This is a genomic window from bacterium (assembly GCA_039961635.1).
Lineage (GTDB): Bacteria > 4484-113 > 4484-113 > JAGGVC01 > JAGGVC01 > JABRWB01.
Genome location: JABRWB010000090.1, coordinates 1 through 52,049, shown reverse-complemented (window position 1 = coordinate 52,049; position 52,049 = coordinate 1). Strand labels below are relative to the sequence as shown.

42 protein-coding genes and 2 tRNA genes are annotated in these 52,049 nt (G+C 54.4%); 26 read left to right on the top strand and 18 right to left on the bottom strand.

Annotation, left to right across the window (positions count from 1 at the left end; translation table 11 throughout):
• The first annotated feature begins 165 nt into the window (after positions 1-165).
• Positions 166-993 carry a hypothetical protein gene (locus tag HRF49_11860; GenBank protein ID MEP0815342.1) on the top strand — a complete coding sequence of 276 codons (828 nt, stop codon included), beginning with the start codon at positions 166-168 and terminating at the stop codon, positions 991-993.
• Positions 994-1,861: 868 nt separating this feature from the next.
• Here HRF49_11860 and HRF49_11855 read toward each other — a convergent pair.
• On the bottom strand, positions 1,862-2,923 hold the full coding sequence (locus HRF49_11855) for a 4Fe-4S binding protein (GenBank protein MEP0815341.1): 1,062 nt from the start codon (positions 2,921-2,923) through the stop codon (positions 1,862-1,864).
• Between the two features lie 333 nt (positions 2,924-3,256).
• On the opposite strand from HRF49_11855, the gene HRF49_11850 reads away from it, so the two are divergent.
• Complete coding sequence (locus HRF49_11850; protein MEP0815340.1) at positions 3,257-3,586, top strand: hypothetical protein; 330 nt, start codon at positions 3,257-3,259, stop codon at positions 3,584-3,586.
• 34 nt (positions 3,587-3,620) lie between these two features.
• Here the strand turns inward: HRF49_11850 and HRF49_11845 are convergent, their stop codons facing one another.
• From HRF49_11845 to HRF49_11835, 3 genes are read right to left on the bottom strand one after another with little or no spacing between them, the layout of a single operon-like run.
• Positions 3,621-4,274 carry a thiamine phosphate synthase gene (locus tag HRF49_11845; protein MEP0815339.1) on the bottom strand — a complete coding sequence of 218 codons (654 nt, stop codon included), beginning with the start codon at positions 4,272-4,274 and terminating at the stop codon, positions 3,621-3,623.
• Between the two features lie 7 nt (positions 4,275-4,281).
• On the bottom strand, positions 4,282-4,929 hold the full coding sequence (locus HRF49_11840; protein ID MEP0815338.1) for a cyclodeaminase/cyclohydrolase family protein: 648 nt from the start codon (positions 4,927-4,929) through the stop codon (positions 4,282-4,284).
• A gap of 14 nt (positions 4,930-4,943) precedes the next feature.
• The gene (locus tag HRF49_11835) at positions 4,944-6,254 is read right to left on the bottom strand and encodes an imidazolonepropionase (GenBank protein MEP0815337.1); all 1,311 of its coding nucleotides are present in this window, start codon (positions 6,252-6,254) and stop codon (positions 4,944-4,946) included.
• 73 nt (positions 6,255-6,327) lie between these two features.
• On the opposite strand from HRF49_11835, the gene HRF49_11830 reads away from it, so the two are divergent.
• From HRF49_11830 to HRF49_11820, 3 genes are all read left to right on the top strand, one after another.
• Positions 6,328-6,720: a (2Fe-2S)-binding protein gene (locus tag HRF49_11830; protein ID MEP0815336.1), complete on the top strand. Its 393-nt coding sequence runs from the start codon at positions 6,328-6,330 to the stop codon at positions 6,718-6,720.
• A gap of 193 nt (positions 6,721-6,913) precedes the next feature.
• Positions 6,914-9,739 (top strand): PKD domain-containing protein, encoded by a 2,826-nt coding sequence (locus HRF49_11825; GenBank protein ID MEP0815335.1) that lies wholly within the window; start codon positions 6,914-6,916, stop codon positions 9,737-9,739.
• Positions 9,740-9,785: 46 nt separating this feature from the next.
• Positions 9,786-10,082 carry a hypothetical protein gene (locus HRF49_11820; GenBank protein ID MEP0815334.1) on the top strand — a complete coding sequence of 99 codons (297 nt, stop codon included), beginning with the start codon at positions 9,786-9,788 and terminating at the stop codon, positions 10,080-10,082.
• Positions 10,083-10,104: 22 nt separating this feature from the next.
• On the opposite strand, the gene HRF49_11815 is transcribed toward HRF49_11820, so the two are convergent.
• The 4 genes from HRF49_11815 to HRF49_11800 form a co-directional block, all read right to left on the bottom strand.
• Entirely contained in the window at positions 10,105-11,994 is a 1,890-nt protein-coding gene (locus tag HRF49_11815) for a SelB C-terminal domain-containing protein (protein ID MEP0815333.1), read from the bottom strand.
• Between the two features lie 3 nt (positions 11,995-11,997).
• Positions 11,998-15,102 carry an efflux RND transporter permease subunit gene (locus HRF49_11810; GenBank protein MEP0815332.1) on the bottom strand — a complete coding sequence of 1,035 codons (3,105 nt, stop codon included), beginning with the start codon at positions 15,100-15,102 and terminating at the stop codon, positions 11,998-12,000.
• A gap of 2 nt (positions 15,103-15,104) precedes the next feature.
• Positions 15,105-16,508, bottom strand: coding sequence for an efflux RND transporter periplasmic adaptor subunit (locus HRF49_11805; protein MEP0815331.1), 1,404 nt, complete (start codon positions 16,506-16,508; stop codon positions 15,105-15,107).
• Between the two features lie 114 nt (positions 16,509-16,622).
• On the bottom strand, positions 16,623-17,333 hold the full coding sequence (locus HRF49_11800; protein MEP0815330.1) for an RsmD family RNA methyltransferase: 711 nt from the start codon (positions 17,331-17,333) through the stop codon (positions 16,623-16,625).
• Between the two features lie 244 nt (positions 17,334-17,577).
• On the opposite strand from HRF49_11800, the gene HRF49_11795 reads away from it, so the two are divergent.
• The 4 genes from HRF49_11795 to HRF49_11780 are packed head-to-tail and all read left to right on the top strand — an operon-like array spanning position 17,578 to position 20,430.
• A complete protein-coding gene (locus HRF49_11795) occupies positions 17,578-17,877 on the top strand; it encodes a ferredoxin family protein (protein ID MEP0815329.1) in 300 nt (99 codons plus the stop codon).
• Positions 17,864-19,006, top strand: coding sequence for a 2-oxoacid:acceptor oxidoreductase subunit alpha (locus HRF49_11790; GenBank protein ID MEP0815328.1), 1,143 nt, complete (start codon positions 17,864-17,866; stop codon positions 19,004-19,006). Before HRF49_11795 ends, HRF49_11790 begins: the two co-directional genes overlap by 14 nt.
• Before the next feature lie 23 nt (positions 19,007-19,029).
• Positions 19,030-19,866 carry a 2-oxoacid:ferredoxin oxidoreductase subunit beta gene (locus HRF49_11785; GenBank protein MEP0815327.1) on the top strand — a complete coding sequence of 279 codons (837 nt, stop codon included), beginning with the start codon at positions 19,030-19,032 and terminating at the stop codon, positions 19,864-19,866.
• Positions 19,867-19,872: 6 nt separating this feature from the next.
• Positions 19,873-20,430, top strand: coding sequence for a 2-oxoacid:acceptor oxidoreductase family protein (locus HRF49_11780; protein MEP0815326.1), 558 nt, complete (start codon positions 19,873-19,875; stop codon positions 20,428-20,430).
• A 66-nt stretch (positions 20,431-20,496) separates the two neighbouring features.
• Here the strand turns inward: HRF49_11780 and HRF49_11775 are convergent, their stop codons facing one another.
• Complete coding sequence (locus tag HRF49_11775) at positions 20,497-21,438, bottom strand: hypothetical protein (protein MEP0815325.1); 942 nt, start codon at positions 21,436-21,438, stop codon at positions 20,497-20,499.
• A 674-nt stretch (positions 21,439-22,112) separates the two neighbouring features.
• On the opposite strand from HRF49_11775, the gene sucC reads away from it, so the two are divergent.
• From sucC to HRF49_11745, 6 genes are all read left to right on the top strand, one after another.
• Complete coding sequence (gene sucC, locus HRF49_11770; protein MEP0815324.1) at positions 22,113-23,276, top strand: ADP-forming succinate--CoA ligase subunit beta; 1,164 nt, start codon at positions 22,113-22,115, stop codon at positions 23,274-23,276.
• A 9-nt stretch (positions 23,277-23,285) separates the two neighbouring features.
• Positions 23,286-24,164, top strand: coding sequence for a succinate--CoA ligase subunit alpha (gene sucD / locus HRF49_11765; GenBank protein ID MEP0815323.1), 879 nt, complete (start codon positions 23,286-23,288; stop codon positions 24,162-24,164).
• Between the two features lie 54 nt (positions 24,165-24,218).
• Positions 24,219-25,580, top strand: a complete 1,362-nt coding sequence (radA, locus tag HRF49_11760) for a DNA repair protein RadA (protein ID MEP0815322.1) — start codon at positions 24,219-24,221, stop codon at positions 25,578-25,580.
• Positions 25,581-25,788: 208 nt separating this feature from the next.
• Positions 25,789-26,853 carry a TRAM domain-containing protein gene (locus HRF49_11755; protein ID MEP0815321.1) on the top strand — a complete coding sequence of 355 codons (1,065 nt, stop codon included), beginning with the start codon at positions 25,789-25,791 and terminating at the stop codon, positions 26,851-26,853.
• Positions 26,853-27,548, top strand: coding sequence for a 2-C-methyl-D-erythritol 4-phosphate cytidylyltransferase (locus HRF49_11750; GenBank protein MEP0815320.1), 696 nt, complete (start codon positions 26,853-26,855; stop codon positions 27,546-27,548). The genes HRF49_11755 and HRF49_11750 overlap by 1 nt, the downstream gene beginning before the upstream one ends.
• Positions 27,538-28,560: a 2-C-methyl-D-erythritol 2,4-cyclodiphosphate synthase gene (locus HRF49_11745; protein MEP0815319.1), complete on the top strand. Its 1,023-nt coding sequence runs from the start codon at positions 27,538-27,540 to the stop codon at positions 28,558-28,560. Before HRF49_11750 ends, HRF49_11745 begins: the two co-directional genes overlap by 11 nt.
• Here the strand turns inward: HRF49_11745 and HRF49_11740 are convergent.
• Both HRF49_11740 and HRF49_11735 read right to left on the bottom strand, forming a co-directional pair.
• Positions 28,557-28,769: a hypothetical protein gene (locus tag HRF49_11740; protein ID MEP0815318.1), complete on the bottom strand. Its 213-nt coding sequence runs from the start codon at positions 28,767-28,769 to the stop codon at positions 28,557-28,559. The two genes, HRF49_11745 and HRF49_11740, sit on opposite strands and share 4 nt — an antisense overlap.
• Positions 28,770-28,796: 27 nt before the next feature.
• The gene (locus HRF49_11735) at positions 28,797-31,400 is read right to left on the bottom strand and encodes an insulinase family protein (GenBank protein MEP0815317.1); all 2,604 of its coding nucleotides are present in this window, start codon (positions 31,398-31,400) and stop codon (positions 28,797-28,799) included.
• Between the two features lie 120 nt (positions 31,401-31,520).
• Between HRF49_11735 and HRF49_11730 the strand changes: the two genes are divergently transcribed.
• Complete coding sequence (locus HRF49_11730) at positions 31,521-32,453, top strand: response regulator (GenBank protein ID MEP0815316.1); 933 nt, start codon at positions 31,521-31,523, stop codon at positions 32,451-32,453.
• Between the two features lie 35 nt (positions 32,454-32,488).
• Here the strand turns inward: HRF49_11730 and HRF49_11725 are convergent, their stop codons facing one another.
• The 5 genes from HRF49_11725 to HRF49_11705 form a co-directional block, all read right to left on the bottom strand.
• Entirely contained in the window at positions 32,489-35,692 is a 3,204-nt protein-coding gene (locus tag HRF49_11725) for a PDZ domain-containing protein (GenBank protein MEP0815315.1), read from the bottom strand.
• Positions 35,693-35,863: 171 nt separating this feature from the next.
• A tRNA-Arg gene (locus HRF49_11720) sits at positions 35,864-35,938 on the bottom strand.
• 5 nt (positions 35,939-35,943) lie between these two features.
• Positions 35,944-36,017 (bottom strand) — tRNA-Arg (locus HRF49_11715).
• A gap of 74 nt (positions 36,018-36,091) precedes the next feature.
• Complete coding sequence (locus tag HRF49_11710; protein MEP0815314.1) at positions 36,092-37,099, bottom strand: flippase-like domain-containing protein; 1,008 nt, start codon at positions 37,097-37,099, stop codon at positions 36,092-36,094.
• A gap of 4 nt (positions 37,100-37,103) precedes the next feature.
• On the bottom strand, positions 37,104-39,359 hold the full coding sequence (locus tag HRF49_11705) for a hypothetical protein (GenBank protein MEP0815313.1): 2,256 nt from the start codon (positions 39,357-39,359) through the stop codon (positions 37,104-37,106).
• Positions 39,360-39,457: 98 nt separating this feature from the next.
• Between HRF49_11705 and argS the strand changes: the two genes are divergently transcribed.
• The 5 genes from argS to HRF49_11680 all read left to right on the top strand — a co-directional run bounded on the left by argS (position 39,458) and on the right by HRF49_11680 (position 45,384).
• On the top strand, positions 39,458-41,338 hold the full coding sequence (argS, locus tag HRF49_11700) for an arginine--tRNA ligase (GenBank protein MEP0815312.1): 1,881 nt from the start codon (positions 39,458-39,460) through the stop codon (positions 41,336-41,338).
• A 17-nt stretch (positions 41,339-41,355) separates the two neighbouring features.
• On the top strand, positions 41,356-43,104 hold the full coding sequence (locus HRF49_11695) for a hypothetical protein (protein MEP0815311.1): 1,749 nt from the start codon (positions 41,356-41,358) through the stop codon (positions 43,102-43,104).
• A 15-nt stretch (positions 43,105-43,119) separates the two neighbouring features.
• The gene (locus HRF49_11690; GenBank protein MEP0815310.1) at positions 43,120-43,677 is read left to right on the top strand and encodes a hypothetical protein; all 558 of its coding nucleotides are present in this window, start codon (positions 43,120-43,122) and stop codon (positions 43,675-43,677) included.
• Between the two features lie 24 nt (positions 43,678-43,701).
• Positions 43,702-44,499 (top strand): carbon-nitrogen family hydrolase, encoded by a 798-nt coding sequence (locus HRF49_11685; GenBank protein ID MEP0815309.1) that lies wholly within the window; start codon positions 43,702-43,704, stop codon positions 44,497-44,499.
• Positions 44,500-44,601: 102 nt separating this feature from the next.
• Entirely contained in the window at positions 44,602-45,384 is a 783-nt protein-coding gene (locus HRF49_11680; protein ID MEP0815308.1) for an enoyl-CoA hydratase/isomerase family protein, read from the top strand.
• A gap of 42 nt (positions 45,385-45,426) precedes the next feature.
• On the opposite strand, the gene HRF49_11675 is transcribed toward HRF49_11680, so the two are convergent.
• Positions 45,427-46,755, bottom strand: coding sequence for a glutamine synthetase (locus tag HRF49_11675; GenBank protein MEP0815307.1), 1,329 nt, complete (start codon positions 46,753-46,755; stop codon positions 45,427-45,429).
• A 377-nt stretch (positions 46,756-47,132) separates the two neighbouring features.
• Between HRF49_11675 and smpB the strand changes: the two genes are divergently transcribed.
• The 4 genes from smpB to rph all read left to right on the top strand — a co-directional run bounded on the left by smpB (position 47,133) and on the right by rph (position 50,234).
• Entirely contained in the window at positions 47,133-47,585 is a 453-nt protein-coding gene (smpB, locus tag HRF49_11670) for an SsrA-binding protein SmpB (protein MEP0815306.1), read from the top strand.
• 74 nt (positions 47,586-47,659) lie between these two features.
• Positions 47,660-48,589 (top strand): GerMN domain-containing protein, encoded by a 930-nt coding sequence (locus HRF49_11665; protein MEP0815305.1) that lies wholly within the window; start codon positions 47,660-47,662, stop codon positions 48,587-48,589.
• The gene (gene murI, locus HRF49_11660) at positions 48,590-49,453 is read left to right on the top strand and encodes a glutamate racemase (protein ID MEP0815304.1); all 864 of its coding nucleotides are present in this window, start codon (positions 48,590-48,592) and stop codon (positions 49,451-49,453) included.
• Between the two features lie 40 nt (positions 49,454-49,493).
• Entirely contained in the window at positions 49,494-50,234 is a 741-nt protein-coding gene (rph, locus tag HRF49_11655; protein ID MEP0815303.1) for a ribonuclease PH, read from the top strand.
• 26 nt (positions 50,235-50,260) lie between these two features.
• Here rph and HRF49_11650 read toward each other — a convergent pair whose 3' ends face one another.
• Complete coding sequence (locus HRF49_11650) at positions 50,261-50,863, bottom strand: hypothetical protein (protein ID MEP0815302.1); 603 nt, start codon at positions 50,861-50,863, stop codon at positions 50,261-50,263.
• 952 nt (positions 50,864-51,815) lie between these two features.
• On the opposite strand from HRF49_11650, the gene HRF49_11645 reads away from it, so the two are divergent.
• A complete protein-coding gene (locus HRF49_11645; protein MEP0815301.1) occupies positions 51,816-51,986 on the top strand; it encodes a hypothetical protein in 171 nt (56 codons plus the stop codon).
• The last annotated feature ends 63 nt before the right edge of the window (positions 51,987-52,049 follow it).

Here is a 52,049-nt window from a genome sequence, read left to right as displayed (position 1 = left end):
CGAGCGTCCACATCATGGCTACCGCAACATGGGAAAACGCCCGATCGACACCATTAACGAATTCCAAAAGAGCGTTAGACAAGATGGTTAGTAGTACAATTTGAAACTGACCACATTTCCATATTGGGGTCATGGCAATGGCTTCAGCCTCATTCTGCAGTTACGTTGTTTTTCAAAGGAGAAGGCCTTGCCGCATTTAGAATCGAATCATATAAATCGGATATCACATTTAATCAATGGGGAGATTTCAAGGATTTTTTGAAGTCGATTTTTGGCTGGGAGCCAAGTATTAGCGATTCAGATAGTTTTCATTCGTTAATATGGATAGACAACTATGGAATGTCGCTTGCGGTTTGGGAGTCGGCATCAGGTCCTTATTTGGCAGTTTGGGCGCATTATTCTTCTTCGCTCGATGATCTCCGCATTTATACGCTTGACCTAGTTGAAGATAATTCGTTTTATTCCCCACGGCAAGGAGAAACCAACATTGAAATAAGGGGTTTTGGCGGCATAGAATTAGGCACAGGTTTTGTTTTAGGCGAAGTGTCTTCAAAGGCAGCCAGTCTTAATGCAGAATTAATACAAGAGCGTTCCAATAATGTTGTTGAAAAGGATTACTGGTTAACCTACTACTTGCACAATTCCCCGGTGTCCACAATTTCATTCGACAAAGCGGGGGATTTTGGCACACTTGGGGTATGCGTATATGGAAGCGTAATAGCGGAAATACTTATTTCCCTTCCCAAAGACACCGTCAGCGAAGCGGAATGGAACAAGACTGTTCTTATGTACAGGGCTAAGTATGGCGATCCTGCGAGTTATAAGGATAACAATGCTTCCTACTTTTATTGGAATTACGTTCGTAATGGCGCATTACTTGCGTTGGAAACTTACGATGATACATATGTAATCCGCTATTCATCCAAGCAGTGGCAAGAAGTAAAATGGAGCCAGCCGGTGTCAGAGGGGAGGGTGGTTGATCCGAATATTTAAGTAAATGCACTCCACTATTATTGACAATCATTAATTACAATGCAATTTGTTTCATAGGATGTACTACTAATCATCTTATCTAACGCTATTATGGAATTCGTTAATGGTGTAAATCGGGCATTTCCCCAAATTGCAGTAGCCATGGTGTGGACGCTCGTTGTTGTAAAAGATCAGCCATTCGTTCAGGGCCTTTTGCAGTGAATCCACGGATTCGTAGAAGCGCCCCCCCCTTTCACCCCTCCCGCTAGTCTAATACTTGAACATTTCCCCCACTTTAAGGATGCTCGCGCCGAGGTTGCGGACGAGCTCGCCAAAGCCGTTGTCATTCGTGACGACGAATACGCTTGCGCCGTTGGTGTAATTGTTTCCTCAAGACGATAGGCCGCGCCTTTCGCGACGCGGCCTCTAGACCGCGCTCATTGTTTATCCGGGCGGGTGCCGCGTTTTAAGTCATCGCAGTTTTCGGTATATGTCATAGGGGAATGGTGTAGCGCCGGTCTTTAGATGGCCGGCATATCGCGTTTGGGTATGCGGGCGCGGGGAAATATGTTCCCGGAGGGAATGGGCATGCGTCCCGGCACGGGGCCTGGAGGCCGCGCTTCCTGCCTGCAATGCAAAAACCCGAATGGATGCGATCCCCTGTGAACTGCCGGTCATTATAGCGGCGGGAAGGGGGGTTGTCAAGAGGTAAAAGAGTTGACAGTTGGACAGTTGACAGTTAGAAATACCCAAGTTGACAGTTGGACAGTTGACAGTTGGACAGTTAAAACCAATGCATCGCCGCTCAAGAACGCGAAGCAACTGTCAACTCGGAACTGTCAACTGCTAACTTGTTTCCGGCGGGGCGGCGGGCGTGTGCCACACCCCCCTACGAATCGGAACGGCTTTCCATCGCCGCGCTATGCGTGTACTCCGGGCCGGACATTTGCGAATAGTGCGTCCGGTACTCTTCCGGGGGGATGCTCGTGCGCCATTTGCCCGACAGCGACGCCGCTGCCACTCCGACGACGAAAAACAGGACGACGAGCGCGGCGAAGGCGTATTTGTTGACCGGGCGGGGCTTCTTCTGCGGGCCGGACAGGAGCAGCGTGAGCGGGACCGGGCAGGCGTCCGCGCACTTAAGACAGGCGTGGCACTCGTCGGTCTCGACGGATTCGAGGCGGTGGACGGTTATCGCCGCGGGGCAGACCTTCGTGCAGGCCTGGCAGGAGATGCAGGTATCGGCGCTGCGCTTGACCGTGAGCGGGCTGACGACGCCGGCCAGCCCGAGCAGCGCTCCGTACGGGCATAGGTAGCGGCACCAGAAGTAAGGCACGAGGAAGCTTAGGATAACGAGGGCCGCGAGGACGGCCGCGGCGGTGGGGGAAATGTGCATGAAGAACTTCATCATCTTTATGTCGGCGACCTTGTTGTACGGGCTTTCGATGAAGCCGCGCAGGCGCTCCACCGACATTCCCCAGACGGAGAAGGCGAAAAAGACTAGCAAAAGGTACTTGATGGAGCGCAGCGGGAAGTCGAGCCAAGGCGGGACAATGATTTTGCGGCGGAAAGCGGCCAGACCGAGGCGGGCGAGGAATTCCTCGAGCAGGCCGATAGGACAAACCCAGCTGCAAAAAGCGCGCTTGAGCAAAAGGGCGGTGGCGAGAATAATGAGGAACAGCGCAAGTCCGGCAGGATGGATGTCGTTCCAAATGCCGGTTGCGGCCAGGTACTTGAGGCTGATGAGCGAGGAGATGGGCAGCCAGGCCTCGACTCCCGCGGGGCGGGGAAGGACGGGGCCGTCGCCGGCGAGCGAGCCTACGAAAATCGCGAACCGCCAGCCGATATTGATCGTGATCGCGAGGAACGCGAGCTGAACGAGAAGCCGGAAAGGCTGAATCGGCGAGTGGGCGGGCTTGCGGGCGAGACGGTCGAGGCCGCAGTACCACATCGAAAAAGCTTCGAAGCGGCGCCATAGGGCGGCGGGGAATCGCGTAGGCTTGGGAACGGGCGTCACATTTAGGTATTACCATACCTGTTTACCTGTTTGGAGACGGAAGATGTTTGTGAAGAGGAACACAATCCAGGATTTGGGAGGCGCGGCTCGCGCCGCGTGATTGAGGGATTGGATTATGCGCCCTGAAGGGCGCGCTTCCCGGTTTTGCTTATTTTTCATGGAATGGAACATTCGCGGACGCCGGATGTCTAATCCGGTGCTTCGGCGGCCGCGACGCACCTCCTTGTGTAAGGCCGTACGGAGCATTTTGCGGTATAATTTCGGCCGATGGGCGAAGTGAAAGACGAAAGCGGTATGCAGTTCAGCTTCGAATTCAAGCCGGAGCCGGAGTTTGACGCCCGGATGCCGGAGCAGTTTTTCGTGCGTGCGATGCACTCCAACAAAGGCGTGTTTTTATCGCGCGAGTTCTTGAAGATGGCCGAGAGCCTGGACGCAAACGAGGTGGCCGGGCATTTGATGGAAGATTTGAACCGGGAAAGCGAAGGCGAAATCAATCCGGTGCTGATGCTGTATTACCTATTCACCGACTTCAAGGAAGAGTTCCCTCGGATGATGCTGATGAAAGGCGGGAGCGCAAAAAAGGAAGAGGGGTCGTAGGTTTAAGACGCCCGGCGACAGGCGCGGCCGCAAATTATGATTCCCCGGATAACGCCGCTTTCAATTTGCGCGCGGCGGATTCCACATCGTCCGCGCCGATAATCGCGCCGATGGCCGCGATGCGGGTTCCGCCGATTGCCGCGAGCTCGTGCGCGTTGTCTGCATTCACGCCGCCGAGGAAGACAAGAGGAAAATCTCCAGCGGTTTCGAGCGCGCGGCGGGCGGATTCGACGCCGATGCCGAAAACGGCTTTTCCGTCCTTTTTCGTCGGGTAAATGGGCGAGAACCAGGCGTAATCGGCGCCGGCGGCTTTGACACGGCCGATTTCGCCTATCGTGTGAGCCGAGTAACCGATTACAGCATTGCGGGCGAGCTGGGCGCGCGCTTCCGCGATGGTAGGGTCGCCGGCTCCAAGATGGACGCCGTCCGGATCGAGCGCGGACACAAGGTCGAGGTTGTGGGAGAGCACCCAAGGCACGCCGAGATCGCGGCAGATGGCTGCGATCGGGCGCGCCGCGGATATAAAGGGAGGGCCGGATAACTCCTTGAACCGGACTACGACAACGTCAACTCCTCCGGCGACGCCCTGAGCGACCAATTCCGGAATCGCGCGGCCGCGGGCTGCCGCCGTGTCGGTGATCATCCACAGCCGCGCGTCATTCAGCCAGGATTTGGGAGCAGTGTTCATTGGAATTCTATTCCGCCTCGATGCGCTTGGGTTCGATGGCAGCCCATACGGATTCGAGACCGGGGCCGACGAGCTGGCTGACCGCGTCTTCCACATCTTGGAATGTGCGGCGGGTCTTGGCGACGAATTCGGAATCGAGAGCCTGCGCATGCGCAAAATGGTCGTTCATTTTGAGCTTTCCGCCGATGAAAGCGGCGTAAAGCAGGTGGAGTGCGACACCGAGGTCGCTTTTAAGCTCGGATGGAGCGGCGGAGATTAGCTTGGCCGCGACTGAAAGAACGCGGCTGGCGGACGCCGCGATTGCGGCGGGGACGGAGACGGCCTGGCGGTAGATTTCTTCTTCGGTGAGGGGTGGATCGGATTCGGGAGCTGCGCCTTTGGCGAACTGATTTAATGCTTTGAGCGCTTCCTTCTGTTTGTCCAGGAGCTTTTCGAAGTGCGCCGCGGCGTCTTCAAGCTCCCAGGCGTACGCATCCGCTTCGGATTTGGAAAGTGCGTCGGGATGCGCCGAAACGAGCCGGGAGAGCGACTTGCGGCAAAGCGAGGTGGCGAATAAACCCGCCAAGCCGGCGGCCATTCCGCCGTCCGGAAACTTGGCTCCCTCCGCCATTTTTTCTGCTAAAACGCCGATCGGTTTTTCGGTTACGTGTCCCACGGATTCCTCCAAAATTAAAATTGCGGTCTCCAAAGCATCGTATGATTGCGCTTGATCCAGCGGCCGCCGATCATCACGTCGCTTACGATGTCCTGGCCCATCCGGTAGGGGATTTCGGCGGGATCGGATACGTCAAAGATGATTAAATCGGCATCTTTACCGGGAGCAAGCGTACCCTTGCGATGTGCGCGGCCGAGGGAATACGCGGCGTTGACGGTTGCAGCTGTGATGCATTCCTCCGCGGTCATCCGCATTTTGAGTGCTGCGAGCGTCATGACAAGGGGCATCGAGAAAATCATGCTGCTGCCGGGATTGAGGTCGGTTGCGAGCGCGACCGCGGCGCCCGAGTCGATCAATCGGCGCGCCGGGGCGTAACCGTCGCTTCCGACGAAAAAGATTGTTCCCGGCATCAAAATGGCTACTGTATCAGAGTCGGCGAGGGCGGTGATTCCGGATTCGCCGATTGCGCCAAGGTGGTCAACGCTGGCCGCGCCGAACTCGACACCGAGAGCGGCTACCCCCATATTGGTGAATTCGTCCGCGTGAATCCTGATTCCCAAACCGGAGCATTTTGCGGACTCCAAAACGCGTCTGCCTTCGGCAAGCGAGAAAGCGCCGTCCTCGACGAAGACGTCGACGAATTCGGCCAGCTTGCGGGAAGCAATCTCCCGCATCATAGGGCCGCGGACGAGATCGAGATACTCCTCACGCCTGTTCAAGTATTCCGGCGGAATCGCGTGCGCGCCGAGGAATGTCGGGACTATCTCCTGCGGAGCCAGACTTGAAACTTCCCGGATTGCTTCAAGCGATTTGACTTCCGCTTCGAAAGAAAGGCCGTAGCCGCTTTTTGCTTCGATTGTCGTCGTCCCGCATCTGGCCATTTCCCAGGTGTGGCGAAGTCCCGACAATACAAGTTCATTCATCGTGGCGTCGCGGTTTGCCTTGATGCTTGCCGCGATCCCGCCTCCGGACTTGCTTATGTCGAGGTATGTTTTGCCCGCGGCGCGCAGGTAGAATTCGTTTGGGCGGGAGCCGGCGAAAACAAGGTGCGTGTGCGGGTCGACAAATCCCGGAAGAACGAGCCGCCTTTCGCAATCCACTACTTCACAGTTATCCCCAATCTCACCCGGCTCGTGGACGCCTAGGTAGCTGATTGTTCCACTAACCGAATCGATTCCGATGTAGGCGTTTAGGACCCCTCCAAGCTCGCGCATGGCCTCGCCTCTGCGCGGAATTTCTCCTTCGGAAAGGGTGATGGCGGTCGTGTTTTTCAAAAGGATGTCGAACATCGGCGACGAAAGCCGGATTGACGGCTTCCGGTGCATTATAGAACGGCCAAGGCGCGCGGCGATAACGTTTTGCGCTCGCGGGTAGAAACTTGAGGTTCAAGGAGAAGCCATGCCCAAACTGACGATTTTGAACACCGGCGAGACAATCGAGATTTCGTCCGATGAAACCATTCTGCGGCAGCTCGTCGAGCGCAGGATGCCGATACGCCACAACTGCAAGGGCAGGGCGCGTTGCGCAACATGCAGATGCAGGGTGGTGTCCGGGCTCGAACATTTTTCCGCGCCGAACGAGTTCGAGCGGTTCGTACTTGCTCTGAAGGAAGTGAAGGAGCCGGAAATCAGGCTCGCCTGCCAAAACAAGATTTGCGGGGACGCGGCAATCGAATTTGTAAACGAGCTGCCGTTTGAAGAGAGACCGTGGGAAAAGGATGGAACTTATCAGCTTCCGCATTGGTCGGACGAGGAAATCGGGCATCCGGATATGAAACTCAAGGGGGAATAATTTTCGGGGAAAAGGACTTCGACGGAAAAAACCGCGGTATAATTTTACGTCTTATCATCCGTTGCAGTTTGGAGAAAGCAAAATGTCTTCATATGGAGTCCGCGGGTTGCGTTTTTTTTCTTTTATCGTGTTGGGGGCGACTGCCGGTTTTGTTCTTCTTTCCTGCAAGGCAGGAGGAGGCACAAGAACGCAGTTGAGCGACGAGCCGCCGGCCATTATGTCATCTGTGACGATCGAACAAAAGCCGCCTCTGGATTACGAACTGATGCGCCTCTCCCAAATTCCGGTTCCGCAGGAGTGCAGTGAAGATGTATTCGAAGCGCTGCGAAGCCGCCTTGAATCGCTTCTTCTGCACGCGGGCCGCGCTGGAACGCTGCGGACCAGCTCGCAGGTTGCCTCCGGCGAGCTTGGAAGGGTATTGGATCTGGAATACGGCGAAGACACCGGAGAATTGTCCTGGAGCTATCAAAATCGGGGGGATTACGACCGTACCGGCGAGGTTGGAGTTTCCGATGTCACGCCAATCGCGATCAATTATTTGGCCGATACCGACGACGGATTGGGGAACGATATCTATGAAACCTGGGTTGACGGCGACGCGAGCGGCGAAGTCGGAGTCAGCGATATAACGCAAATCGCATTGAATTTCCTCAACGAAGTGGCCGGTTACGAAGTTTTGACTTCGAACAGTCCCGCGGCAGATTTTCAGCTTCTCGCCGCCGTGAATCTTGACGAACTGGGCGGTATCAAGGAGGCTGGAACCAAACTTAAATTTTCGCTTCCTCAAAACGCGCTCCGGTACGTATTGGTCCGTCCGGTTGATTCACAAGGAAATCACGGCGCCGATAGCGACCCGGTTGAAATAGGGCAGCCGCCGGAGGTTGTTTCAGTTTCTCCGCTGTCGGGGGAAGCATCCCAAGAGATCACGTTTGAAGCCGTGTATTCCGGTACCGAGCCCGTAATGCTGCTATGGGATTTGGGCGAAGCGGCCACGCCGTCCAATCCGACGGGCCAAAATCCTGTTGTGACGCTTTCGGAATCAGAAGGAGATTTCGATTGCTCGGTTGTTGCTACGAATCAATTCGGCAGCGACGAATTTGAATTCACGATTTCAGTAACTGTCGTGCCGAACGTAGCTCCGGTCGCGTCCTTAATCGCAAATCCAGAAGCCGGAAATCCGCCGGTTGACATTACCTTGGATGCCGGCGCTTCGCTGGATCCGGATGGGGTGATAGTCAAATACGACTGGGATTATGACGGTGACGGCAGCTACGACGCATTTAACAAGGTTGATCCCCAAATTGTGGTTACCTATCGGAAACCCGGATCGTACAATCCCGTGGTGCGCGTAACAGACGACCGAGGATCGAGCGCGACGGCATCCGCGGAGGTCCTCATCAACAGGCCGCCCACCGCGAATTTCACCGTGGATGTTCAGCAGGGTTTGGTGCCGTTGACGGTGAATTACAATCCGGCGTCTAGCTTCGATATGGGGGGAAGTTTGGTCAGTTTCGAATGGGATTTCGATGGGGACGGGATTTTCGACGACGTCAGGAATACCGGCGAAGTTGTTCAATACACATATGAATCAGCGGGTCTTTACGCTCCCAACCTACGAGTCACGGACAATATGGGAGCAACGGACGAGTTTTCCCTTGGAATCCTGGCTCAAGCCCTGCCGGTTGCGGTTATTCTTTCGGAAGATTCCGCCGGATTCCCGCCTTTAACGGTGCATTTCGACGCGTCTTCAAGCTTCGACGACGGCGGGGTGATTACGAAATACGAGTGGGACTGGGAAAACAATGGAAGTTACGATTTGGATTCGCTCACCGATCCAACGGTACTTCACATTTACACGAAATCCGGCTTGTACAAGTGCAAGTTAAGGGTGACTGACAACGACGGTATGCAGTCAACCGCTACGATAGATGTGTCGGTTTACGGCTGGATCAAGGAGTTCATTGAATACGGAGGCACGACGCAGCTCGGGCAAAATGTGGACTTTGAATTCGGCCCGGATGGCACCCCCACCGTGGTTTACCAGAAACGAACCAGCGCCGAATCTTATATTCTTAGATTTGCGCAAAAACAAAACGACCAGTGGGTGATTTCCGATATCGACGACGCGTCAGGCGGCGCCTGCGGTTCGTATGCGAGTCTGGAGTTCGACGCGGAAGGAAATCCGCTTGTCGCGTATCAGTATTCCTACGAGAGTTTGGATACGCCGTTGAGCGATCTAAAGGTATCCTGGTGGGACGGCTCGCAATGGAACGGAGAGATTGTTGACGGAGACGGACCCGGCGTCGGGCTTTACGGCGTGGATGCATCGTTGGATTATTTCGATCCGGATACGGCTGCGATAGTGCACAGGAACGCCGGTCAGCCGAACGACTGCAGAATCGTCAGATGGAACGGCACCTCGTGGAATGCATCGCCAATGCCCAGTGCGGCGACCTCTTGCTCGTTAATCCATGATAGTTCCGGCAATCCGGTTGCATTCTTATATACGATCGATTCGGGCGGAATTCCAAACGAGCTGTTCGAGTCGTTCTGGTGGACGGGTTCAAGCTGGAGCCGTAAGACGGTGGATTCCGGAACCGAGAACGGTAAAGGCGAGGGATCGCTTGCGTTGGATGCATCCGGCAATCCCGCCATAGCTTGGTACTGGGACAGCGACGTGGACGATCTTTTGTACGCGTCCTGGACGGGAACCGACTGGGCATCCCAGGTTGTTTTCGGTCAGGGAGCCGTTGCCGCGGGCAAATATAACTCGCTCAAATTCGATTCCGATGGAAATCCGTGCATTGCATTCTATGACAGCACGGACAGATTCCTGAAGTTCGCGAAGTGGAACGGCAGCGGCTGGGACGTGACATGGATCGACGACGGCGACGGATGGCGCAGGGTTGGCGAATACTGCTCGCTGGACTTTGACGCGAACGGAGTCCCGCACGTCGCTTATTTCCAAAACCAGACAAACGAGTACGGTCTCAAATTCGCGAAATACTTTGTGCCGTAGCGTCCCGCTGTTGTATAATCCGACTCTCTGCATAAGGGATTACAAAATGATCGAACACGAAAACGAAACGCATCTACATTACGTGGCCGGTTTGGTGTTCGCCCGGTTCAACCAGTCGGGCGATCCCGCAACGGCCGGTAAAGCGTACGCAGACTTCTTTCACAAGTTCAAGCAGGAGTTCGACCGTGAGTCGGACAGACTGCGGGACGAGGAATCGCAATACCGCTACAGCGGAATCCTGTCCGAATCAAGCAGCGCAAGGCAGCAGCAGGCAGCGGAGCCAAGACAGACCCCGCCTTCCCCCAAATCCGACGAAGACATGTCAAAGGGAAGAACGTTTTAGCATCCAGGCTGCGAGCTAAATCTTATTGAGGAAATTTGGGGCCGCGGGTCCTGACATTTTCGCCGCGTGCGGTCAATCCAATTGAATCGAAGTATTCCAAAAGCGGTATCGCGTGTTTGCGCGTCAGCCCCCACGCGTCTTTTATCTCGGGAACGGTGAGCGACTCCCTGCGCTTAAGTAATTCGACTAGAATGCTTTTTAAAGCGGCCAGCCGTTTGGCCGGAATTACTATGTCGCCGGGGCATCTTACGAGAATCTTTTCCTCAAGAAGCCTCGTGACAGCCTTTTTGTCTCTTTGGAACTCAAAGTAAAGTTGTTTCAAGGTCGGATATTCCGAAACAGCCGTATTGAATCGCGCAAGCACGCGCTGGGCCGCGGGGTCGCTTTCGATGTTGGCAGTAGTCGCGCCTTCTCGAATCAGAGTTTGTTCGCGAGCGGTCCAGCCTGACAGACCGGCTGCGAATCGCGTAAGTAAAGCTTTTTTGAATTGCTCCGGCAAGTCGACCGGAAGCTTGAAACGGCCGAATGGAATTCCGTCCAAGTTTGATGGCTCGCTTGCGAGCGCCGGAAGTTGCTTTTCGAGGATATCGTTTAAGGCGGCGAGCGACTCAATTCCGACTGCGAATTTGTCGGGAGAATCGCCGATAATTACGATGCGGCCTTCCGATGCGAGGGATTCGGCAGCTTTAACGCAAGCCTCCAGTGAAAACTTGGTGGAATATTCAAGAGCGGAAATACCTGTAGGAGAAATTGCGGATTTCAGCAAGACGGTGGACTCGGGCTCCGGTGGGGAGCAGGCTTTCATCGCGGAAAATACGACCGAGGTTTTGGAGCGCTTGGGTATCGAATCCGCATAGACAACCTCGCATGCCGCCACCACTCCATGTCGGGAACTTGAAAACACAATTATATGATCGCCGATTTCCGCGGGTGCGCCGGGCGAAACCGTCAGGCGGGCGACGGCGCGTTCGCCGGGGCCGAGTTTGCGCCGCTCTTCGGGGAAGACACGGATTTCGAACGAAGCGGTGCCAAGATGGCCGAGGTAAGTTCCTCCGCTTTTAAGTCCCGGCTCCCAGGATGGCGCGATTTCGATGTTCGCCCATATTTCTTCGGCGGCTTTGGGCGGTTTACCCCCGGAAAGCAGGCTGCCGCGTTCGGGAGGATATCTTCCGGGTACCGCAAGATTAAGAGCAACGCGCGAGCCGGGCGGAACGGCCTGCACATTTCGCCCATGCATTTCAATCCGCTTGACGCGCGCTTGGACGCCCTGGGGATAAACATGCATTTCATCGCCGGATTTAATCCCGCCTCCCGCCAGGGTGCCCGTAATTATATGACCGGCGCCTTCAATCTTGAACGAGCGGTCGGCCCAGATTCGCGGCTTGGCTATGTCCGGAGCAGGCGGTATCGACGCGAGCATTTCATCAATTTTGCCGATCAAGTTGCCGTGGCTGGATGGATCGAACGCACTCCACGGGATTATCGGAGCGCCATCGAGAAAGGTGTCCGCAAGCCGCAGCTCCAGTTCGTCGCGCAAGTCTTCCAGCTGTCGCTCCGATACGAGATCGGCTTTTGTAATTACAACTATGCCGCGCGGAATCCGCACGCTTCGGCAGATGAAAAAATGCTCTTCCGATTGCGGTTTCCATCCGTCGTCCGCCGCAACCACGAAAAGGACGCCGTCCAGCGCGTACGCGCCGCCGGCCATGTTTCGGACGAAAGTTCCATGGCCCGGAACGTCCACGATTCCGCATTCACGGCCGGACGGAGAGCGCCAGTAGCTGAAGCCAAGCTCGATAGTCAGGCCGCGCGCATGCTCCTCGGGCAGGTGCATCGGATTGCGGCCGGTCAGCTTTTCGAGCAGCGTGCTTTTGCCGTGGTCAACGTGGCCCGCTGTTCCGATAACCGGCATAGGTCACTCACCGCTCCCGCCAAAAATGCGCGGCGCCCAATCTTCCTCAATCCAAGTCAAAACCATATATATAGAGGGAATAACCAGAAGCACGAGAAACGTGCTCATCGCCAGGCCGAAAATCATCGTCCATCCGAGCGGAGTCCAAAGCTCGCTGTATCCGGTCTTCCACCCGACAGCGATACCGCTGGCGAGCGGCAGAATTCCGAAAATAGTGGTTATTGAAGTAAGAAAAACGGGTCGCATCCTGTCCAGGCAAGCCTGGCGCACCGCAAGAGCCTTGCGCATTCCCTTTGCCCGCAGCTGATTTATGTAGTCCACTAGCACGATTGCATCGTTTACGACAATGCCCGAAAGCGCGATTATCCCTACGAAGGACATAATGCCGAAAGAATTTCCGGTAATGAGCAGTCCGAAAACCACCCCGATCATGCTGAAGGGGATCGTTCCCATCACAACCAGCGGCTGAAGAAAGCTGCGGAAGTTGAGAACGAGGAGCGCGAAAATTACAATTATAGCGATGAGCATCGCGATTCCAAGGCTGCCGAAGCTTTTGTCCCGGTCTTCGTTTTCGCCGGAGTATTGGATTGAAAAGCCGCGGGGCAACTTGATTTCCCGCATTGCGGCCTTCGCTTTGGCCAATCCGGCAAACGGTGAAATGCCGGAAACCCCCGCCCGCACCTCCGCGATTCTTACGCCGTTTCGGCGCTGGATGGCCTGCCTCCCCGACGTGAAATCCACGGTCGCGATTTGATTCAACGGAACCGAAGTTCCCATTGCGCCGAGCAGAGAAATGCGCGCAAGCTGGGACGGAGTCTGCCTGGCTGATTCGGGGTAGGTGACAACTATATCAACTTGTTCATTCAGCCGTTCGTCAAAATACTCGCCCGCGTCAATGCCCGTGAAAGCCATTCTCAAAGCCAGTGCGGCCGATGCGGGATCAAGCCCCGACAGCGAGGCCTTGGCTCTATCGATCACCACCGACAATTCGGGTCTGGTCTCGTCGAAGTTGTCACGAATATCCACGAGCCCGGGTATCGCGGCCAGTTTGGATTTAACCTGCTCTATCAATTCCGGCATCAGCTCCAGGTCGTCGCCGGTTATTCGGATCACTACGGGAGCGTCCTTGGGCGGCCCGGTGGTTAACGCTTCGAATTCGAACTCCGCTCCGGGGATGCCTTTTAATGCATCCCTCATTTTGTCGGTCAGCGCCGTGATCCGATCAACGTTTTCCGTTTTCAGTTTTCCCTGAATGGATGCGATGTTAGAACCCGAGGAGGATCTTTGGAATGAATGCGTTGTGAATCCCGAGGAGCCTACATTTGTAGTTGTAAAAACCAGGTCGTCCGAAAACGCTTCAATCCTTTCTTCTGCTTGTTTTGCGAGTCTGTCCATCGCATCCAAACTCGTCCCGACCGGCGCAGTTATCGAAAAGGTGAAATCGGGTAATTTCGCGTCGGGAAAAAACTCGAAATCCAGCGCGCCGGATACGATCAATCCGATAGAAACAATCCAAAGAGCCAAAACCGCGCCTGGAATTGCAAGCGGCTTTCGCAGAAGATAGTTGAGCGAACTAAGATACTTTTTTTTTGCCCTGGAGACGAATCCGGCAGCCTTTGTGCTTTTGGACGCGATTTTGGATTTGACCAAGTGTCTTGCGGCCAGCGCGGGAATGACCGTGTGCGCGCTGAACATCGCGCCAACGATCGCCGCAATAACTGTTATCGGAATAAACTTCATGAATTGGCCGGTTACTCCGGTCATTACAGTCATCGGAGCAAACGCGGCAATCGTTGTAGCCCCGCTGAATAGGATCGCGGTACCGACCTCGTGCGCGGCGGATTTTGCGGCGATCGCGCGCGGGACTCCCTTCTCAAGCCACCTGTAAATGTTTTCTACGACGATAATCGCGTCGTCCACCAAAACGCCAACGACAAGCACCAGGCCAAACATCGTGACGTTGTTGAAGCTGTAGCCTTTATACAGAAGCCAGACGAATGGAAATGAAAGCGACAGCGGAATGGCAAGGCTGATCAAAATGGAATTGCGGAAACCGAGAAAAACGAAAATAACCAAAACCACCAGAACCGCGCCGTATATCGCGGACGTCAGCATCAGTGAAATCTGCTTGCGCGAAGTTTCCGCCTGGTCTCCTGTTACAACGAATGAAAAGCCCGGCGGAAGCTCCTTTTTGAATGATTCAAGTTCGTTCTGCACGGCGACGCTCGTATCGATCGTGTTCGCGTTGTCCTTTTTGTATACGAGAAAGTTTATCGAAGGCTTGCCGTTAAGCCTGGCGAATGTATTTCTCTCTTCGAATCCATCCACGATTTCGGCGACATCGCGCAGGTAAATCGGCTTGCCGCCGACTTCCGCGGCCACCATCCGCTCCATTTCGTCCAGCGAACCAAAACGATTGCGCGTTCGAATCGTGTATTTGGTGTCCCCCAAATCGAGGGAGCCCGCGGGTATGTCGGCGCTCCCAGCCTTCAGCCGCGATACAAGCTGCTGCAGTGGAATCCTGTAATGGTTCAGCTTGTCCTGATCAACATTGACGCGGATTTCCCGCTTCCTTCCTCCGAAAACATCCACGCGGTTGACGCCGGAAACGAGTTCTATCCTGTCTTCAATTTCCCGCGCAACTTCGTGAGTTTCGGATTCGGATGCCGCCGAAGAAAGCGATAGAATGACGGTGGGCACGTCGGCAGTGGAAAAGTCGTCCACGATCGGATCTTCGACATCGTCCGGCAACTCGGCCCTCGCCTGTGAAATTTTTTCGCGGACATCGCGCACAGACTGCTCAAGGTCGGAGCCGGCCTGGAAAACAACCCAAATTAGGCAATAACCTTCGTCGGATGTCGAGGCGTAGTAATCAATTTCGTCGAGCTGCGACACAAATTCCTCTAATTTGGAAGTTACGTCACGCTCGACATCCTCGGGTGGTGCACCGGGATAAACAGCGCTCACAATCGCAATGGGTATTTGCACGTCTGGGCTGGCTTCAATCGGAAGCAGCTTGTATGCAGCCGCTCCAAGAAGAAGCAGAGCCAGCGCCATCATGAGAGCGAACGGATAATTGTCTATGAAGAAATCCGATAATCGTCTCATTGTCAACGACCGTTGGCTTTTCCTTCCCCGCCGATTTCCTTTTGATTGTTTTCCGGATCGATTTCACTTTCGGGCGATTTGGCGGTCCGCGGTTGCTCCGGCTCGGCCGTGGGAGCTTCAGGAGCAGTTTGTTGAGGAGCGCCGGGAATTTCGGGGAGGCTGGGATCTCTAGTTTCCTTTATGTCGACCAGATCCCCGTCGGAAAGAAGCCGTTGGCCAATAATCACCAGTAATTCATTTTCCGACAGGCCTTCAGTTACCTGCATATGCGTCGGCGCGACGATGCCTGTTTTAACTTCCCGCTTGTCCACAGCCCCGCCGGTTACAACGTAAGCGAACCACTTGTCGCCTTCCTTAACCAAAGCATCGCTTGGCACGACCAATGCGTCGGGTGCAAACGCTCGCGTGAACTCGAAGTCGGCGAAAAAACCGCCGAGAAGCTGACCGCCCGGATTTGGTACGGTTACTTCGACCGTATAAGTTCCGGTTTCCGGATCTATATTCGGCGAAATGGCGGTCACAATGCCGGGAAGCGGCTGATCGGGCGCAAGCTTCAGCCGAACCAGAACGCGAGAGCCTGGCGGCACAAGAACCAGGTCATTTTCGGATAATCCGATTTTTGCCTGCATATATTGAAGATTCACAAAGTCGCAGATCGGCGTGCCCGGCTGCACCGTTTCGCTTGGATTGACGTAAACCTTTGCAACCACGCCGTCAATCGGAGCGGAAATCGTGCATTTTTCTACGAGAAGCTTGACTTCCTCCATCCGTGCTTCGATTGCTTTGACGGCGGCTTCGGCGGCGATCAAGTCTTCCTCGCGCGCCCCTTCCCGGGCGAGGCTCAACGCTTCCTCTGCATCGGTGAACGCAGCCTGCGCGGCCTCCTTTGCCGTGCGTGCCTTTTCTACTTCGGAAAGCGAAATCACACCCGCATCGAACAAGGCATTTGCGCGCTCCAAATTCTTTTCGGCGCTGTCAAGAGCTTCTTTGGCGGATTTCAATCTGGCTTCGAGTTGCGCGATTTCCTGGGGCCGAGCAAGTCTTTTCAGCTTTTCGAATGCGGCGCGTTTGCCCACCAAGTCGGCTTGAAGCTGGTTAAGCTGGGTTATGAAATTCCTAGAATCTATCAAGGCAAGCGGCTGACCGGTTTTAGCTTCGGATCCTTCGTTCACTGGCAGATCCATTATCTGTCCGGATACCTGCGAGCTAATGCGGACGTTGATCTGGGGTTCCAAAGTTGCCGAAACCGTGAACGTGCTGCGTATAGGGCCTCTGGCAACGGGTTGGACGATGACGGACTTGGGAGCGGTCTTAGGAGATTCCGCGGCCTTTTTTTTGCAGCCGGAAACCGGCGCGACGGAAAGCGCGGCCAGAAACAGCGAAACAAAAACACGTCGAAAAGCCAAGCCTCTTTCCTTAAACAAAAAGCCCCGGGAAAAAACCCGGCGCGGATTATACACCGGACTCGTGGGGCGGGATTTAAGTTCAATCGGCGCGGACGGGGAAATGGCAATACACAATCAGATTATTTCCCGCACCGTCTGGCCGGCCTGCGTTCCCATAATCAGGATGGCTGTCGTGCCCGTCACCCGCCAGTCAACCAGTCTAAATTCAAGAGGAATGCCCAGCGACCGGTACACGTTCGGCCATGGATCGTCGAATTGATGCTGATAAGCCGGACCAATCGGTTTGCCTGCCTGGCGTTCGAGCTCCCTCGCGCGCTTTGCGCCGCTACTCAATTTCCTTCCGGACATACCGAGCGCCGCAGCCGAAATCTCCAGAAAAACAAGCCCGTTCTCGGAAAACAATGAGGGGGATTCGGCTATCGCTGCAAAAGTGGAGCCAATCGCTTCCGCCAGCTTGTGAGGCTTGCCGAGATAATAGGGCGGATCTATATAGACAAAATCGTATCGAAGACCGAGCGTTGGATCGAAATCCCTGAATTCGTCGCCCAGAAACTTGGCGGCGTCGGACATCACCACGTGTGCCCTGTCAGCTATTCCCCAGGAAGCGGTCAGTTTGGCGAGCGCCGCGACTGTAAAATGGTCGTTGTCCACGAATGTCGCCTGTGCCGCTCCCCTGGAAACGGCTTCCAGTCCAACCACGCCCGAGCCGCAAAACAAATCCAGAAAACGAGCACCGCGTATTCTGTCGGGGCCGATAATAGAAAAAACCACTTCGCGGATGTAACTTGTGGTCGGGCGGATTCGCGCCCCACGGGGGACGGTCACTGAACGGCTCTTAAGGGTGCCCGCCACGATTCGCACGGCGAGCGATTTTGGCCTATTCGGCGTTCGATGTCAACGGATAGGTTTAATGGGAGCTTGCTAAATTGGTCACAAGGCGGAAATCGGCAAATAGGCGGCTTTTTGTTGCGCCAGGCGTGTATGCGTGTTTATAATTCCCCGCTTGTAGCCCACAACCGGCCTTTTGACCGGCGTTGGTTTTCTTTCCGGCGGCGTGGGCGGGATAATCATGGCTCAACGGCTCGATCACGCCGAATCTGGAATACTGTCGGTCGATTATGTCAGGGTACAGCGGGACAAGGAAATCCCGCTGCGGATGGCCGTCAACTATGACTGGTGCAAGGGGTGCGGAATTTGTATTTCGTTTTGCCCCAAGGATTGCTTCGATATTTCGAGCATCGGCCAGCCAATGATGACGCGCCTGGACGTGTGCACCAAGTGCATGCAATGCGTTTACCGCTGCCCTGACTACTGCATCACAATAGAAGATTTGAGCGAATCCGGGGAGGCGAAAAATGACGGAGAATAAACCCGTCGTCCGGCTTCTCCAGGGAAACGAGGCCTGCGCGGAGGGCGCCATCGCCGCGGGATGCAGGTTCTATGCCGGATATCCTATAACACCTTCCACCGAAATCGCCGAGATTATGTCGTCGCGGCTGCCCCAGGAAGGCGGAAAGTTCATCCAGATGGAGGACGAAATCGCCTCGATCGCGGCGATTATCGGCGCGTCGATGGCGGGAGTGAAGTCGTGCACGGCGACCAGCGGGCCGGGATACAGCCTGATGATGGAGAATATAGGCTACGCCTGCGTCTCCGAAATTCCAGTCGTAATAATCAACGTTCAGCGTTGCGGTCCGTCCACCGGGCAGCCTACCGCCACCGGGCAGGGCGACTTGATGCAGGCGAAATGGGGCACGCACAGCGACCATCCGGCGGTGGCGGTGGCTCCGGCGAGCGCACAGGAGATGTATGACCTGACGGCGAAGGCTTTCAGTTACTCCGAGAAATACCGCGTTCCGGTTACGGTGCTTTCTGATGCGGTGGTCGGCCATATCCGCGAAAAGGTCGTTATGCGTACTGCGGCCGAGCTCCAAATCGCCGAGCGCAAGGTTGCGGACGAGGATACGCCCGATTACAGGCCGATGGTGACGGACGAATCGCTTATTCCCGCACTGGCAAACCTGGGGTCCAAACTGCATCCGTATTACACGGGACTGGTACACGGAGAGCGCGGATTCTTTACGAGCAAGGCTGAAGAGATTTCCGCATTCACGACGCGGCTTACGCGCAAAATCGAAATCCACGCACATGAGATGGAGGATTACGAAGAGTGGGGGCTGGACGATTGCGAGGTATGTCTTGTCAGCTTCGGAGTATCCGGCAGGGCGGCGCTAAACGTTGCCCAGGGAATGCGCAAAGAAGGCAAAAAAGTTGGTCACATTCGCTTGAGGACAGTCTGGCCATTTCCGGAAAAGCGGATCAGGGATATCGCAGACTATGCAAAGGCATTTGTCGTTCCGGAGATGAACTTGGGACAGCTCAAGCTTGAAGTCGAGCGGAGTGTCTGCGGGAAAGCAGCGGTTTACGGCGTGAACAACGTTACCGGCTCGCTTTTGACGACCGCCGAGATTTACGAGTGTATCAGGAAGGTGATATAGCCGCGTGACGAGCGGCTTTCGATATGCCCGAAGCGTTTCTTGAAAAATACTTGCGAGTCGAGAACCTGCCGACGATCTGGTGCTCCGGTTGCGGGCTGGGCACAGATATGCGCAGCATTGTCAAGGCGTTCGAGCAATGCGAGTTGGACGCGGACAAGACGGTGCTGGTTTCGGGTATCGGCTGCTCCAGCAGGATGCCATCGTACGTGGACACGAATTGTGTCCACACGACGCACGGAAGGGCTCTGGCGTTCGCAACCGGAATAAAGCTAGCCAGGCCGGATTTGACGGTAGTCGTCGTTATGGGCGATGGGGACGCCAGCGCGATCGGAGGTAATCACCTGATTCATGCCTGCCGCCGCAATCTGGATATGACCGCCATTGTCCTTAACAATTCGAACTACGGGATGACAAGCGGCCAATACTCGCCGCTGACACCGCATGGAAGCATCGGGACAACGGCGCCTTACGGCAACGCAGAGCAGAGCTTTGATTTGTGCAAGCTTGCGCAGGCGTGCGGCGCAACTTACGTTGCGCGTTCCACGACGTTCCATTTCGAGATGATTACCAAGCAGGTTGTAAAGGCGATCAAGCACAAGGGGTTCAGCTTCATCGAAGTGATCTCCCAGTGCCCGACTTACTTCGGGAGGTTCAATCTGATCGGGACGCCCGCCGATATGCTGATAGACCAGAAGGAGCACTCGATAAGGATCGAGCGCGACGACGGCACCCAGCAGGGCATCGTCATCGGGGAGTTCCACGAAGATACTGAACTTCCGGAGTACTGCGAGGTTTACGACGGCGTGATCGCCAAGGCGAAGGAGGCCAAGGCGGCGAAGGAAGCCGCCAAAGCCGGGTAGAAGCCAATGCAAAGGTTCGAATTCAGATTAAGCGGAATGGGGGGGCAGGGGCTGGTGCTTGCCGGAATTATTATGGCCGAAGCTGCGATCGCGCAAGGGTACAACGTAGTGCAGACCGCCAGCTACGGCCCCGAAAGCCGCGGCGGGGCGAGCCGGAGCGAGGTCATCGTTTCCGAATTCGATATTGACTATCCGGCCGTGATTAATGCGGATTACCTGCTGGCGATGACGCAGGAGGCCGCGGAGCGGTTTGCCGGCGAAATCAAGCCGGGCGGGATTGCGCTTTACGATACGACGTGGGTTAAAACTCCGCCGAGGCCGGACGGCGTCAGGTTGCTGGGCTACCAGCTAACGGAAGCCGCGATAGAGAGGTATCAAAAGGCGATTTTCGCCAACATCATCGGGCTTGGAATAATCTGCGCGTCGGCAGATGTTATCGACGCCAAGAACATGCTCGGAGCGCTGCTTGCGAGAGTGCCGAAGCGGCACAAGGAAGCGAACGAGCAGGCGTTCGGATATGGAATGGAGCTGTTTAGGACAGGTAAGCTGAAAGTAAGCGCATAGGGCATCCGGCGGATGCCCTATGCATTAAAGCAAGTTGCATTCAATGGAGCAAACTTCCGGTTGGAGTCAATGCTTTTCAAACCAAAGTACTGCCCTGATCGGCTCCTCCTTGCCTTCAGGTAGCGGTTTGACAGGATGCTTCGTGTCGCCATCACAAATGACCGCAATCCAATAGCCAACCACTTTTTCGCTTCCATCCGGATTTGTAACTATCTCCGGAAAGTACTGGACAAAGCCCTTAGGGCGCGGCTGGGAAAGGATTGACTCGCAAAGATTCCGGTCGATTTCGAAAGGATTGAGCGGCAAATTCGAAATCGTTGCGTTGTCCCCGGTGTACATCTGGCAAGGCGTATGCGGATAGCTTCCCCTTTGGTTCTTGTAGTTCTCGAGTATTCGGGAAAGAACCCAAGCCGATTGCTCCAACGCTTCGCGCTGTCCCCTGCTTTCATGAAATGCTACAACTGATTTGCAGTCCGCCTGCGCGATCCAAGTGTCAATCATGGGTACCGCGTTTTCGTCGAAGGTTCGCTCGATTTGCTTGCCATCCAGCTGAAATTTGGCGACCTCATACTGGGTAATTCCGGCAAGCGCGTAGTCTTTCCCCTCATAGCGAGCGGTTGCGGTTGCAATCCGGTCTGCCAAGCCGTAAGGCAGGCGAATGGCTATTTTTGAACCGTCATCAAAATTCGCAGTTAGAAAATCGCCTCGCGGCACAATCGGGAACGGACAAGCCCAAGAATTGCCTGCTGGTTTTAGAAGCATCTGCCAGCTTGGCTCCACAAGAGTAACCTCGTCACCCTTAGGATTCATGCAAAGCAAATAGCTCCATGACTCCCCAAAGGTTTCTTCGCCTTCCATTACGATTTCGCCCGATTCAAGCGTTACGAGCAATGCGAAGCTCTTCCCCATGCTTGGGCTTGCTTCTTCGCCTTTCACCGGAGAGCAAAGCAACGCGAAAGTGAATATTGCAAAGGATAGCCAGTAATACAGTGCCTTTATGGTACACATGTTCCTTCTCCAGAATCGTGGAAGTTGCACCAAAAATCGTGCCAGTGGGCCCTGCACATATTTTCGCAAGCGCACCTCGAGCTCATATGCGTATTGCACTTGCAAAGGTTGTCCGCAGCTGCCGGCAGGTTTTCAGGGTCAAATTCTGGACCCCAGACAAATACGGGCTGGCCGAGCATAAATGCAAAGGTATACCCGTCGGACGGAACCAAAACATCTTGCTCCACCCAAGTCTGGCCGTCTGCAGACAAGCCAATCCTCATTGCCTGCCATTCGGTTGCGTTAGCCGCACCCGCAATCAGAAACAAAAACAAAAACACCGAAATCACAATCACCCTCATTTCAATGCACCTCCATGCAGTTTTTGAATGTCTTTGGCCGCTACTTGTGGTGGCCGCAAGGATTCTCTCTCTCTCTCTCTCGTCAATAATCTTGGCGGATATTACAAAAATGTTTGTGAAGAAAGTATCAAGTCACACTGGCAATTGAGTGTGATTTTGAACCGCAGGCAAAAAATCTAGCGGCCATCCTTTGCGATTGCGTGCATCTTGAAGTCCCTGCTGAAATAATTGCTCCCATTCGCACTATAGGCTTCATCGTTGCATTTCACGTTCTGCCGATATATTCTGCTGGTTCCACCTCATCCCGTTGCCAACGGGGATTAAGGAGCAGTTATGAAGATTCACGAGTACCAGGCGAAGGACGTCTTTGCCGAGTTTGGAATCCCGGTTACGGCGGGCAGGGTCGCGTTCACGCCCGAGGAAGCCGAGACCGTAGCAAAGGAGCTTGGCAAGCCGGTCGTAATCAAGGCCCAGGTGCACATCGGCGGGCGGGGCAAAGCCGGAGGCGTCAAGCTGGCTGCGAATCCGGCCGAAGCGAAGGAAAAGGCGTCGCAGATTCTGGGGATGAACATCAAGGGATTTCCCGTCCAGAAAGTGCTCGTCGCCGAACAGGTTGACATCAGGGACGAGTATTACTGCGGAATAACCGTCGATCGGGACGAGAGGATGCTCGTGTTGATTCTGTCGGCTGCGGGCGGCATAGATATCGAGCAAGTCGCGGCGGAAACCCCTGAAAAAATATCGAAGGTGCATATCGATCCGCTGGTGGGCTTATGGCCGAATCAGATCCGCAGGGCCATTTTCGAAAGCGGAGTGGATGTGTTAAAAATGGCCGAAATATCGGACATAATCGGGAAGCTTTACAACGCGTTCCTGGCGAAAGACTGCTCGCTGCTGGAAATCAATCCGCTTGTGGTCACGAAGGACGGGCGGGTGCTTGCTCTGGATGCCAAGATGGTGACCGACGACAACGGGCTTTTCCGGAACAAAGAATTGCTCAAGTTCCGCGAGATCGGGGCCGACTTGGACGAGATCGAGGCGTTCGCGCAGGAAAACCACGTTACATACGTCCATATGCCTCCCGAAATGCGCGGGCCGGTGGGAATTGCAGGAAACGGCGCGGGGCTAGTTATGACGACCCTGGATGTGGTCGCGCGAGCGGGGCTCAAGCCGAACGATTTCTGCGATATCGGCGGCGGCGGAAACGTGGAGCACACCGTCAAGTGCATCGAAACGGTGCTGAAGGATCCCGCGGTCAAAGGATTTTTCCTCAACGTATTCGGCGGCATCACCCGCTGCGATGTGGTCGCGCAGGCACTGCTGGACGTGCAGGACGTTTTTCCGAAGGGATTTCCGGTGGTGGTTCGCCTAACCGGAACGAACGAGGATAAAGCGAAGGAAATCCTCGAAGGATCGCGCTACACATTCGTGCCGACAATGAAAGAAGGCGCGGAGAAGATTGTCGAGCTTATAAATGGGCTTGAAGCCTCGGCCTAGGAGAGCGAAATGTCAATTTTGATTGATTCGAATTCAAGGGTTGTCGTGCAAGGCATAACGGGCGGAGAAGGTTCGTTCCACACGCAGAAGATGATTGAGTACGGCACGAACGTGGTCGCCGGGGTCACTCCCAAAAAAGGCGGGCAAATGTTCGAGAACAAGGTGCCGATTTTCAACACCGTTCAGGACGCCGTCGAGGCGACCGGGGCTGACACGAGCATAATTTTCGTGCCTCCCGCTTTTGCTCCCGACGCCGTAGTGGAGGCGGTGGACGCTTCCGTGGACGTGATCTGCTGCATAACCGAAGGCGTGCCTGTAAACGACATGATAAAGGTTTTCAGCTACGTAACCACGACGGACAGCATTCTCGTGGGGCCAAACTGCCCGGGAATGATTTCGGTCGAAGAGTGCAAGCTTGGAATTATGCCGGGCCATATTTTCAAAAAGGGGCCGGTCGGTGTTATTTCACGGAGCGGCACCCTGACTTACGAAATAGTGGATCAATTGACCCGAGCGGGCATCGGCCAGTCCACCTGCATCGGAATCGGCGGCGATCCGATTATCGGTAGCTCGTTCGTGGATTTGCTTGCCGAATTCGAAGAGGATCCCGCCACCGAAGCGGTCGTCCTGGTCGGCGAAATCGGCGGAAGCGACGAAGAGCAGGCTGCGGAGTTCATCAAAGATATGATGTCCAAGCCGGTTGTGGCATTCGTCAGCGGGCGCACCGCCCCGAAAGGGAAGCGGATGGGACATGCAGGCGCAATCGTTTCCGGCAATACAGGCACTGCTGAAAGCAAGGTCGCGGCGTTCGAAGCCGCAGGGATAAAGGTTCCCGTCACTATTGAAGACCTGGTTGCTGAAACGGGGCGCGCGATCGGAATGAAATAGAGTAGCGCAGTCCTATCTGCTTTGCGGTGCGAACCGCGGTGCTAATATTCCGGCGTGGCCAAACCGACGACTCATTTTGTATGTCAGTCATGCGGCGCGCATTCGCCAAAATGGACGGGTCAATGCCAGTCCTGCGGCGACTGGGGTACGCTTGCCGAAGAAGCAATCCCGGATGCTTCTCCGTCCGGGTTTAGATTAAAGCCGAAGGGCGGACAAGGACTTGAACTCCGGTCGGTATCCGATATTCCAATGGCAAATACGGAGCTGCGTGCCGGCACGGGCGTGCCCGAGTTCGACAAATTAATCGGCGGCGGGATCGTTCCCGGAAGCGTGATCTTGCTTGGCGGTCCTCCCGGAGTCGGCAAATCCACGATCGTTTTGCAAATTGCCGCGGGTATGAAGGCCGGACGGGTGCTGTATGTCAGCGCCGAAGAAAGTCCTGAACAGGTGGCTGGCAGGGCAAGGCGGTTGGGGCTTGGCGATTCCAAGCTTGAGTTGCTGGGCGAAACCGAAGTTGACTCCGTTCTGGATTTGTTGGATCGCGAAAAGTCCTTTTCGCTGGTCGTGGTAGACTCAATTCAAACGGTGCGTCTTGCGGGGCTGATGAGCGCGGCAGGAACCGTCGCCCAGGTGCGCGAAAGCGCTGCACGGCTGGCGGAGTGGGCGAAGCGTTCCGGAGCGTCGGTTATCCTTATCGGACACGTCACAAAGGACGGCCAAATTGCCGGCCCGAAAGTGCTGGAACATCTTGTTGACGTCGTGTGTTATCTGGACGAAGAGGCGGCGTTCGATCTGCGTATTTTGCGTGCAAGCAAAAACCGATACGGCAGCGTGGGAGAGCTTGGGTTGTTTGAAATGACATCGCGTGGACTGGCGGCGGTTCCTGAAGACGAGCTTCCATGGATCGGCGGCTCGGCGCTGTCGAGTCCGTCTATCTTCGGGGTTGTCACTTCCCCGTCACGGGCGTGGCTTTGTGAAGTGCAGGCGCTTGTTACGCCGTCGTCGTTTCAGTATCCAAGGCGAATCTCAATCGGGTTCGAGTTGAACAGGCTGGCGATGCTTTTGGCGGTCATCGAAAAGCATTTGAAAATCCCTATGGCCACGAGGGATATCCACGTCAATGTGGCGGGTGGTTTGAGGATTTTGGATTCCGCGCTGGACTTGCCGGTCATAATCGCGGTGTTGGGGAGCTACTTGGAACAAGCGCCGGAAACCGCGATTGCCGCCATCGGCGAGGTAGGGCTGGGCGGCGAAGTAAGGCGCACTTCGCGCCAACAGGCCAGGGTGGCCGAAGCGAAGCGGTTTGGAATCCCAACTGTGATTTGCGGAGGCCCGGAACCGCCTTCCGCGGACGGGGTAGTGGCGGTTAACTCGCTGCAGAGTGCAGTGCAGAGGATATTCGGCGCGACCGATTAGCCAAACGTACCGCATTCGAGGAGAACTCGATAGAACATGCTAAAATTTACGGAGTGCCGGGGAATTTCCCCGATTTCGAATGAGCAAATCAGTTTCTCGTATTCTTGGCGTCCTGATCGGCGGGCTGGTCGGGTATCTAATCGCGCAAATTTATGATTTCTACTGGCTGGCGCCCAAGCAGGAATATCTAAGCACCACAATTCAGGCGATGGAAGGAACTCTTTCCAACAATCCCTCCTTAATCAGAGATGTTTTGCGCGATGAACTTCAACAAGTTACGTATTTGAAAATCGTCAAAGTTATTATCCTCGGACTTGGATTTGTTATCGGCTATTTGTCTAGCGGGTTGCTGCAGGCGCGCCTTTCGAAGCTGCTTACCGAAATGCTTGTCCGGCTTCAGCGCTCATCCAAAGAGCGAATCATCGCCGGCGTTCTGGGTTTCGGCGCTGGAACGGGAATTACCTACATAGTTCTTTTTCCTCTGTATTCATTCATGAAGGACGCGGAGGCTAATTTTCTTCAGGATCCTGTCGTTAGAATAGGGCTTTATCTTGTTCTTGTAATGTGGCTGGGTTATTTCGGCGCGAACCTGGCCGTCAACGTCTTTTATCCCGAAGCCAAGGCGGACCAACTGGGCGCGCAGTTTGGTATCAAAGGTATTCCGCCGAAAGTATTGGACACCAGCGCAATTATTGACGGGCGGATTGCGGAAGTAATCAAAACGCATTTCCTGGAAGGCGTCATCGTCATTCCTTCAAGCGTACTACGGGAGCTTCAGGCCATCGCCGACTCGAACGACCATTTGAGACGGGCAAAGGGCCGCAGGGGACTGGAAATATTGAACGATTTGCGGAGCAATCCCAGGTTTCCGATTTCAATTTACGACGACACGGAAGAGGAAGCGCTGTCCAATTCGGTAGACGAGCAACTAATCAGGATAGCGAAAAACCTAGGGGGGATAGTCGTGACGAACGACTTCAACCTGAACAAAGTGGCCACCGTCCAGGAAGTGGACGTGCTGAACATCAACGAGCTTGCCAACGCGGTCAAGCCGATGGTCGTGCCGAACGAAACGTTGCAGGTGCTTATCATCAAGGCAGGCAAGGAGCATGGCCAGGGCGTCGGCTACCTGGACGACGGGACAATGGTCGTTATCGAGGGAGGCGTGGAACGCCTGGGATCTGTTGTGGATGTTCGCGTCACATCGGTAATGCAAACCCAGGCCGGAAGGCTGATTTTCGCGCGAATCAACGACAACAGCAAGGAGCTTTAGTGCGCGCCTCGCTAGTTATTGTCGCGGCGGGGGCAAGCAGCCGCTTCGGCGCGGCGAACAAGCTGCTCGAAGTTCTGGGGGGCGGAAAGACCGTTCTTGAGATATGTATAGAAAACGCATGGGCTTCCGGAACATCTTCCGAATTAGTCATTGCAGCAAGCAATGACACATGGGTTGCTTCCGAGGCAGTTATGAAGAAAATTGGAGCGCCGGGCAGCGTGGTTTCCGGCGGGTTCTACAGGCAGGAATCGGTTAAAAACGCGCTTGAGGTTTGCGGGGGCGAAATCGTGATTATCCACGATGCCGCCAGACCGCTTGCGTCGAAGGAACTTTTCGCCGCTGTTTTCGAGGCCGCATCTCAAACAACCGGGGCGGCGCCGTTTCTTCCCGTGCCGGATACCGTACTAATGCGCACCGAAGCGGGCGTACTTGCAGGCAATGTAAACAGGGACTCGCTTATCAGAACGCAGACGCCGCAGGCGTTTCCACTGAAAGCACTGCTTGGCTTTCACCTTTCGGCGGAAACCGAAGGAAGGTGTTTTTCTGACGATGCGTCGCTGTTTCTCGCTTGCGGCGCAAAGGTGAGTTTTGTGCCCGGAGAGGAAGCCAATATCAAAATTTCGACCAATCGCGACCTTGAAATCGTAAGAGCAATCTTCGCCGCAAGGGGTGGAGGAATGAACTGTGCACAATAACGTTCGGACTGGAATAGGATATGACGCACATAGGTTCGATCAGGCAAGAAAGCTGGTGCTGGGCGGCGTTGAAATACCGGGTCACCCAGGTTTGGCCGGTCATTCGGATGCGGACGTTCTGGCGCACGCGATCGCGGACGCGCTGCTGGGAGCTTGCGGGCTCGACGACATCGGTACGCATTTTCCTGACACGTCCCCGGATTGGCTTGGGATTTCGAGCCTTGTAATTCTCGCCAAGGTTGCCGAGCTTGCAGAAAGAAATGGATTCGCGGTTTCCAACGTGGATTCGACGATTGTGGCGGAATCTCCGAGACTCTGCGAGTACTATACTGAAATGCGGCGCAACATCGCGACCGCGCTGGACATTTCTCCGTCGCAAGTAAACGTAAAGGCCACCACCACCGAAAAAATGGGATTTGCCGGCAGGAAAGAGGGAATAGCGGCCTATGCCGTTGCGACGGTAGTATCCACCGCGCTTTCCCAGAAAAATATGTCGGTTGAAGACGGTTCACGCGAAAAGCTTGTGTTCCCGGGAACGATTTATAAAAACCCTCCCCGAAACGAACCGAATGCGCCCGAAATAGCGAAAATGCTATCCCGACTTCCGGAAGCGATATTCAACACGGACGGTGCAACATCCGGCAATCCGGGACCAAGCGGCTGCGCAATCATTTTGTCGCTGCCCGACGGTGAGCCCGTTTGCGGTTTTTCCTGGCACATCGGACGCGCCACGAACAATGTAGCGGAATATACGGCCGTACTGGAGTTGCTCAGGTGGCTGGACGGTTTGGCGGGCAACAAAGGCCGTATCAGAATTCGTATGGACAGCGAGCTTGTGCAAAGGCAGCTAGCCGGAAAATACAAAGTCAAAAGCCCGGAGCTGCAACCATACTGGGCAGAAGCTTCGGAGATATTGGCAAGGATGCCCGAAGTATCGTTGGATTACATTCCGCGCGGGCAAAACGCTTTCGCCGACCACCTGGCAAGATCGGCCGCCAGAAAAAAGCACTAGCGTTCCAATCGGCCGGGGCGAAGGATCCTGTCGATCTCGAACTGCATCAATCCGCCGACCTTCCTTTTTTTCCGGTTGTATTCCTCCCACTCCCGAAGCCAGTCGGCATCCTTTAAGGGTTTATCGGGATCTTCGATATAGGATTGGATAAACGCGAAATACGCGATCGAAGAGACCGCCACGGCGATCAATGTCAGTTCGCCAAACACGATATGAGTATAGCCGCGTTCGCTTGGCTATGTTTGGGGCGGCCAGCCGCTGCGGCCTACGTGTATCGCTCCCCAGTTTTCCATTTTAACGTTCTTGACGAAGTCGCAAAATCTGCCGTAATCCGCCGCAAGCAGCTCGTCAATGCGAGTAAGCGGATAGTCCGGCGGCATGCCAAGCTGCAACGCGCGCATAATTTCGCTACACTTTCCGTGGGGCGTTTCCAGAAGATCCCTTTGAAGTACGGAAAGGAATCGCTGCGCGGCCTTGAATTCCCTTTTGGTTGGTGGCTTTGAAACGAGATTGCTTATTTCACGAATTATTCCCTGCCAAGCGGCCTCTACTTTGTCGAAGGAAGTAAGTATCAAAATTGCGATACAGGCGAGTTTTTTCCCCGCGAAGTATGAGCTGCCGACGGAATATGCAAGCGATTCACGCCCACGAAGGATGCGGAACAGTCTTGAATTGGCTCCCACTCCCAATATGCAGTTGAACAGCTGCCAATATACCGACTCCGGCGAGGAAATGCCCGCTGCAGGCATCCCGACCAAGAGGGCCGACTGCTCTTTGTCCATTTTGAATGACAGTCTGCGGTTGCCGCCCTTGAAGGTACCTTCCCGAGGATTGATTTTTTCTTTCGAGGAGAACTTGTATTTGGCGAATTCACTTTCCAGTTGGTCCATCACCCTTGCGGAATCGAAAGACCCTGTAACTACAACGCGGCATGTTTCCGGATTGATGATTCTCTTCGCGTACGCCATAACCGTTCGGGCTTTGAGCGCCATAAGGTCGTTTTCGTTTCCGAGCGACTGCACGCCGTAGGGAGAGGACTTGAAAAAGCTCCGGCAGAAGCGGTCCCAAGCGTATGAGCTGTTTTCGTCCTTTATCCTGGCCAATTTCGTCAGAGAGTCCCATCTGGCGCGTTCAAGTTCTTTCGAGTCGAACCGCGGCGATCCAAGAATTTCCGCGAAGACCGCAGGCGCGATTGCCCAGTCGCCGGAAACGAGCGAGGTGGAAAGCCCCAGGTGGGTTGAACTGAAAGAAACATCGATTGAAGCTCCAACCCTTTCAAAAAGCTTTGATATTTCTATCGCGCTTTTTCGCTTCGTGCCTTTGAGCAGCAACTCGTTGGTAATTCGAGAAATTCCCGCAGAAGGTTCGCATGTTAAATCATAAGGAAAATCCAGTCGGAAACTGACTGTGCTCGAAACAGGAACATGCCATCCGAAAACCTCGATTCCGGAGTCCGTTTTGCCGATGCGTTCGGGATACATACTGGACTTTTTGCCTAAAGATTTCTCAACGAAAACCCGCCTGACGGCCGGTGAAAGAAATTTCCCCAGATTTTGCGGCACGGAAGGCTCTTTTTGAGTACCGGGATAGGCAATCGTGATTCCTACTCGGTTCATGTCCGCAAGAATCCGGGAGGCCAGCGATGAAATATCTTCCGGCACCGCGCGATCGAATAAGTCGAGGAAAGCGTCAATCTGCGCGAGCGAACGCCGCGGAAAGGCGACGACGCCGAGCCAAGCGCCCGCGCCGACGGCGTCCTCCGAGCCAAATTTCCTTTGTGCAGAGATAGCTGCCTTTGCCGTGGAAAGTTCGTCCCAGCTGGGTGGATGCGCTGCTATTTCTTGCAGGTGCTCTCTGTATACCTCCAAAATACGGGGAACTTTTTCGGTTGATTCGGTGACGAATCTGAATAGAAGCGAGTTGGCGGGCGGCGTGTCTTCGCTCGCCAGCTCGAATTCCTGACAAAGAAGCTCTTTTTCCATCAGCGCCTGATTGAGCCTGCTTGAAAAAGTGCCGGCAAGGAGGAATGTCAATAGAGAAAGTATCGCCCCATCGCCGGAAACGTCACCACCGGGGCACGGTACGGAAAGATAGCCGTATGCAACTTCCTGGTCGGCCGGGTATACCAAACGATGCTCCCCCGCAGGAAGTCTATTGGGCAAACGTCTTCTGGAATTTGAAGCAAGACGCGATTTGCCCCAGCCTTCGGTGCGCATCTCAACCAATTCAAGCAGTTTTCGTTCATCAGGAAGCTTGCCGGATACAATCAAAGCCGCGTTTCCCGGAGTGTAGTGGCTGCGATGGTATTTCTTCATCGCTTCGGCGGTAAGGCCGTTCAGGGAATCCTCGGTGCCCAAAATGTTGTGTCCCCAGGGCGTATCTGCATAAAAGCCAAGCTGGTGAAGCAAATAAGGCGCGAGAAGAGGATGGTCGCGATACTGCTTCATTTCCTCCATTACGACCTGGCGTTCGAGATCGAACTCGTGCCTGTCGATCGAAGGCCTGGCGCACATTTCAAACAGGAGGTCGAGGGCAACCGGTAAGCTTTCATGAGGCATTACAAAGTGGTAATGCGTGTACTTGAGGGCGGTCGCGGCGTTGTTGTAGCCTCCCGCTTCCGCCGTAAGCCGGTCTATGTCGCCCGCTCCATACTTTTCATTTCCCTTGAATACCATGTGCTCCAGGAAATGCGAAATGCCGAACTGCTCCGGCCGCTCGCATTCGGCGCCGACGCAGAACCAAAGGTCGACATAGCAGCGCGCGCTTTCGGGCACGTCGAACGTGTATACCTTGAGGCCGCTTTTAAGGCTGTAGGCCTTTACCGGCAGGTTTTTAACCATTGGATTCCTGTTTTTCACCGGAGGGAATGCTACCACAATTGCGAAATAGATGAGGCCCGGCCGGTGTTGAAATGTAAACGGCGATAATCTAGAATATCACGCCTTTGCAAGGGGTCGCCATTGCTTCAACGCGGCAAGGAAATTTTGGTTGTAGACGACGAGGAGATCATCCGCGAAATAATTCGGAGAAAGATCGTCTCGGCGACGGATGTATCGGTCCGCGACGCCGTGGACGGCCTTGACGCGCTGGAAAAACTTGCGGAGCATCCCGTCGACCTGGTCATCACCGATATCAAAATGCCGCGGATGAACGGCCTTGAACTTATTACCGCGATGAGGGAGCGTGGCATCGACACTCCGGTAATCATCGTAACCGGTTACGGGACGCTGAACGATGCAATCGAGGCGATAAGGCTGGGCGCTGTTAACTTCGTTAAGAAACCGTTTCAGACAAACGAACTGCTAAGCGTTATTGACCGGGTTTTTAGTATTTACGAAGAAAAGTTTCACATGAAAGACGTGGTGCCGTATGTAGGAAGCCATGAAGTGTGTTTCGCGCTTCCCAACGACCAAAAACTGTTTCAAGGAGTCATCGCATACGTCAATGAATCCATAAGGAACACCTGGCCTGAATGCAGCCCAAATATGGTTGACATAAAGATTTCAATGTACGAAGCGTTGCTGAACGCTTTCGAGCACGGAAATCTCGGGATTTCGAGCAGCGAAAAAGAAAAGCTGCTAAGCGAATCGCCCGAATCTTATGAAAAATTCATTGCCGAGCGCGCCTCGAAGCCTCCATATTCCGATCGCAAAATCAAAATCGAGTTGAAGATCGATTCCAGCAAGCTGACATTAGCGATCGAGGATGAGGGCGACGGATTCGATCATGCTTCGCTCCCCGATCCGACCGATCCTGAAAACCTTATGAAGCATCTTGGACGGGGCGTGCTGCTTATGCGAAACATAATGACCGATGTCAAATACGTCGGCAAAGGCAACAGGCTCATTCTGGGGATGGAGCGATCAAAGTTGGCGTTGCGCCCGGCGCAGTAAGCTCCTTTGGACAATTCCAATGCGGACTTAGCCCGCTACTTATCGCCAGGCGGCAAACCAGCGCCGGAGCGATCGGGGTATGCCGGCTTATCAGGATCGATCCACGGCTTAAGGTTGAGCTCGTTCATCGCTACCTCTATTGCCGCATCCAGCTGGGGATCCTGTCCATTGGCAAGGAGGGTGGGATTGTCTACAACCAAGACGTCCGGATCGACGCCGTGTCCCTCGATGCCCCAAGTCCCGTCCAGTTCGTAAAAGCCGAAAGTAGGTACGCTGCAATAGCCTCCGTCCATTAGCGGTGGATTGCCGGACAGGCCTACCAGCCCTCCCCAGGTTCGCGTGCCGACGAGCTTTCCGAGACCGGCTTGCCTGAAATAGTACGGGAACGCATCGCCGCCGGATCCAGCAGCGTAGTTGATCAGCATTACCTTGGGACCGGCGTGGGCAAGCCCGGGCGTGCGCCAGCTAAGACCGTCGCGGCGAGCCCAGTAGGACATTATGGGACGATTGAGTAGTTCGATCAGGCGGTTCGGAATAAAGCCGCCGCCGTTCCAGCGCTCGTCAATAATCAATGCGTCTTTCTTGAACTGGCCGACAAACTGCCGTTCGAGGTCGATTATTCCGCCGAACGAGGTGTTTCGTACGTAAATGTAACCAACCCGCCCTCCGGTTTTGTCCAGCACATACTGCCTGTTGGCCTCCTCCCAGGCGCGGTGGCGAAGCTCGTACTCGCTCGAAATCGGGGTGACCAGCACTTTCCTGGAATCGGCGCTGCGCCGCGCCGATTTGCCGACGGTCAGCTCGGTCGGCTTGCCCGCTGTGCCCTGGAACGCCGCGTAGGGAGAGAGTGATGGATCCAAACCCACTCCATTGACCGCGAGAAGGAAATCGCCTTCGGCAACATCGACTCCTGGCTGCGACAGCGGCCCGGTCGCCGCGATATCCCAATCGGCCCCCCGATATATTTTCGAGATTCTGTAACCCTTGTCGCCGTTGGAATCCTTGTCGAGCTTGAAATCGCAGCCCAACAGCCCGACCGATATGTATGGCTCTTCTTCGGTCGGCGAACTCCATACGTATGCGTGGCCCACGTTCAACTCGCCGACCATCTCGCCCAGAATGTATGTAACGTCGTCGCGAGACGCCGCGTGCTCGACAAGCGCCAAAGCCTTGTCGAGTTCTTTCTGCCAATCCACCCCGTGCATACCCGGGTCGTAAAAGAAGTCCCGGTAAACGCGCCAGGCATAGCGGATAACTTCCTTCCATTCACGCCGCGGATCAATTAGGGCGCGCACCTCGCTTGTATCAACCCGCTTGTCCAGAGCTGCGCCGGGACCGGCCGTTGTTATATACATCTGGCCGCCGGAATAAACCAGCATCTTGGAGCCGTCCGGAGTAAGATCAAAGCCGCCGACTCCATCCAGCAGCTTAGTTTCTTCCTTCTTCAAAAGATCGTACTGCGCAAGCTCCAGCCTTCCCTGGGAGCCGGGCGCAGTGGCTCGAATATACAGCACGCGCTTGTCCGCCGCCGCCAGGCTTGAGTAATTTCCACGCGCAAGGGGAAGCACAACGGTTCTCGCTTCCAGTCCTGCAAGGTCTATTACGGTCGCCTTTTCATTTTGGTCGCTTTTCGCGCCTTCCGGTTCGGAATCGCCGGCCTTTCCTGCGGTTCCTTCTTCCGCCTTGATTTCCTCTTCGTCGTTTTCGGGAGCGAAGGGCGAGGCGACGTCTTTGCGCAAAGGCATCGCGGCGATCTGCGCAGAGCTTGAAAACTGGTAGCTGTCGTCAAGATCGCTCATTGTTGGAACAAAATTGCGCTGGGTGATGAAATATAGGAAGTCGCCGCTCTTGTCGAAAACGGGACTGAAGCTGTTGAACATCGGGGAAGTCACAGTATGGCTGACTCGGTTTCTTAGCTCGAAGAGCTTAATTGTGGAATTCGAATTGGACTCGTCTCGAATCGTGTACGCCAGCCAGTTGCCGTCGGGCGCCCAGGAAATCCAATATCCTCCGAGTGCCCAAGGATCTTTCTCCAAAAAAACCGTTTCCTTTTCGTCTATCAAATAAACGAAATAGGAGCCGGTCTTGTCCGCAAAAGCGATTTTTTTGGAGTCGGGAGACCAAACGGGCGAATATCTGAATGCCTTTCCGCCGTCTGTCAGTTTCCGCGCATCTTCCGATCCGTCCGACATGCGAATGAAAAGCTCGTATTCGCCGGTTTCGTCGCCGAAATACGCGATCCACTTGCCGTCCGGCGACCAGGCGGGAAACTGCTCCCAGATGTCGTCGGAGCGAGTGAGATTACGGGGAAAGCCCTTTTCGGCGGGAAGCGTCCAGATGTCCCCGCGGAAGTTGACTGCGACTCGCTTTGCGCCCGGCGATATCGAGGCTCCAAAGTTAAGGCCGGAAACATCAACCATTTGCGGCCGTACGCTGGGATGATCGCCAGGAATGCTAATCCTTACTTCGCGCGTCTTATTCGATACAAGGTCAAGCAGCATCAGTTTCCCGCCATATTCGAAAACAATCTCTTCCGGCCCTATGGACGGCCATTTGACGTCGAATTCGGTGAAGTGAGTAATCTGACTGTGGCTTCCGACGCCTATTTCGTATTTCCAAATATTGCGCCTGTTTTCCTTGCCGGCATCCGAAAGGTAGTAAACCGAGTTCCCGTAATACATAGGGATGTCATCGGTTCCAAGGTGGTCGGTTATCTTGCGCGACTCGAAGTTGTCCAAATTGAAGAGCCAGATGTCTGTCGCGGTGCCGCCCCTGTATCGTTTCCACGTCGCCCATTCCCTCGACCAAGGTGTGAATGCGCACCACTTGCCGTCAGCCGAGAAGCTTGCGAATGCCGCCTGGGCCATCGGAAGCGCACTCGGAAGCCCGCCTCCGTCGTTTGCGTAATAAAGTTTCGTTCCGGGATACGGCATCTCCCTCGACGAACCGAAAACGATTCGGCCGGACGGCGCGAAATCCACAACTGCGTCTTGGCCAGGATGATAGGTTAGCCGCTTCGGTATGCCGCCGGTTACAGGGATTGTGTAAACGTCCACGTTTCCGTCGTAATTGGCGCTGAATGCGATCGTTTGTCCGTCTGGGCTGAACTTGGGCGCGAATTCAGCGCCGGGAGGGGAACTTAGGGGAACTGCTGTTCCGCCGTCCTTCGGTGCAATCCATACATCGTTGTCGTATACAAATGCGATTTTGTTCCTGCTAACATCCGGAAAACGCAACATTGCCGCGTTAATTACGTCATCCGCGGCAGTGCTGTCTGTGGAAAGGCAAAAAAAGATAAGGGCAACGGCAAACAAGATACGTTGAGTCTTCGAGGGCATTTTATTCTCCTTGTAGAGCGACCGACCGTCCCCAGATTTCGGTTTCCGTCCGGCCGAAGACGCGAGCGCGAATGGTACCCTCGACAGGAATCGAACCTGTATTTAGAGTTTAGGAGACTCCCGTTCTATCCATTGAACTACGAGGGCATAAGCGCACCCGACAGGATTCGAACCTGCGGCCTCCTGATCCGTAGTCAGACGCTCTGATCCACTGAGCTACGGGTGCGGCGGGATTATACCGGGGGCGTATTTGGGTGTCAACGAAACTTCAGGGCTGATGATGCCAGAATAGGAGTTTCGCTATTTTTTGGGCACAGCCGCTTCAATCGCCGCGGCAATCGCTCCCGCCGCGACGAGCCCCCAGTAATTGACAAGCCTAACCGCGGCGATTCCTGCAATGACAATGGGCGCGTGGAAACTCCAAGCTTCCAGTATCGCTTTGGATGCCAGCTCGAAAGCACCCAACCCGCCCGGAGTAAAGGGAACCGCATTTGACAAGGTGGCCGCAGAAGCCGAAAACAGGATGCGGACGGCGCCGAGTTCGATTCCGACAGACCGCAGCACCACTCCGAAAGAAGCAAGCTCGCATATCCAAAGAAGAAGCGTAAGCAGAATCAAGTCTAACTGCTTTGTCAGCGCGGACAAAAAGCCGGATTTTACGCCGGCGACCTTGTTGCGGTATTTTGTCGGCAGGAGAAACCGGATAACGCGTTCGATGTTGGCTACCAAAAGGACCGCAAAAGCGACCATAGCTGCGATGACCGCAAGCGTCGCGAGAACCGGTGCATATCCGACGCCGGGCAGTACGTCGTCGCCGCCGGCAAGCAATCCGGCGATGCCTAATCCAAGAAACAGAATCACCGCAACGAAATCAAGAACTCGTTCAGCGATGATGGCCCCAAGAACGACGAAAAATCCGCCTCCATGCCTCCGGGAAATATCCAGTGCCCTATAAAGGTCGCCCGCTTTGGCCGGGACTACGCAGTTGATTGCGAATGAAGAAAGAATTACCGAGAATGCGCGGCCAAAACCCACGGCGATTTTTGATGGTGCAAGCATCACCTGGAATCGCAACGCTCGGAAAACGTATGATGCAAGATAGAGCAAGGCACCCGTCCAAAACCCGGCAACGGAGATGCGAACCAGGCTGGACTTCACTTCCTCCAAGTCAACGCCGCGAACCACGAACCAAAGCAGTCCCGCCGCAATGGCGATGGACAGCAGAATTCGCAGGATGGCGGCGTAGGAATTGCCGGAAGGACGGCTTGGCTCGATGGGGCTGTCCGGAGACTCCCGCGTTTCATTCACGGGATTAAATGACCTCTGAATCCACTTCCGGATCGCGGTACTCCAGAGGCACGAACCTGCTGATCGCGCGCTCGTGTATAAAGAGCACCTTGCCGCGCTTGCCGCCGCGGTTTTTAATCACTTCAAGGACCGTAAAGCCTCCCGAAAACTTGCGCGTGCGGGGATTGTCGCGGAGCTGCTTCTCAAGCTCGCCCAGCTTGGCAACGATTTCGTTCACCGTGTTTTGATGGACGGCCTGGGTGTAGTTCATTTGGAAATATTTCGAAATATTCGACAGCGACTTGTCCTGGCTGACCAGGAAGCAGACCGAATCCGCGAACTGCGTGTCTTGATAGAACCTCACTATAACCTTGTTGGAAATATCGCTGGTCGGATAGAAGTGGTGGTAATCAAGCAGGTATTCGTTGGTGGCCAGAATCGAGATGTCCAGCTCGCGGGCTAGGGACTTTATGCGGCTGGTCAGGATGTTCATGTCCACGGTTGTGTCTGTGTGCGCGTTGATGTTTGCGAGCAGCAGTTGAAGGCTGTCCAAGACTACGAACATAGTGCCCAACTCGCCCCTGGCCTTGTGTCGGCGCCGGAGTTCGACAAGTGTCGAGCGCAAAAATTCCTCGTCTGTTGCGACCGTTCCTTCGATCACGGTCACGTTTTGGTTGAACTCCTGGTATTTTTCGTACGCAGCCATAAGCGCTCGATTGAAGGCGTCGTCGCGCTTCAGGCTGCCCGGATCGTTGCGGCGCGCGATTAACTCCTGCGTGGGCAATTCGCCGATTTCCGACAGCGATTTAACGTAAATCTCCTCTATTCCCTGCTGGAGTGTGATGTAAACGCACGGAATAGAATGATGCTGGGCGATGTAATTAGTGCACCACAGGCAAAAAGAGGTGGTCCCGCTGCCGGGAAATCCGGCAACGATTGTAAGACTTCCCGGTTGGAATCCGCCGCCGAGAATGTGGTTGAGATGCCTGGACGGTGAAGCGATTATCCGCCGCTTTTCGCTGAAAAACCGCTGCAAGAGCTGGGGGGCGAATACGGAAAGGCTGTCGTATTCCTCGGGCTCGCGTTTCTGATAAAACTTGTCCGCGACTATGTCGCGTTCCTCATCCATCCTGCCTTCAATGTCGCCCGCGATCTGCGAGAACAGCGCGGATGCGGCCTCACTGAATGCTTCTATCGGCTCAAGGAAAGCAATCGGTGGCCGCTTCTGGGACATCTCGTACAAGCGGACATAGTTGGTCTTCTTGAAAACGTTGTAAGGCAGCCTGATCTTGTGTATGCCTTTGCCTTCAGCGATCGCGCTACCGGTTATCTGCGTCAATGCGTCATATCTGTAAGCTTCAAAATCGATCTGGCCGAATTGGTCAACGCCGTTGCCTTCTTCGCTGGATGCGAGCTCGACAATCTTCCGGGTCATTTTTTCGTAGTATTGATGCAGATTTATCCTCGGCAGAATCCCGAAGACCGTATAGTCGATTTCAATCTCGATGCGCTTTCCGGAGTAGTTGATGTGAATGGCGTCCAGCGGTATGTCGTATGTAAGCCTTACGAATTCGACAATTTCAATTGCTTGGTTGATGGCATGGACAATTTCCGCACTGGATTTGGCGACAAATGGGATGAAGTAATTGCCGAGCAAATAGAGCCTGCCCTCTTGATATGCCTGGTCAATGTCGGCCTTGTTGTCGTATTCGAAATAAAACCGTGACTGAAACAGGTCTACCTTGTACCTGTTGACAAATTCCTCCAGATGCTTCCGGTCGATTATTACTTTCCGCCCGTCTTCCGCCTGCTGGTTGCCGAAGCCGAACTGCGCCGGCAGCAGTGAATTGTCGTCGGAGCTGCGCGTGTATCTGGCAATTTCGATATATTTGAATTGCTCTGGACGGCGGACGATCTCGCCTTCTTCCTTTGCCAATTTGAGCCTGACGTTTAGGCGCCGGGCCCAGTGCTCAATCGCCGAATCGTAAGTTGAATGGCGTACGAGAGAGTACAGCCAAATAAGATCGCCGCCCCCGCCGGTCACTTTGCTAGCCGGGCATTTGAACTCCCGGCAGTATGCCGATTTCTTTGCCGAATCGTAGACGAGCGTGTAGTCCGCGCCGCTGTTGTGCGCGGGGCAAGGTGCCAAGAAGCCGTCTTTCTTCTGATCGATCGCCGAGGAGTTGACTCCCAATTCGGCAAGGATCAGCACGGGATCAAGCTTCCCGAGCAGTTCCGTAATTGATTCCAGCGAATACTTCGTCTTTCTTAGCACGCCCACCAATCCGATTGACACCCTAAAAAGGGGGTGTTACAATCTGAACGATTCCCCAGAATGCGTGACCTACTATCCTAGCACATTGCCGGGGATTGTAAAGAATGAAGATGTCCACCGCAGGCAACCCCCTCAAAGATGTCAGGAAGCAAATCGCGGCCGCAATCGGCCGCTCCCTGCCGCAGGTGGGCAACCGTCCAGAAGGGTTTATAAAACTGCTTCCAATCGAGCCCCCGCGAAAGCCCGGTTATTCGACAACTGTTTGTTTCGATCTGGCCAGTGAATCGCTTAAAGACGAGTTTGATGCGCTAAGCGAGAAAGTCGGGAAAAAAGAAGCCAAAATGGCCTTGAAGGAGAGATCTGCAGCACTCGCGGCTTCGTTTGCCCAACGGATTTGCGATGAAATCGCTCAAAACGGAACAAGTCTCCCTTGCGTAGCCGAAATCGTGCGCGAAGCGGGTTATGTCAACTTCTACTTCGATGTGGACTGCGTTTCTCGCTGCGCAATCGAGGCGTCCGAGGAAAATGGATTGGATTTCGGTAAAGGCGCCGCCAAATCCGAAAGGATAATGGTGGAATACAGTCAGCCCAATACGCACAAGGTATTCCACGTAGGCCACACGCGTAACGCGGCACTTGGGGCCGCGGTTGCCAATCTGCTCGAATTCTCCGGTTACGAAGTAATTCGGGCGAATTACATCGGAGATATAGGCGCGCATGTGATCAAGTGTCTTTGGGCGCTTTTGAAATTCCCGGGCGAATTCGACCATATCGAGGACGAATCAAGGCGTCTGGGCGAGTATTACTCCCTTGCCGACAAGGTTGAAAGCGGCGAAGAAATCAATACAAAATCCGGTCCGTATGCAATTGAACCCGAGCTGTTCGATGCCGAAATAAAAGAGCTTTTCGCCCGCTGGGACTCGGGCGATGCGGAGCTGGTCAGGCTGTGGAGGGACACTCGCGCTGCGAGCCTAAAAGGGTTCGAGCGGATATACACTTTGTTGAACGCCGGATTCGATCATGTCTTCTATGAGAGCGACGTCGAGTCGGAAGGCAAGCGCTGCGTACAGGAATTGCTCGAAATGGGCATTGCAGAAATTGGAAGCGAAGGGGATTACGCAGGGGCGGCTTACGTGGATTTGGACGCAAAACTGCCGGGAAGCGATTTGCGAAAAATGGTCGTCCTGCGGGCCGACGGATCGTCGCTTTACCAGACGAAGGAACTTGCGCTTGCAAAACGCAAGTTCGGCGAGTTCGGCATAGATAGGGCGATTTATGTTGTTGCAAGCGAGCAGTCGTTTTATTTCAAGCAGATATTCGCCATACTCAAGCTTTGGGGTTTTCCCCAGGCGGAAAAATGCGTTCACCTGCCGTACGAAATTGTGACTTTGGCCGAAGGCAAAATGTCGAGCAGGTCGGGAACGGTGGTGCTTTTCGAGGATTTGCTTGCCGAAGCGATGAGCAAACTCGCTCACATCGCGCGCGAAAAGGGATATTCGGCCGATGCAGAAGATACCGCGCTGAAGGTCGCTATCGGGGCAATCAAATTCTCGATGCTCAATATTGACCACAACAAGGTGCTGGTTTTTGACTGGGAGCAAGCGCTGAATTTCAATGGGCAGGCCGCCCCATACATTCAGTATATGGGAGTTCGAGCAAAAAGAATTTTGGCCGAAGCAGGTGATACTTCCAGGAGATCAGCCCAGCCGCCGCCTAACCTCCAGGTTTACGACCACGAACTCGCCCTTGCCATAGGCCGATTTCCGGACGTCGTCGAGACTTCGGCGGATCAGCTCGCCCCTTATGTACTGACAAGATACTGCTTTGAGCTTGCCCAAAAGTTCGGTGAGTTTTACCGTTTTTGCCCGGTTTTGAAGGCCAATGTTGAGCTTCGTGACTGGAGGCTGCGGGAAGTAGAGGCATTTTTGCGCGTGCTAGAATCCGGACTCCGGCTTTTGGGAATCGAAATACCTGAAGCTATGTAGCCTAAGCGGAACTGAAAATGGCGACAGTAGTCAGCATCGACCAGTTTGCGGGGCTTGTGCGGTCGGTAGTTACGACTCTCCGCCAGACCTCGGTCAGCAGAGTTGGGCTTCCCTCGCTTGTCATCAACCGCTACCTTGCGGATGCATCGCAACTGCTCGACGGGGATGTGAACGATGCCGTTGACGTCGCCAAAAACAACCCGGCGTTACTGCTGGCGGCGATGGAGTTGATTGAAGGAAGCAAGCTCTTCGGGGATGAGTTTTTGGGGCAGGCCGAATTTATGAGCCTGTATCTCGGCGATGTCCCAGCCGATGCGTTTTTGTTCGCCTGGGACGAGCTGGAGCCTATAACGAATCTAATCAAACGCGGCGCCACAGTCCAAATAGCCAAAAGCCGCGACAGTCTGGTTTATTTTTTTCAGAACCTGGTGAGGTATGCGTATCATTTCGGCGGCGTTTACCAAGATCCCGCAGCGCTTGCAAAATTTTTCGGCTACCGCCCTCCGGGTTTGATTCTACTGACAAGGGAGCCGACAGATTATGAGCTTCTTATTCTGGTTGCGCTAACAAAATTCCGCGTGCCGGTATGGCAAATCGGCGAGAGATGGTTGGCGGACCAGGATTTCAGGCTGCTGTCCGAATACGAACTCCAATCCGCATTGATTGATGAATACAGTACTAGAGGATGGCATTTGCTTGAACCGCCGACGGAAAGATCGCAGGAGGAATCCCATCTCAATTTCCGTACGGTGGGGGGAAATTACAACTCTTTCTTCGTTGTTCGCTCGATGGGCGGAGTGGACGGCGTTGAAGTCCGCGGCGAAACGTTCGGCGACATCGGAGTAATCGTCGATATCGGAGACAGCGATATAGATATCACGATGACAGGCTTCATAGAGAGGGAGCTGCTGAAACTGCTAAATCGTACGGGCGAGGTTAAAGCGGAGCAGCGCGAATGGTTCGTGATGCAAATCGATCCCGCAGTGACATCCCCCACGAGTCTCGGAAAGTTGATTTACGGGCTTATTCGAAAGGAATTCGACCTAAAACAAGTCTGCGTGAACATAATATGCGATCCGCTGCGCCTTGCGTCATTGAGGGCGGGAATAGTAGCCTACCAGGAAAACCGGAACAAAGAAATAGAGCGTCAGGACGAGCTGAACGCGTCATTTTACATGTGCACGAGGTGCAGAAGCTATGCGGGAAGCCACTTTTGCATAGTTACTGCGGAGCGGCCGGGCCACTGCGGTAGAAGTTATGAGATGATCAAGACACTGGCTCATGCATCGGATTCTTGCGAATACCTCCCGGTGAAAAAGGGCGAGCTTTTGGATAGAAGAAGGGGCGAATACGCCGGGATTAACAAACTGGCGAGATTGATGTCCGGCGGCAAAATCAAAAGGCTTTTTTTGCACAGCGCAGCGGAACATCCGCATCCCTCGAGCGCCGAATTCAGCATTCTCGCCTTTTCGATTCCGCGGCTCGGCGGGATTGGCCTCGTTCACCGCGGATTTCGCGGAGTGACGCCGGATGGAAGAACTTGGAACGAGCTTGAAGCTGCCGCCGTCGGCCGTCAGTGCCCCGGGATAGTTGCGGTCAGTCCGGCGTACATTCATTCAAAAATGTTTCTTGCGGCGGACGGCGGCCCGGCAAATATTCTGTGGATGACCAGCAATCTGGTGGAGCAGCTTGGCTGGATGGACCGCCGGATTGCGACAGAGCGAGAGTGTACAAATCTGACTACATTGAAGAACTTTTACGAGTAGCTTATACTAGGAGACGTGCCCGACCAGCTTGCTAAACTGGAGCAGATTTTAACAAACGCCAAGCTCAAGTTTGAGCGCTCCAAGCACGATGAGACCACGGAGCTGCTGAGCGCGGTTCTGAATGCTGAAAACGACTTAAGGCTGGACATTATCGCCTTGCTTGACGCGGACGGATACGAGCTGAAATTCGTCGCATATCTCGACGGGGTGGACGCTACGGCTGCCGCGGATCAATTGCGCGACACGCTTGCCCTAAATTTTATAATGGCGTTGGGCAGGTTCGCGTACCAGCCGGACATCGACGCCGTGGTTTATGTGGCGGACTACCCGTTGATGCTGCTTGACGACGACACGTTCCAAAGCATTTTGGACGAGTATTATTACTTCGCCAATCTTTACTTCGAGCAGCGGTACGGCTCGGCCAGAAGACTGCGCGAATTTGCAGGCCCTGATGAAGATACCGGGGTGTCTCGAATCGAGCCGCCCGGAACCGCCGAAGACCAACCGCAGATTCCGGCTGTCGACCTTTTAAAGCTGAAACTAGGCTCCGATATCGAAGAAGGGCACGATTAGCCGATGAGGTTGGTCGGGATTCAAATGTCGGTGAAAGATGGGGACGAACGCGCGAATTTCGACAGTGCAGAGGCCGCGTTGTCGAAAGCTTCACCGAAAAGCGGTTCGCTCGTTGTTCTCCCCGAGTTATTCCATTGCGGCTACGATTGGAGCTTCATTCGCGGGCTGACAGAGGCCGATACGGCGCGCACCATATCGCGGCTATCGGATTGTGCAAAACGTCATTCCGTATTTCTGATTGCGGGCTCGATCGCGGAAGCTCGCGGCGATCAAAAGTTCAACACGAGCTTTGTTTTTGATCCCGATGGGAACCAAATTGCCCGCTATTCCAAGGCGCATCTCTTTTCACTGTTCGAGGAGGACAGACATATCTGCGCCGGCAATTCGGCCGTCTGCGTTGAATGCGGTAAAGCTAATGTAGGCTTGATGATCTGTTACGACATGCGGTTTCCGGAGCATGCTAGGCGGCTTGCTATTGACGGGGCGCAGATTCTCGCCGTTCCGTCGGTATGGCCGTTAAAGCGCAGGCACGCCTGGCGAACGCTGGCGATTGCTCGTGCGATAGAGCAGCAATGCGCAGTGATTGCCGTCAATCGCGCGGGAATCGATTCGACGGGGGCAGATTACGGAGCTTCCTTGATTGTTGATTCGTGGGGAAACGTGCTCGCAGAATCCGAAGGTTCGAACGAGGATACTATTGAAGCGGAGATTAGCTTGGACGAAGTGGCGAAATCCAGATCGCATATCCCGACTTTTGGGGAGCGCAGGCCCGACGTCTACCGGCTGGACTGGGAATTGTGCAACATTAATGCGTTGCAGTAAGGATGAATCGCTTGAATGCGGCTTAGCCTGCTGTAAAATTGCCTTTCGCGATTCGATTTGCCGCGTCAACGTGATTTTAATCTCTGAAAGGAGGATCTGATTGTGGAGTACGAAAATCTGTTGGTCAAATCTGATGGGCCGGTAGCAGTCGTAACGATAAACCGTCCGGACAAGTTGAACGCGCTCAACAACCAGACCATGCTTGAGCTGAAGGATTTCCTGATGTCCGCAAAAGAGGATTCCTCAATCGGCGCAATTGTATTGACGGGAGCAGGTGAAAAGGCCTTTGTGGCCGGGGCGGACATCGGAGAAATCAACACCTTGACTCCCTCCGAAGCCGCGCATTTTGCGCTCCGCGGCCAACGCATCTTTGGCAAGTTGTCTGGATCCGCCAAACCCACTATCGCGGCCGTGAACGGATTTGCTCTTGGAGGAGGGTGCGAGTTGGCGATGGCGTGCCATCTGCGGGTGGCCTCGGAGAACGCAAAATTCGGTCAGCCGGAAGTCAAACTTGGCATCATTCCGGGTTATGGCGGAACCCAGAGGTTGGCCAGGTTGGTCGGAAGAGGAAGGGCGCTTGAATTACTGCTTACGGGCGAGATGATCGGCGCCGAGGAGGCGTATCGAATCGGCCTTGTAAATCACATCTACCCTTTGTCGGAGCTTGTCCCGAAGGCCGTCGAATTGGCCGGGAAAATGCTGGCGAACGGGCCGTTGGCGCTCAAGTATTGCATCGCTGCTGTCAATTACGGCCAAGACTCGCCGCTTGACAAAGCGCTAGCCCACGAAGCGCATCTATTCGGATTGTCCTGCGCGACGGAGGATATGAAAGAAGGAACTGCCGCCTTTCTGGAGAAACGCAAGCCCGAATTCAAACGCAGGTAACCGGTATCGCGTTATTGCAGCCGGCCTGACGCGCCAACCGTGCTATAGAACTTTGAAGTAGGTGTCCAGCTCCCACTTGGTGACCTGGACGCGATATTCGTCGTATTCCTTATATTTGACTTCAAGGAAGTTTTCGACGAACGTGTCGCCCAGCACCTCGCGAATGAACTGCGACTTGCGCACGAAGTGCAGCGCCTCGTGCAAATTTTCGGGCAGGCTTTTAATGCCAATCCGGGTTAGCTCAAGGGGACTCATATGGTAGAGGTTTTTCTGCTGCTCATCGGGCAGCTCGTACTTTTCCGCCATACCTTTCAGTCCGGCGCCCAGCATTACGGAGAACGCAATGTATGGATTGCAGGCCGGATCGGGGCAACGCAGCTCGATGCGCGTGGCATTCTCCTTGCCGGGTTGGTAGTATGGCACCCGAATCAATGCGCTACGATTCCTTTGGCTCCAGGCGATGTACACAGGTGCTTCGTAGCCTGGGACGAGCCTTTTGTAGCTGTTTACCCACTGAGCGAGGAATGCAGTAATCTCTTGAGCGTGATAAAGCACTCCGGCGATGAAATGCTTTGCCACATCGGAAAGGTTGTTTGAGGAATCAGGCGAGAAGAATGCGTTCTTTCCGTTTTTGAACAGCGACATGTGCGTGTGCATTCCGCTTCCGTTCACTCCGAAAACCGGCTTGGGCATGAAACTCGCGTAGTAGCCGTTCATTCTTGCGACTTCTTTGACCAAATAACGGTAAGTGATGCAGTTGTCCGCCATCCTGAGGCATTCGTCGTAGCGCAGGTCTATCTCGTGCTGGCTGGGTGCGACTTCGTGGTGGTGATATTCCACCGGTATACCCATTGCGTTAAGCGCATCAATCGTGCGCTTGCGCAGATTGGTCGCCAGATCCAGCGGAGGTGCGCTGAAGTAACCGCCAGGATCCAGAAAGTCGGTGCCATCGCTGTTTTTAAAATAGAAAAACTCAAGCTCCGGTCCGACGTAAAAGGTGTAACCCATATCGGCGGCCTTTGCCAAATTCTTCTTAAGGATATTTCGCGAGTCGCGGTCGTAGGGTTTCTTATCCTTTGGCTCGACGATATCGCAGAACATCCGGCAAGCTCTGTAATCGGGATCATCCCAAGGCAGGATGCTGAAGGTGGATATGTCCGGCATCGCGACGAGATCGCTTTCCTCGATTGCGTTGAATCCCGAAATGGAAGAGCCGTCAAATCCCATGCCGTCCGTCAGAGCCGTTTTCACTTCATCGGGCGTTATGGAGAATCCTTTAAGGATTCCGCAAATGTCTACGAACCAGAGCCAGATGACTCCGATTCGTTCACGTTCGATGATTTCGAGAATTTCCTCTTTCGTGTTCCCCAAGAAGCACCCCGCAAACCTTTAAGGTGGCGCGTATTATATGAACGGCGCGATATAAGTCAATAGGCAAAATTGCCTTTTTTTAAGCCGAACTAGTATTCAATTTTCTGGTGCGATCCTTGCTGAAATGTGATTTGCCGCCTGGTTGGATTATTTTTATGGCGGGTTTTCAACCTGAGTCAACAGTCCCTAACATAATCGCGCAAACCTTGTGCACATGTGTTACTCAAATGTGGATAACCTGGGAAATCGCCGCGCAATGTAAATAAGGCCGTTATTACGCATTTGAAGTAACGCGAGAGCGGGCAAGCAAAACCCGCGAACGCTTTACTGCGATCTCCTCAATCCGGCCGTCAATCCGATGATATAATCGAGTCCGCATGGCCGTTCGAGGACGCGAAGTCGAGGTAACGAACCGCCGCGCCTTCCATGATTATTTCATCCATGAGCGCATTGAATGCGGAATCGTGCTTTTGGGCAGCGAGGTGAAAAGCATACGGAATGGAGGCGGCAACCTTCGCCACGGATACGCGCAGTTTCGCAACGGCGAGCTTTGGCTGGTCGGCGTGAACATATCGAAATACGATTTCAGCGGTTCGCTCGGCCACGAGCCTACGCGCGCAAGAAAGCTGCTTCTGTCAAGGCGGGAACTCGACAAGCTGCGCGTCAAGTCCGAGGCAAAAGGATTTACGCTTGTTCCGCTTCGTATGTATTTTTCGAAAGGAAGGGTGAAGGTCGAAATCGGCCTGTGCCAGGGCAAGCGGCAGTACGACAAGCGTGAGTCCATAAAGGAGCGGGATCAAGAACGTGCAAAAAGGAGAGGCCTGGATTGAATCGAAGGAATATCCACCGGCTAAGCTTGCACGGAAACAATTCCGCCCGGTTAACGATAGCCTGTGCGCTGTTGATGTTGTTTTCAGCCGCGGGCTGTCCTGCAAATCAAGAGAATAAAACTAAACCGGAGCCGCCGCAGCCGCAATTTGTCCATCCCGAAAGGGCTGGGAAGCGGGCAATAAAGCTATATTTTTACGACCCGCAGGCGACGCTGCTTGTCCCGGTGACCAGATTGATTGCGGGGAATTCGCCCATGCCCGAAACGGCTTTTCGTGAGCTTGCGGCAGGGCCGGCCGGCGGCTCGCCCCTGATTAAAACGATTCCCGATGGCACAAAGCTAAATGCGAGCAAGATAGAGAGCGGTGTAATGACGCTCGACTGGTCGCCGGAGCTGACTGCCTACGGCGGCGGAAGCACTATGGAAATCGGATTGGTTCAGTCCATTCTTTTCACGGCTGGTCAGTTTGAAGAAGTATCCTCGGTGCAGTTTCTTATCGGGGGCGAGAAGAAGGATTATCTGCCGGAAGGCACCGGAATACGGGAGCCGTTTCCAATTCCAAAATGGATCAACGACTTCGGTTCGGGCGACGAAGAGGACAAGTTTCAGGCTTATTTGGTTATCCGAGGCAAAAATCTGCTTGCCCCGATAACGATTTCAGCGGCAGATCCAGCAGAGCTTTACCGAAGGTTGAAGGATCCGCGCACCTACGGCGGTGTTTTCGATTCCGCGCCCGTCGAAATCGGATTTGTCCTAAGTTTGGAGGGAAGGAGCAGGGTTGTTTTGGGACTGGACAAGTCACTGATGGATATTCAGCTGGAAAGAAGAGCACCAGTAGTTCGCGCTCTAGCTTGCACGGTATATAATTTCGTCCTGTCGAAGCCGGAATTCGGCTCGATGAAAGTGACTTACAACAACGAGGAAGCTGTGTCGCTGTTCGATGTTGACTTGTCCGAAGCGGGAATCGCGGCGTGGCTTTCGGAAATCAATTTGGAAGGTGAATAGATGGCGCCATCGGGCACGCCGCCGCCGGTTCCGGTAGGAATGTTCGACTCCGGAATAGGCGGTCTTACCGTTTATAAGGAGCTTATGCGACACGCACCGAGTGTCCCGGTGCTTTACTTCGGCGACACTTATCATGTTCCATACGGCTCGCGCCCTTTAGGGCAGATTAGGCAATTCGCTCTGAATGCCATAGACTTTCTTGCATCCAGAGGCGCGCAAGTGGTCGCGGTTGCCTGCAATGTTTCTTCAAGCGTACTAACGAAGGCCGATATAGAAACGGCTCCCGTGCCGGTTTTCGGACTTGTGGCCGGCGGCGCTCAGCATGCCGTGAACTTATCGCGAAGCGGCAAAATCGGTGTGATTGCAACCGAAGCGACGATCAAAAGCGGAAGCTATCAGAGGGAAATAACGGTACGGCGCACTGACGCTTTGGTTGTCGCCGTGCCAAGTCCTAAGCTGGTTCCGTTGATCGAGGAAGGCCAAAGGGATACCGATGCCGTTTATGCGGCGTGCAGGGAGTACCTGGAACCAATCAAGGCGGCGGGATGCGACACGGTCGTGCACGGTTGCACTCATTACCCGCTGCTGCAGGATGCGCTTTCCGAAATTGCCGGGCCGGGAATTACTTTCGTCGACCCGGCGGCATATCTTGCCGTAGACATCGTAGAGCACCTTTTCAGCATATCTGCAAACGATTACAAGCGTGAAGGTGGAGTTGCCCCGTCGCGCGTGTTTTTGAGCAAACACTCGGAGTCGTTCGTGGAAAACGGAAGCGCATATTTGGGGTTCGACCTTGCGCCGCTGATCGAAATACAAAACATAAACGCGGGAATAGCCGCGAATTGGGAGGCGCGCGTTGGCTGAGGGAGAAAAGCTTAAAAGCTTCGAGGAACTTAGGGAAAAAATGGGGCTGCCCCCGAAGGGACCGCGTTCGGATGGAAGGCACTACGACGAAATGCGCGCGGTATCTTTCGAGGCTCCGTATTTCCGCCCCCACCAGGTTCTCGTTTGCTTCGGGAACACTCGCGTGGTTTGTTCCGCTTCATTTGAAAACAGGGTTCCCCACTGGCGCTACGGCAGCGGCCTTGGTTGGTTGACCGCGGAGTACGGGATGCTTCCCGGCTCAACCGAAACCCGTACCGCAAGGGAAAGGGGAGTAACGCACAGCGGACGAACGTACGAAATCCAACGTCTTATCGGACGGGCATTGAGAAGCGTGGTCAGGTTGGGGGCGCTGGGGCAAACTACAATTTATATCGACTGCGACGTGATATCAGCGGACGGAGGCACCCGAACTGCAAGCATCACCGGTGGATACTTGGCTATGATTAGCTTGCTTAAAGCAAATGAAAAGCGATTCGTAGAATGGCCCGTGATTGAGCCCGTTTGCGCCGTTAGCGTGGGCATCGTTGACGGACATACAATGCTTGACTTGAACTACGCCGAGGATTCCAAAGCTCAAGTGGATGGAAATGCGGTATTTCGGCCCGGAGGGCGAATCGTGGATTTCGGCGCTTCTGGGGAAGAAAGCTCGTTTACGAAAGACCAGCTGAGCGAATTGCTTTCATTCGCGGAAAAGGGTGCAGCGGAGATATTCAAAATCCAGACAAGGGCCGCGGAAGCTATACTTGGGGCAGGCGTTTAATAAACCGCCAGTGTGACTTGTTAACTTCAATGAAAGACGGCCCACGCCACAGCTTCAACCTTTGTGCTGCGAGCAGCCTCCGCGATGTGCTTGCGATCGAGTATTCCATCCGTTACCCTTATTTCCGCTTCATAAACTTTGCACCTTACGCTTTGGCCTTGTGCGGACGCAAGTTCGCCAACAACGAATCCGGGCAAGATTTGATTGATTACCGAAACGAATTTCATTGCATGCTCCAAATTCCTTGCGCGGATTCTTATTGAATGAACTGGAGCGAATGGCGGAAGACCCCGTGAGCGCCTAAGCGCATACCTTTCGGAAAAGTAATTTTGGTTCACGCCCTTTAACCAATCGTAAAAAGCAAATTCGGGTTGCTCGGCTGCCACTATCAATTCTACGGCGTTGTCGCCATAAAGCCCGGCAAAACGGGCGATAACCTCTGCCGCGCGTTCCGGACCGTCCAGTGAGTGACGCCTAAGTTGGTCTTCCAAACCTGCCACGACCAGAGCTTTCGGCTTGAAATCGAGCGGTCTGTAGAGCGTTGCCGAGGTTGAAATAACCAGTATTTTGTCCGTCAAATCGGGAATTTCCGCGTCGGACGAAATGCTGGCGCACTCGCGATTGCCCATCAAGGATTCCGCATCGCACCGAACGCGATCAACGCCAACAGCCGAACGCCGAATCATTGCGCTTCCGCACTCCGGGCAAAGCAATTCGGCAATTTCCGTTCCGCAGGAAGAACAAGAGTAGCCCGATGATGATTTGGTAAGTATCGAGCCGCAACGAGGGCAGGGGATCGGCGCGCCGCAGTCGACGCAAATAAATCCTGCTGCGAAGCCGCGCCTGTTGTATAAAACGAGAGTTTTGCCCAGTCTGCCGGCAACTTCAACCGATAACCGGGCCAGCGGGGACGGTTCTGCCTCCATTTCTTCCGCATTTTCGCGCTCTTTACGCGCCCAATTTGAAAGAGCGACAACCTCGGTTTTCGGCGGATTGCGAACACCCAAAGGCGGCATAGCCAGAATGCGTCTGCCGCCTCCCGGAAAATAATGAAGTAGCAGCATCGAACCTGAAGCAAGAGCCGTTCCGGCAGTGCGGATTGCGTCGGGAAGAGTTGGCTGCGCCTCGTACTCCGGGGAGGAGGAGTCGACGAAAAGTATGCAAGACGCACCAGCGGCGGCCGCAAGTCCAGCCAGGCCGCGAGTACCTATAACGGCGCGTGCTTTACCGGTCCGCGCGTAGATAACTGCTTTGCGCACTTCTGCCTTGGAACTCTCGGGGGTTAGCGCAATTACCGGAATGCCTGAGGCGATAAGTGCCGATCTTAATGCAGGAATAAAGTGTCTGGAAGGAGCTATTAAGGAAGTCCAGCCGCAATTTGCTGTTTGTTCGCATATTGCTGGGATTTGGCCAAGAAGCGCCGTAAAAGACAAATCGCCGACATATGCCGAAGCGCCGATCGCAAGAAAGTCGTAAATCGGTCCGGAAGTTATTTTGGTAAAAGATCCTATCGAATCCGGATGGCAAGTTATCGATTGCGCATCCGCGCGGCCGAAACACTCCGGGTGAGCCAAACCCAATTTGAACTCGATTGCGCCTTCCGATACCAACTCCGAAAGACAATCGTCGGAAACCGTTGCGGGGGTGAAAAGCGATTCCTTTGAATTACCGAAAGACAACAACTGGAAATTTCTCGATGTCAGCTTGATGGGCTTTTTTGCGGCCGATTTCGCCAATCTGACCAGTGCTTGAGACGCGGCCGGCGATATTCGGCTTTCGTCGGTAAGCCTACCAAGGCGCAGCTTAAGTTCATCC

Excerpts from the sequence above, each read along its gene's own strand:
- HRF49_11815 (MEP0815333.1), bottom strand. The coding sequence starts at position 11,994 with ATGCCGGTTATCGGAACAGCGGGCCACGTTGACCACGGCAAAAGCACG.
- HRF49_11665 (MEP0815305.1), top strand. The coding sequence starts at position 47,660 with ATGTTGTTTTCAGCCGCGGGCTGTCCTGCAAATCAAGAGAATAAAACT.
- HRF49_11650 (MEP0815302.1), bottom strand. The coding sequence starts at position 50,863 with ATGGGCAATCGCGAGTGCGCCAGCATTTCGTCCGACGCGGAAATTCCC.
- HRF49_11845 (MEP0815339.1), bottom strand. The coding sequence starts at position 4,274 with ATGAACACTGCTCCCAAATCCTGGCTGAATGACGCGCGGCTGTGGATG.
- HRF49_11780 (MEP0815326.1), top strand. The coding sequence starts at position 19,873 with ATGCAAAGGTTCGAATTCAGATTAAGCGGAATGGGGGGGCAGGGGCTG.
- HRF49_11820 (MEP0815334.1), top strand. The coding sequence starts at position 9,786 with ATGATCGAACACGAAAACGAAACGCATCTACATTACGTGGCCGGTTTG.
- HRF49_11725 (MEP0815315.1), bottom strand. The coding sequence starts at position 35,692 with ATGTTGCGTTTTCCGGATGTTAGCAGGAACAAAATCGCATTTGTATAC.
- HRF49_11685 (MEP0815309.1), top strand. The coding sequence starts at position 43,702 with ATGTCGGTGAAAGATGGGGACGAACGCGCGAATTTCGACAGTGCAGAG.
- HRF49_11775 (MEP0815325.1), bottom strand. The coding sequence starts at position 21,438 with ATGTGTACCATAAAGGCACTGTATTACTGGCTATCCTTTGCAATATTC.
- HRF49_11810 (MEP0815332.1), bottom strand. The coding sequence starts at position 15,102 with ATGAGACGATTATCGGATTTCTTCATAGACAATTATCCGTTCGCTCTC.
- argS (MEP0815312.1), top strand. The coding sequence starts at position 39,458 with ATGAAGATGTCCACCGCAGGCAACCCCCTCAAAGATGTCAGGAAGCAA.
- HRF49_11795 (MEP0815329.1), top strand. The coding sequence starts at position 17,578 with ATGGCTCAACGGCTCGATCACGCCGAATCTGGAATACTGTCGGTCGAT.
- HRF49_11835 (MEP0815337.1), bottom strand. The coding sequence starts at position 6,254 with ATGCACCGGAAGCCGTCAATCCGGCTTTCGTCGCCGATGTTCGACATC.
- murI (MEP0815304.1), top strand. The coding sequence starts at position 48,590 with ATGGCGCCATCGGGCACGCCGCCGCCGGTTCCGGTAGGAATGTTCGAC.
- HRF49_11735 (MEP0815317.1), bottom strand. The coding sequence starts at position 31,400 with ATGGTTAAAAACCTGCCGGTAAAGGCCTACAGCCTTAAAAGCGGCCTC.
- HRF49_11785 (MEP0815327.1), top strand. The coding sequence starts at position 19,030 with ATGCCCGAAGCGTTTCTTGAAAAATACTTGCGAGTCGAGAACCTGCCG.
- HRF49_11695 (MEP0815311.1), top strand. The coding sequence starts at position 41,356 with ATGGCGACAGTAGTCAGCATCGACCAGTTTGCGGGGCTTGTGCGGTCG.
- HRF49_11790 (MEP0815328.1), top strand. The coding sequence starts at position 17,864 with ATGACGGAGAATAAACCCGTCGTCCGGCTTCTCCAGGGAAACGAGGCC.
- HRF49_11755 (MEP0815321.1), top strand. The coding sequence starts at position 25,789 with ATGGAAGGAACTCTTTCCAACAATCCCTCCTTAATCAGAGATGTTTTG.
- rph (MEP0815303.1), top strand. The coding sequence starts at position 49,494 with ATGGGGCTGCCCCCGAAGGGACCGCGTTCGGATGGAAGGCACTACGAC.
- HRF49_11830 (MEP0815336.1), top strand. The coding sequence starts at position 6,328 with ATGCCCAAACTGACGATTTTGAACACCGGCGAGACAATCGAGATTTCG.
- smpB (MEP0815306.1), top strand. The coding sequence starts at position 47,133 with ATGGCCGTTCGAGGACGCGAAGTCGAGGTAACGAACCGCCGCGCCTTC.
- HRF49_11855 (MEP0815341.1), bottom strand. The coding sequence starts at position 2,923 with ATGTGGTACTGCGGCCTCGACCGTCTCGCCCGCAAGCCCGCCCACTCG.
- sucC (MEP0815324.1), top strand. The coding sequence starts at position 22,113 with ATGAAGATTCACGAGTACCAGGCGAAGGACGTCTTTGCCGAGTTTGGA.
- HRF49_11850 (MEP0815340.1), top strand. The coding sequence starts at position 3,257 with ATGGGCGAAGTGAAAGACGAAAGCGGTATGCAGTTCAGCTTCGAATTC.
- sucD (MEP0815323.1), top strand. The coding sequence starts at position 23,286 with ATGTCAATTTTGATTGATTCGAATTCAAGGGTTGTCGTGCAAGGCATA.